This window comes from Phycicoccus flavus (assembly GCF_004025965.2).
Lineage (GTDB): Bacteria > Actinomycetota > Actinomycetes > Actinomycetales > Dermatophilaceae > Phycicoccus > Phycicoccus flavus.
The window spans coordinates 1-49,070 of record NZ_SAYU02000027.1; the positions used below are offsets into that span (position 1 = coordinate 1).

53 protein-coding genes and 2 pseudogenes are annotated in these 49,070 nt (G+C 74.4%); 22 read left to right on the plus strand and 33 right to left on the minus strand.

The window, feature by feature from the left end; genetic code table 11:
* Positions 1 to 15 precede the first annotated feature (15 nt).
* Genes EPD83_RS09640 through EPD83_RS09650 form a run of 3 tightly spaced genes read left to right on the plus strand, consistent with a single transcriptional unit; the run spans position 16 to position 1,669 of the window.
* Positions 16 to 558, plus strand: a complete 543-nt coding sequence (locus tag EPD83_RS09640) for a DUF1697 domain-containing protein (RefSeq protein WP_128366662.1) — start codon at positions 16 to 18, stop codon at positions 556 to 558.
* The gene (locus tag EPD83_RS09645) at positions 555 to 1,016 is read left to right on the plus strand and encodes an OsmC family protein (RefSeq protein WP_128366663.1); all 462 of its coding nucleotides are present in this window, start codon (positions 555 to 557) and stop codon (positions 1,014 to 1,016) included. Before EPD83_RS09640 ends, EPD83_RS09645 begins: the two co-directional genes overlap by 4 nt.
* A gap of 32 nt (positions 1,017 to 1,048) precedes the next feature.
* On the plus strand, positions 1,049 to 1,669 hold the full coding sequence (locus EPD83_RS09650) for an L-threonylcarbamoyladenylate synthase (protein ID WP_128366664.1): 621 nt from the start codon (positions 1,049 to 1,051) through the stop codon (positions 1,667 to 1,669).
* A gap of 249 nt (positions 1,670 to 1,918) precedes the next feature.
* Here the strand turns inward: EPD83_RS09650 and EPD83_RS09655 are convergent, their stop codons facing one another.
* Positions 1,919 to 2,755 (minus strand): DUF1028 domain-containing protein, encoded by an 837-nt coding sequence (locus EPD83_RS09655; protein ID WP_128366665.1) that lies wholly within the window; start codon positions 2,753 to 2,755, stop codon positions 1,919 to 1,921.
* Positions 2,756 to 2,793: 38 nt separating this feature from the next.
* Positions 2,794 to 3,910 (minus strand): annotated as a pseudogene (locus EPD83_RS09660) (methyltransferase domain-containing protein).
* A 125-nt stretch (positions 3,911 to 4,035) separates the two neighbouring features.
* Between EPD83_RS09660 and EPD83_RS09665 the strand changes: the two are divergent.
* Genes EPD83_RS09665 through EPD83_RS09675 form a run of 3 tightly spaced genes read left to right on the plus strand, consistent with a single transcriptional unit; the run spans position 4,036 to position 6,428 of the window.
* A complete protein-coding gene (locus EPD83_RS09665) occupies positions 4,036 to 4,830 on the plus strand; it encodes a basic amino acid ABC transporter substrate-binding protein (RefSeq protein ID WP_128366666.1) in 795 nt (264 codons plus the stop codon).
* A 54-nt stretch (positions 4,831 to 4,884) separates the two neighbouring features.
* Positions 4,885 to 5,673 carry an amino acid ABC transporter permease gene (locus EPD83_RS09670; RefSeq protein WP_128366668.1) on the plus strand — a complete coding sequence of 263 codons (789 nt, stop codon included), beginning with the start codon at positions 4,885 to 4,887 and terminating at the stop codon, positions 5,671 to 5,673.
* On the plus strand, positions 5,673 to 6,428 hold the full coding sequence (locus tag EPD83_RS09675; protein ID WP_128366667.1) for an amino acid ABC transporter ATP-binding protein: 756 nt from the start codon (positions 5,673 to 5,675) through the stop codon (positions 6,426 to 6,428). The genes EPD83_RS09670 and EPD83_RS09675 overlap by 1 nt, the downstream gene beginning before the upstream one ends.
* A 61-nt stretch (positions 6,429 to 6,489) precedes the next feature.
* Here the strand turns inward: EPD83_RS09675 and EPD83_RS09680 are convergent, their stop codons facing one another.
* Both EPD83_RS09680 and EPD83_RS09685 read right to left on the minus strand, forming a co-directional pair.
* Positions 6,490 to 7,218 carry an SGNH/GDSL hydrolase family protein gene (locus EPD83_RS09680; protein ID WP_165566522.1) on the minus strand — a complete coding sequence of 243 codons (729 nt, stop codon included), beginning with the start codon at positions 7,216 to 7,218 and terminating at the stop codon, positions 6,490 to 6,492.
* A complete protein-coding gene (locus EPD83_RS09685; RefSeq protein ID WP_128367666.1) occupies positions 7,215 to 7,913 on the minus strand; it encodes a GNAT family N-acetyltransferase in 699 nt (232 codons plus the stop codon). The genes EPD83_RS09680 and EPD83_RS09685 overlap by 4 nt, the downstream gene beginning before the upstream one ends.
* Positions 7,914 to 8,116: 203 nt before the next feature.
* Between EPD83_RS09685 and EPD83_RS09690 the strand changes: the two genes are divergently transcribed.
* Positions 8,117 to 8,698, plus strand: coding sequence for a hemerythrin domain-containing protein (locus EPD83_RS09690; protein ID WP_128367665.1), 582 nt, complete (start codon positions 8,117 to 8,119; stop codon positions 8,696 to 8,698).
* 46 nt (positions 8,699 to 8,744) lie between these two features.
* Here EPD83_RS09690 and EPD83_RS09695 read toward each other — a convergent pair whose 3' ends face one another.
* Positions 8,745 to 9,140 carry a single-stranded DNA-binding protein gene (locus tag EPD83_RS09695; protein ID WP_128367664.1) on the minus strand — a complete coding sequence of 132 codons (396 nt, stop codon included), beginning with the start codon at positions 9,138 to 9,140 and terminating at the stop codon, positions 8,745 to 8,747.
* Positions 9,141 to 9,482: 342 nt separating this feature from the next.
* Between EPD83_RS09695 and EPD83_RS09700 the strand changes: the two genes are divergently transcribed.
* Entirely contained in the window at positions 9,483 to 10,925 is a 1,443-nt protein-coding gene (locus tag EPD83_RS09700) for a M15 family metallopeptidase (RefSeq protein ID WP_165566523.1), read from the plus strand.
* An 87-nt stretch (positions 10,926 to 11,012) separates the two neighbouring features.
* Here EPD83_RS09700 and EPD83_RS09705 read toward each other — a convergent pair whose 3' ends face one another.
* Positions 11,013 to 12,368 carry an MFS transporter gene (locus EPD83_RS09705; protein WP_235950458.1) on the minus strand — a complete coding sequence of 452 codons (1,356 nt, stop codon included), beginning with the start codon at positions 12,366 to 12,368 and terminating at the stop codon, positions 11,013 to 11,015.
* A gap of 240 nt (positions 12,369 to 12,608) precedes the next feature.
* Between EPD83_RS09705 and EPD83_RS09710 the strand changes: the two genes are divergently transcribed.
* Positions 12,609 to 12,968 carry an RNA polymerase-binding protein RbpA gene (locus EPD83_RS09710; RefSeq protein WP_128367399.1) on the plus strand — a complete coding sequence of 120 codons (360 nt, stop codon included), beginning with the start codon at positions 12,609 to 12,611 and terminating at the stop codon, positions 12,966 to 12,968.
* 88 nt (positions 12,969 to 13,056) lie between these two features.
* Here the strand turns inward: EPD83_RS09710 and EPD83_RS09715 are convergent, their stop codons facing one another.
* The 9 genes from EPD83_RS09715 to kdd form a co-directional block, all read right to left on the minus strand.
* On the minus strand, positions 13,057 to 13,593 hold the full coding sequence (locus EPD83_RS09715) for an FxsA family protein (RefSeq protein ID WP_235950459.1): 537 nt from the start codon (positions 13,591 to 13,593) through the stop codon (positions 13,057 to 13,059).
* Entirely contained in the window at positions 13,590 to 14,369 is a 780-nt protein-coding gene (locus tag EPD83_RS09720) for a polyprenol monophosphomannose synthase (protein ID WP_128367400.1), read from the minus strand. The genes EPD83_RS09715 and EPD83_RS09720 overlap by 4 nt, the downstream gene beginning before the upstream one ends.
* A complete protein-coding gene (lnt, locus tag EPD83_RS09725; RefSeq protein WP_235950460.1) occupies positions 14,356 to 15,930 on the minus strand; it encodes an apolipoprotein N-acyltransferase in 1,575 nt (524 codons plus the stop codon). Before lnt ends, EPD83_RS09720 begins: the two co-directional genes overlap by 14 nt.
* Positions 15,931 to 15,944: 14 nt before the next feature.
* Positions 15,945 to 16,337, minus strand: a complete 393-nt coding sequence (kal, locus tag EPD83_RS09730; RefSeq protein ID WP_128366699.1) for a 3-aminobutyryl-CoA ammonia lyase — start codon at positions 16,335 to 16,337, stop codon at positions 15,945 to 15,947.
* Positions 16,334 to 17,137 carry a lysine 5,6-aminomutase subunit beta gene (kamE, locus tag EPD83_RS09735; RefSeq protein ID WP_165566525.1) on the minus strand — a complete coding sequence of 268 codons (804 nt, stop codon included), beginning with the start codon at positions 17,135 to 17,137 and terminating at the stop codon, positions 16,334 to 16,336. The genes kal and kamE overlap by 4 nt, the downstream gene beginning before the upstream one ends.
* Positions 17,134 to 18,741 carry a lysine 5,6-aminomutase subunit alpha gene (gene kamD, locus EPD83_RS09740; protein WP_165566526.1) on the minus strand — a complete coding sequence of 536 codons (1,608 nt, stop codon included), beginning with the start codon at positions 18,739 to 18,741 and terminating at the stop codon, positions 17,134 to 17,136. The genes kamE and kamD overlap by 4 nt, the downstream gene beginning before the upstream one ends.
* A gap of 93 nt (positions 18,742 to 18,834) precedes the next feature.
* Positions 18,835 to 19,362, minus strand: coding sequence for a GNAT family N-acetyltransferase (locus tag EPD83_RS09745; protein WP_165566527.1), 528 nt, complete (start codon positions 19,360 to 19,362; stop codon positions 18,835 to 18,837).
* On the minus strand, positions 19,349 to 20,899 hold the full coding sequence (locus EPD83_RS09750) for an amidohydrolase (protein WP_165566528.1): 1,551 nt from the start codon (positions 20,897 to 20,899) through the stop codon (positions 19,349 to 19,351). Before EPD83_RS09750 ends, EPD83_RS09745 begins: the two co-directional genes overlap by 14 nt.
* 96 nt (positions 20,900 to 20,995) lie before the next feature.
* Positions 20,996 to 22,048: an L-erythro-3,5-diaminohexanoate dehydrogenase gene (gene kdd / locus EPD83_RS09755; RefSeq protein WP_235950463.1), complete on the minus strand. Its 1,053-nt coding sequence runs from the start codon at positions 22,046 to 22,048 to the stop codon at positions 20,996 to 20,998.
* An 88-nt stretch (positions 22,049 to 22,136) separates the two neighbouring features.
* On the opposite strand from kdd, the gene EPD83_RS09760 reads away from it, so the two are divergent.
* Together EPD83_RS09760 and ybaK are read left to right on the plus strand one after the other, a co-directional pair.
* Positions 22,137 to 23,582, plus strand: a complete 1,446-nt coding sequence (locus EPD83_RS09760; protein WP_128368014.1) for a KamA family radical SAM protein — start codon at positions 22,137 to 22,139, stop codon at positions 23,580 to 23,582.
* Between the two features lie 24 nt (positions 23,583 to 23,606).
* Positions 23,607 to 24,092 carry a Cys-tRNA(Pro) deacylase gene (gene ybaK, locus EPD83_RS09765; RefSeq protein ID WP_128368015.1) on the plus strand — a complete coding sequence of 162 codons (486 nt, stop codon included), beginning with the start codon at positions 23,607 to 23,609 and terminating at the stop codon, positions 24,090 to 24,092.
* An 8-nt stretch (positions 24,093 to 24,100) separates the two neighbouring features.
* Here ybaK and EPD83_RS09770 read toward each other — a convergent pair whose 3' ends face one another.
* A complete protein-coding gene (locus EPD83_RS09770) occupies positions 24,101 to 24,673 on the minus strand; it encodes a helix-turn-helix domain-containing protein (protein WP_165566530.1) in 573 nt (190 codons plus the stop codon).
* Between the two features lie 50 nt (positions 24,674 to 24,723).
* On the opposite strand from EPD83_RS09770, the gene EPD83_RS09775 reads away from it, so the two are divergent.
* Together EPD83_RS09775 and EPD83_RS09780 are read left to right on the plus strand one after the other, a co-directional pair.
* Positions 24,724 to 25,716, plus strand: coding sequence for an NAD(P)/FAD-dependent oxidoreductase (locus tag EPD83_RS09775; protein WP_128368413.1), 993 nt, complete (start codon positions 24,724 to 24,726; stop codon positions 25,714 to 25,716).
* A 47-nt stretch (positions 25,717 to 25,763) separates the two neighbouring features.
* Positions 25,764 to 26,861 (plus strand): DUF1015 family protein, encoded by a 1,098-nt coding sequence (locus EPD83_RS09780; protein ID WP_165566531.1) that lies wholly within the window; start codon positions 25,764 to 25,766, stop codon positions 26,859 to 26,861.
* Here the strand turns inward: EPD83_RS09780 and EPD83_RS09785 are convergent.
* Both EPD83_RS09785 and EPD83_RS09790 read right to left on the minus strand, forming a co-directional pair.
* Positions 26,858 to 27,439 (minus strand): DinB family protein, encoded by a 582-nt coding sequence (locus EPD83_RS09785; RefSeq protein WP_128368357.1) that lies wholly within the window; start codon positions 27,437 to 27,439, stop codon positions 26,858 to 26,860. The two genes, EPD83_RS09780 and EPD83_RS09785, sit on opposite strands and share 4 nt — an antisense overlap.
* Before the next feature lie 5 nt (positions 27,440 to 27,444).
* The gene (locus tag EPD83_RS09790) at positions 27,445 to 27,867 is read right to left on the minus strand and encodes an Lrp/AsnC family transcriptional regulator (RefSeq protein ID WP_128368355.1); all 423 of its coding nucleotides are present in this window, start codon (positions 27,865 to 27,867) and stop codon (positions 27,445 to 27,447) included.
* Positions 27,868 to 27,978: 111 nt separating this feature from the next.
* On the opposite strand from EPD83_RS09790, the gene EPD83_RS09795 reads away from it, so the two are divergent.
* The 3 genes from EPD83_RS09795 to EPD83_RS09805 all read left to right on the plus strand — a co-directional run bounded on the left by EPD83_RS09795 (position 27,979) and on the right by EPD83_RS09805 (position 30,170).
* A complete protein-coding gene (locus EPD83_RS09795) occupies positions 27,979 to 28,353 on the plus strand; it encodes a nitroreductase family deazaflavin-dependent oxidoreductase (protein WP_128368356.1) in 375 nt (124 codons plus the stop codon).
* A 58-nt stretch (positions 28,354 to 28,411) separates the two neighbouring features.
* On the plus strand, positions 28,412 to 29,086 hold the full coding sequence (locus EPD83_RS09800; protein ID WP_165566532.1) for a hypothetical protein: 675 nt from the start codon (positions 28,412 to 28,414) through the stop codon (positions 29,084 to 29,086).
* A gap of 139 nt (positions 29,087 to 29,225) precedes the next feature.
* Positions 29,226 to 30,170, plus strand: a complete 945-nt coding sequence (locus EPD83_RS09805) for a 5'-3' exonuclease (RefSeq protein WP_128366851.1) — start codon at positions 29,226 to 29,228, stop codon at positions 30,168 to 30,170.
* Here the strand turns inward: EPD83_RS09805 and EPD83_RS09810 are convergent.
* Complete coding sequence (locus tag EPD83_RS09810) at positions 30,148 to 30,597, minus strand: helix-turn-helix transcriptional regulator (protein ID WP_128366852.1); 450 nt, start codon at positions 30,595 to 30,597, stop codon at positions 30,148 to 30,150. The two genes, EPD83_RS09805 and EPD83_RS09810, sit on opposite strands and share 23 nt — an antisense overlap.
* Positions 30,598 to 30,719: 122 nt before the next feature.
* On the opposite strand from EPD83_RS09810, the gene EPD83_RS09815 reads away from it, so the two are divergent.
* The gene (locus EPD83_RS09815; RefSeq protein ID WP_205859489.1) at positions 30,720 to 31,130 is read left to right on the plus strand and encodes a VOC family protein; all 411 of its coding nucleotides are present in this window, start codon (positions 30,720 to 30,722) and stop codon (positions 31,128 to 31,130) included.
* A gap of 27 nt (positions 31,131 to 31,157) precedes the next feature.
* Here the strand turns inward: EPD83_RS09815 and EPD83_RS09820 are convergent, their stop codons facing one another.
* The 7 genes from EPD83_RS09820 to EPD83_RS09850 form a co-directional block, all read right to left on the minus strand.
* Positions 31,158 to 33,971 carry a DEAD/DEAH box helicase gene (locus tag EPD83_RS09820; protein ID WP_128366853.1) on the minus strand — a complete coding sequence of 938 codons (2,814 nt, stop codon included), beginning with the start codon at positions 33,969 to 33,971 and terminating at the stop codon, positions 31,158 to 31,160.
* Positions 33,972 to 33,992: 21 nt separating this feature from the next.
* Positions 33,993 to 34,883, minus strand: coding sequence for a diacylglycerol/lipid kinase family protein (locus EPD83_RS09825; protein ID WP_165566533.1), 891 nt, complete (start codon positions 34,881 to 34,883; stop codon positions 33,993 to 33,995).
* A gap of 27 nt (positions 34,884 to 34,910) precedes the next feature.
* Positions 34,911 to 35,681 (minus strand): twin-arginine translocase subunit TatC, encoded by a 771-nt coding sequence (gene tatC, locus EPD83_RS09830; RefSeq protein WP_128365843.1) that lies wholly within the window; start codon positions 35,679 to 35,681, stop codon positions 34,911 to 34,913.
* 63 nt (positions 35,682 to 35,744) lie between these two features.
* Entirely contained in the window at positions 35,745 to 36,050 is a 306-nt protein-coding gene (tatA, locus tag EPD83_RS09835; protein ID WP_128365842.1) for a Sec-independent protein translocase subunit TatA, read from the minus strand.
* A gap of 34 nt (positions 36,051 to 36,084) precedes the next feature.
* Positions 36,085 to 36,399, minus strand: a complete 315-nt coding sequence (locus EPD83_RS09840; protein ID WP_128365841.1) for a hypothetical protein — start codon at positions 36,397 to 36,399, stop codon at positions 36,085 to 36,087.
* Between the two features lie 2 nt (positions 36,400 to 36,401).
* A complete protein-coding gene (locus EPD83_RS09845; protein WP_128365840.1) occupies positions 36,402 to 37,391 on the minus strand; it encodes a helix-turn-helix transcriptional regulator in 990 nt (329 codons plus the stop codon).
* Entirely contained in the window at positions 37,391 to 38,404 is a 1,014-nt protein-coding gene (locus EPD83_RS09850) for a helix-turn-helix transcriptional regulator (RefSeq protein ID WP_128365839.1), read from the minus strand. Before EPD83_RS09850 ends, EPD83_RS09845 begins: the two co-directional genes overlap by 1 nt.
* A gap of 35 nt (positions 38,405 to 38,439) precedes the next feature.
* Between EPD83_RS09850 and EPD83_RS09855 the strand changes: the two genes are divergently transcribed.
* A complete protein-coding gene (locus EPD83_RS09855) occupies positions 38,440 to 39,537 on the plus strand; it encodes a DUF3866 family protein (RefSeq protein WP_235950464.1) in 1,098 nt (365 codons plus the stop codon).
* Here EPD83_RS09855 and EPD83_RS09860 read toward each other — a convergent pair.
* From EPD83_RS09860 to dop, 7 genes are all read right to left on the minus strand, one after another.
* On the minus strand, positions 39,521 to 39,898 hold the full coding sequence (locus EPD83_RS09860) for an FKBP-type peptidyl-prolyl cis-trans isomerase (RefSeq protein WP_128365838.1): 378 nt from the start codon (positions 39,896 to 39,898) through the stop codon (positions 39,521 to 39,523). The two genes, EPD83_RS09855 and EPD83_RS09860, sit on opposite strands and share 17 nt — an antisense overlap.
* Positions 39,899 to 39,933: 35 nt before the next feature.
* Positions 39,934 to 40,884, minus strand: coding sequence for an FKBP-type peptidyl-prolyl cis-trans isomerase (locus EPD83_RS09865; protein WP_128365837.1), 951 nt, complete (start codon positions 40,882 to 40,884; stop codon positions 39,934 to 39,936).
* A 156-nt stretch (positions 40,885 to 41,040) separates the two neighbouring features.
* Complete coding sequence (gene pafA / locus EPD83_RS09870) at positions 41,041 to 42,423, minus strand: Pup--protein ligase (protein WP_128365836.1); 1,383 nt, start codon at positions 42,421 to 42,423, stop codon at positions 41,041 to 41,043.
* Positions 42,420 to 43,250 carry a proteasome subunit alpha gene (gene prcA / locus EPD83_RS09875; protein ID WP_235950468.1) on the minus strand — a complete coding sequence of 277 codons (831 nt, stop codon included), beginning with the start codon at positions 43,248 to 43,250 and terminating at the stop codon, positions 42,420 to 42,422. The genes pafA and prcA overlap by 4 nt, the downstream gene beginning before the upstream one ends.
* Complete coding sequence (gene prcB / locus EPD83_RS09880) at positions 43,247 to 44,074, minus strand: proteasome subunit beta (RefSeq protein WP_128365835.1); 828 nt, start codon at positions 44,072 to 44,074, stop codon at positions 43,247 to 43,249. The genes prcA and prcB overlap by 4 nt, the downstream gene beginning before the upstream one ends.
* On the minus strand, positions 44,071 to 44,265 hold the full coding sequence (locus EPD83_RS09885) for a ubiquitin-like protein Pup (protein ID WP_128365834.1): 195 nt from the start codon (positions 44,263 to 44,265) through the stop codon (positions 44,071 to 44,073). Before EPD83_RS09885 ends, prcB begins: the two co-directional genes overlap by 4 nt.
* 84 nt (positions 44,266 to 44,349) lie before the next feature.
* A complete protein-coding gene (dop, locus tag EPD83_RS09890; RefSeq protein ID WP_128365833.1) occupies positions 44,350 to 45,900 on the minus strand; it encodes a depupylase/deamidase Dop in 1,551 nt (516 codons plus the stop codon).
* Positions 45,901 to 45,920: 20 nt separating this feature from the next.
* Here dop and EPD83_RS09895 point away from each other — a divergent pair, with 20 nt between their 5' ends.
* The 4 genes and pseudogenes from EPD83_RS09895 to EPD83_RS09910 all read left to right on the plus strand — a co-directional run.
* Positions 45,921 to 46,892 carry an alpha/beta hydrolase gene (locus EPD83_RS09895; protein WP_128365832.1) on the plus strand — a complete coding sequence of 324 codons (972 nt, stop codon included), beginning with the start codon at positions 45,921 to 45,923 and terminating at the stop codon, positions 46,890 to 46,892.
* Between the two features lie 58 nt (positions 46,893 to 46,950).
* On the plus strand, positions 46,951 to 47,943 hold the full coding sequence (locus EPD83_RS09900) for a ribose-phosphate diphosphokinase (protein WP_128365831.1): 993 nt from the start codon (positions 46,951 to 46,953) through the stop codon (positions 47,941 to 47,943).
* A gap of 29 nt (positions 47,944 to 47,972) precedes the next feature.
* Positions 47,973 to 48,626, plus strand: coding sequence for a DUF3054 domain-containing protein (locus EPD83_RS20970; RefSeq protein WP_322095780.1), 654 nt, complete (start codon positions 47,973 to 47,975; stop codon positions 48,624 to 48,626).
* Between the two features lie 20 nt (positions 48,627 to 48,646).
* Positions 48,647 to 49,070 (plus strand): annotated as a pseudogene (locus tag EPD83_RS09910) (M15 family metallopeptidase); the annotation flags it as partial.

The window sequence follows — 49,070 nt, forward strand, 5'->3', positions numbered from 1 at the left end:
TGACAGGATGGGCCCGTGCCCCGGTACGTCGCCTTCCTCCGGGCCGTCAACGTCGGCGGCCGGTTCGTGCGGATGGCCGACCTGCGCGCGGCCCTGGCCGAGGCCGGGTTCGGCGACGTCGAGACCCACATCCAGTCCGGCAACGTCCACGTGACGAGCCGGCGCCGCTCGACCACGGCCGTCGCCGCCGACCTGCACGACGTCCTGTCCGCGTGGGCCGGCTTCGACGTCCCCGCGATCGTCCGCACGCCCGCGGGGCTCACCGCCCTCGTCGACGAGGTCGACGCCGTACCCCCGCTGCTGGACGGCTCGCCCAGGCGCTACCTCGCCCTGCTCGACGGCGACGTCCCCGCCGAGGCCGCGAGCACCCTGGAGGCGTGGGACCGCGACGGCGAGCGCGCGGCCGTCGTCACCGGCGGCGTCCTCGCCGAGCTCGGCAAAGGCTTCCACACCACCACCCTGACCAACGCCCGGATCGAGAGGATCACCGGACGGACCAGCACCTGGCGCGACGCCGAGGTCGTCCGGACGGTGGCCCGGAAGTGGAGCGAGAGATGACCGAGCACCCGAACACCCCGCCCGAGACCGGCGGCACCGGCACCGGGCACCGCAGCGTGTCGATGACCCGGCTCGGGACCGGGGTCTACGAGGTGACCAACGCCCGTGGCGGCACGATGCGGGTCGGCGGGGGCGGGGACACCGAGGACTTCACGCCCGTCGAGCTGTTCCTCGTCTCCATGGCCGCGTGCAGCGCGACGGACGTCGACTTCATCACGAGCCGGATCGCCGAGCCGGACAGCTTCGAGGTGCTCGCCGCGGGGGAGAAGCGCAAGGACGACGGCGGCAACTTCATGGACGGCATCGAGATCACGATGACCGTCCGCTTCCCGGAGGGCCCCGACGGGGACCGGGCCCGGGCGCGCCTGCCGCGGGCGGTCGCGCAGAGCCACGACCGCCTCTGCACCGTCTCGCGGACGGTCCAGCGGGGGGCCGAGGTGACGATGCGCGAGGGCTGACGGGGCGTCGGCCGCGCGGTCTACCCTGAGCCATGGCGCGCTACCTCGACGTCCACCCCGTCGACCCCCAGCCCCGCTCCATCGCCCAGACGGTCGCGATGCTGCGCGACGGCGGCCTCGTCGCCTACCCCACGGACTCCGGCTACGCCCTCGGCGCCCTCATGGGCGACCAGCAGGCCAAGGACCGCATCCGCGCCATCCGCCGGCTCGACGACAAGCACCACTACACCCTCGTCTGCCGTGACTTCGCGCAGCTCGGGCAGCTGGTAATCGTCGACAACCACGTCTTCCGCGCGGTCAAGGCGGCCACGCCCGGGCCGTACACCTTCATCCTCCCGGCCACACCGGAGGTGCCGCGGCGGCTGCTCCACCCGAAGAAGCGCACGGTCGGCGTGCGCATCCCCGAGCACCCGGTGGTCCGCGAGCTGCTCGCCGCGCTCGGGGAGCCGCTGCTGTCCTCGACGCTCATCCTCCCCGACGCCACGGAGCCGATGACCGACGGCTGGGCGGTCAAGGAGGAGCTGGACCACGTCGTCGACGTCGTCCTGGACTCGGGGGAGTGCGGCAGCGACCCGACGACGGTCGTCGACTTCACGGCCGACCCCGCCGGCGAGGTCGCGCGCGAGGGTGCCGCGCCCTGGCCCCCGCGCTGACCCGCCCGCCCCGCCCCCGGACGGCGAGAGGCGCCTCGGTGCCGGTGAGCCGACCGGCACCGAGGCGCCGAGTGGCACCCGGAGCATCCGCCTGGCGCCGGAGGGGGAGGACCGGACGACACGCTCGAGGGTGTCGTCCGCGGCCGGCGGGGGTGCCACTTCCTCCACGGTAGGAGCGGATCGCCGCTCCTGCCACCAACGCCGTGTCAGGACTCGGTAAGCATTCGGTATCGCCGTGCTGAGGGTCTCTCAGCCGGCGGGCGCCGCTCGCAGGACCTCCAGCACGCGCGCGTCGATCCCGTTGGGGGAGTGCCGGTTCTCCAGGTTCTCCTCGCCCATCCACGCCTCGAGCGCCGTCTCGACGTCGTCCTCGCCCCCGGGGGCGTGCCCCTGCTGCGTCAGGAGCCCGCGCACCTCCTCGCGCAGCGGGCCGGTGAGCGGCTCGACGTCCTCGGCGGTGCCGAAGAAGAGGGTGGACAGCCGGTGCAGCCGGGCGATCTCGCGGGGCGCGTCCGGGTGGTCGTCGACGCGCAGGTCGGCGAGGACGCCGCCGCCGTCGTACCCGGCCCCGGGACAGCGCACGAGGAGGGCGGCGGACTGCCGGCCCCGGGCGTCCCCGCCGGCCTCGTCGCCGGCGAGGAGGACCGCGAGCAGCCGGTCGTCCAGTCGCTGCCCGGCGGCGGCCCGCCAGGCGTCCTCCATGGCCTCGACGACCTCGGGGCCGGTGAGGATGTTGCCCTGGATGGCCCAGGAGCCGGTGTCGTCGGACCCCGACCGCCCGCCGGCCCAGTGCAGGCAGGACGGCCCGGTGTACGAGGCGGCCCCGTCCCGGCCGACGACCCCGACCTGGCGGTGGTCCCCGCCGGGGTCGGCGGCCACGGCGTCGGCGAGGGCGGCGGCGACGGGGTGGCCGTCGGAGAGGGCCCGCTCGAGCTCGTCGAGGTAGGCGACGCGGGCCATGGCCTGGGAGGCGACCGCCGCCGTGCCGGGGACGACCCGGGGGACGACGGAGCCGACGGCGAGGAACTTGCTCGCGACCGCGACGCCCCAGGCGTCGCCGTCACGCGCGGCGATGGAGAAGGTCATGGGCCGACCCTAGGGTCGCGCCGTGGGCTGCGGGCCCGTCAGCGACGCGCGAGCAGCAGCAGGACCTCGACGTGCCGGGTCTGCGGGAACATGTCGGCCACCCGCCCGGCGACCGGGCGCAGCGAGGGCATCGCGGCGAGGTCGCGGGCCAGGCTCGAGGCGTCGCAGCTGGAGTAGACGACGTGCGCCGCCGCGCTCCCCTCCAGCCAGGCCGCGAGGTCCGGGCCCAGGCCTCGCCGCGGGGGGTTGACGACGACGAGGTCCGGGGCCGGCCCGGGCGGTGGCCCGGCGGTCGCGTCACCGGTGACGAACGTCGCCGCGTGGCCTCCCGCCGCGGCGGCGGCCCGGGCGGCGTCGACCGCCTCGGGTGAGGTCTCGACCCCGACGACGCGTCGCCCCGGCGCCGAGAGGTGCAGGGCGAACCCGCCGACCCCGCAGTAGAGGTCCCACACCGTCGCCGGGGCGAGGTCGTCGGCCCAGTCCCGCGCCTGGGCGTACAGGTGCCGGGCGACGCCGGTGTTGGTCTGGAAGAAGGCTCGCGGGCCGAGGAGCAGGGTCACCGCACCCAGCCGCATCGGCAGCAGCCGTTCGTCGGTGAGGACGACCTCCTCCTCGCCCTCCAGCACCGCCTTGTGCTCCGGCAGCAGGTTGACCGTGACGACCCCCGCCGACGGCAGGAGGACGCGCAGGCGGGGGAGGGCGGCCCGGATCCGCTGCAGCCCCTCGCGCGAGCGGACGACGAAGCGCACGAGGTGCTCGTCGTCGGGGGAGTGCGTGACGATGACGTGCTTGAGCTCGCCGCGCCGGGACGTCGTAGGGAGGGAGGCCGGTCTCTGCGAGGAACCGGTGCAGCGGGTCGAAGGTCGCGGCCAGCCCCGGCACGTAGAGGCCGCAGGTGCGCAGGTCGACGCCCCGGCCCTCCCGGTCGAGGATGCCGAGGGTCGGGTCCCCGGCCCGACCACCGACGACGAGCTTGGCCTTGGTCCGGAACCCGGACTCCGGCGAGCGCACCGGCGGCAGCCAGCGCAGGTGGTCCGAGTGCGGCGCGAGGACCTCGGCCACCGCCCGCTCCTTGGCCGCGAGCTGGTCCTCGTACGGGGTGCCCATGAGGGCGCACGAGCGGCAGCGTCCGGCGTCGAAGTGGTCGCACTGCATGGCCGGCCCAGCGTACGGCCGGCCGCGGCGGTCGGGGCGGGCACCACGGGCGCAGCACGGTTGTTGCAGACACGAAACATGGATGGACGTGACCTGCGCGCCCGGCGCCCCTAGGGTGCAGAACCATGAACACGAGCCGAACGACCACCATCATCGCCGCCGGAGCTCTCGCCCTTACCGCCTCCGCCTGCGCCACCGAGACCACGACGACCGAGAGCGGCGCCAACGTCGTCGCGGACGGCAAGCTGACGGTCTGCACCTCCCTGCCCTACGAGCCGTTCGAGTTCGAGAAGGGCAACGAGGTCGTCGGCTTCGACATGGACATGATGAAGAAGGTGGCCGAGGCCAACAGCCTGGAGATGGCCATCGTCGTCACCGGCTTCGAGGGCATCCAGTCAGGCCAGGCCCTGAACTCCGGCAAGTGCGACATCGCCGCCGCCGGCATGACCATCACCGACGAGCGCGCCAAGGTCATCGACTTCACCGACCCCTACTTCGACGCCACCCAGGCGCTGCTCACCAAGGACAAGAGCCTGGACTCCCTGGAGTCCCTCGACGGCAAGACCCTCGGCGTGATGACCGGCACCACGGGCGAGAAGTACGCCAAGGAGAACGCCCCGAAGGGCGTCACCCTCAAGGCGTTCGAGAACCTCGGCCTGCAGACCTCCGCCGTCAAGAGCGGGCAGATCGACGCGATCATCCAGGACAACGGCCCGCTGCTCGACTACGCGAAGAAGAACCCCGACACCTCGGTCACCGCCGAGTTCGACACCGGCGAGCAGTACGGCTTCGCCGTGAAGAAGGGCGGCAACGCCGAGCTGCTGTCCTCGGCGAACAAGGTCATCACCGACGTCAAGTCCGACGGCACCTACGACGAGATCTACAAGACCTGGTTCGGCCAGGCGCCCGACGCCGGCTGACCCGCCCCGTCCGCGTCCGCCCGTCCCGCCTGACCAGGAGGCCCCTTCGTGGCCATGTCCCCGCGTCGCCGTGCCGAAGTGAGCCGGTACGTCCAGTACGGCGTCCTCGCCCTCCTCCTCCTGCTCGTCGCCCTCGGCGCCGACTGGGGGACCCTGCAGACCCAGTTCCTCAACGGCGAGATCCTCCCGCAGCTGTTCCCGGAGATCTTCTCCATCGCGCTGAAGAACACGGTCCTGTACACGGCGTGCGCGTTCGTCTTCGGTCTGGTGCTCGGGCTCGTCCTGGCGCTGATGCGGCTGTCGTCGGTCGGTCCCTACCGGTGGCTCTCGACGGTCTTCGTCGAGTTCTTCCGCGGGGTCCCGGCCCTCATCGTCTTCATCGGCTTCTACTACGGCCTGCCGGTGGCCTTCCCCGGGCGTGTCCTCCCCGGAGGCACGCTCGGGGTGGTCACGGTGGCGCTCGGCCTCGTCGGCGCCGCCTACATGGCCGAGACGATCCGGGCCGGCATCCAGGCGGTGCCGAAGGGACAGGTCGAGGCCGCCCGCTCGCTCGGCATGTCGCACACCCGCTCGATGGTCTCGATCGTCATCCCGCAGGCGTTCCGGATCATCCTGCCGCCCCTGACCAACGAGCTCATCCTCCTCACCAAGGACTCCTCGCTCGTCTACGTCATCGGCCTCAGCCTGTCCGACAGCGAGCTCACCGACTTCGGCCGGCGCAACCTCTCGCAGTACGTGAACCTCACGCCGCTGTTCGCGACGGCGCTCTGCTACCTCATCATCACCGTCCCGCTCTCCATCGTCGTGAGGCGCATGGAGGCCCGAGCCGACAGGGCCCGCTGATGCCCGACATCCAGGTCGACACAAACGCCCCCGCGATCGACGTCCAGGAGCTGCACAAGTACTTCGGCGACAACCAGGTCCTCACCGGCATCGACTTCGAGGTCGACCGGGGCCAGGTGGTCTGCGTCATCGGCCCGTCCGGGTCCGGCAAGTCGACGCTGCTGCGCTGCGTCAACCGGCTCGAGGAGCCGACGTCGGGGAAGATCTTCGTCGAGGGCGTCGAGGTCACCGACCCCGACGTCGACCTCGACCAGCTGCGCAGCCGCATCGGGATGGTCTTCCAGCAGTTCAACCTCTTCCCGCACCTCACCGTGCTGGACAACCTCACCATCGCCCAGACGAAGGTGAAGAAGCGCGGCAAGGACGAGGCCCGGGAGATCGCCCGCGCCACCCTCGAGAAGGTCGGCCTCGCCCACCGCGAGGACGCCTACCCGGCGCACCTCTCCGGCGGCCAGCAGCAGCGCATCGCCATCGCCCGGGCCCTGTCGATGAGCCCGGACCTCATGCTCTTCGACGAGCCGACGTCGGCCCTGGACCCCGAGCTCGTCGGCGACGTCCTCGACGTCATGAAGGATCTCGCGGCCGAGGGGATGACGATGATGGTCGTCACCCACGAGATGGGCTTCGCCCGCGAGGTCGGGCACAAGCTCGTCTTCATGGACGGCGGCGTCATCGTCGAGGAGGGCGACCCCAAGGAGGTCCTGGGCAACCCGCAGCAGGAGCGCACCCAGTCCTTCCTCTCCAAGGTGCTCTGACCCGCGCAGGTTCCCTCCGGCCGGGTGTCGCACCCGGCCGGCCCCCGCGGGCGGCCCGGGGCTACGTGTCGAGCGCGCGGCGGACGTGCGGCAGCAGGGCCTTCGCGATCTGCGCGTAGCCCGCGTCATTGGGGTGGAAGAAGTCCGGCGCCAGGCGGCCCCGCCAGCTCGTCGGGCCCTCGGCGGCCATGTCGACGGCGACGACGTCGCCGCGGGCGGCGGCCTCCAGGACGTGCAGGTTGGACCGGCGGGCCGCGGTGCGGGGCTGGGGGAGCGTCGCGACGACGGCGCCACGCGGCAGGGCCGCGACGAGGCGGGCCGTGGTGTCCGGCAGGCCGCGCCGGAGCCGGCCGCCGGCGAACAGGTCGTTCGAGCCGACCATGACCGTGACGACGTCCGGGTCGTCGGTGCCCTGCGCGGGTGGCAGGGCCCGCAGGACGGGGAGCTGCTGGTCCAGCACGTCGGCGGTCCGGGCCCCGGTGGCCGAGAGGTTGACGACGACGAGCGGCAGGCCCTCCGCGGCGAGGTCGGCGGCCACCTGGTCGACCCAGCCGGCGTCCCACGCCGAGGCGCCGACCCCCTGGGACATCGAGTCGCCGAGGACGACCCAGCGGCGGCCGGGCGTGCGCAGCGCCCGGGCGTTGTGCGCGGCCCAGGCGGCCGCGTAGGGCCGGGCCTGCCCGTTGACGCCGCGCACGCCGGGGAGGACCGCGCCGAGGGCGCGGGTCAGCAGGCCCCGCGGCCGGCCGGTGCGGTTGTCGTAGCCGAGCGGCACCCCGGGGGTCGTCACGGCAGGGCCGCCCGGACCTCGGCGAGCGAGCGGCGCTGGTGGCCGCCGGCGTCGTGGTTGTCGTCGGCCAGCCACGCCCGCAGCCCGGCCGCGACCCGCGGCCACTCGCCGTCCGTGACCGAGAACCACGTCGTGTCCCGGTTCCGACCCTTGTAGACGACGGCCTGCCGGAAGGTGCCCTCCTCGGTGAAGCCCAGGCGCAGTGCGGCCCGCCGCGACGGCGCGTTGAGGCTGTCGCACTTCCACTCGTAGCGCCGGTACCCGAGGGTGCCGAACACGTGGTCGGCCAGCAGGAGCTGGACCTCCGTCGCCGCCCGGGTCCGCTGCAGCGCGGGGGAGTACACGATCGCGCCGACCTCGACCGTGCCCATCGCCGGGTCGGCCCGCATGAGGTGCACCCGGCCGAGGAGGCGGCCCGCCGGGTCGGTGACCGCCAGGGGCAGCGCCGACGGCGGCGCCGGCAGTGCGGCGAGGAGAGCGCGGGCGTCCTCCGGCGTGTGGGGCGGCTCGTCGGGGGAGTAGGTCCACAGCTCGTCGTGGGCGCCGAGCACGGCGCGGAACGCGTCGGCGTCGTCGACGCCGAGGGGGCGCAGGGTGACGAACCGGCCCCGCAGCTCGACCGGGGCAAGGGGCGAGGCGCCCGACCAGCCGACCGGGTCGCCGACCGGCTGGCCGTGGGCGTTGGTGCGGGGCACCGCAGCAGCGTACGAGAACCCAGGTGCCGGGCGGCTCGCGGTGCCGGGGGAGAGGCGTGCCGCGCGAGGGCAGAGGGGAGGGGCGGTCGCGTACCGGCGACCGGCCGGGGAACGCGGGGCGTGGACCCGGGCACTCCTGGGTAGGACCAGGGAGGCGGCCGGAACGGGCCGCCGGCCCCCACCAGAGAGGATCGGATCGTCCCGTGGACATCACCGAGGTCATCCAGCACCAGCACGACGAGCAGCGCCGCGGGTTCGCCCACCTCGAGGAGTGGCCGCGGGAGGACCACGAGGGCCTGGCCGCGATGTGGCGACGGCTCTCGGTGCTGCTCGAGACGCACGCCGAGGCGGAGGAGCGCTACTTCTACCCGCGGCTGCTCGACCTCGGGACCGGTGCCGCCGACGCCGACGACACGGCGGAGGAGGTCGAGGACGCCGTCCACGACCACAACGCGCTCCGGGCCGCGATCGCGCGGGTCGCCGAGGCCGAGGTGGGCTCGCAGGACTGGTGGACCGCCGTCGTCGACGCCAACACCGAGAACAGCGACCACATGGGCGAGGAGGAGCGCCAGGACCTCGCCGACTTCCGCCAGCAGGCCACCGTCGAGCTGCGCCACGAGATCGCCGTCGAGTTCCTGCGGTTCCAGGCCCGGCACTCGGCCGACGGGGTCGAGCCACGGGACAAGGACCCGCAGGACTACGCCGCCCACGCCGGCACCGGCTCCCGGGCCGGGGGACGGGAGGGGGCCGCGCCCTCGGTCACGGCCTCCGACGACGCCGGCTGAGCCCGCGCGCCCCGGGATCCGCTCCCCGTAACTGACATAATGTCGATTATCGGCGTTCTGCGGGAGCGGGGCCGGACGACGTCCCGGACCCCGGACGCCGAGGCGCCCTGCGCAGTCTGGCGGCCTCGACCTCGTAGCGGCTGACCGGCGCGCCGCCGGCGCGGAAGAAGCGGCGACGCAGCGCCCCCTCGACGACGACCCGGTCGCCCGCGCCGAGCCGGCCCGCGGCCCGGCGGGTGGCGCCGGACCAGCACGCGACGTCGATGGCGTCGACGCCGGCCCGGGCGACGCCCGGGCTGCTCGGGCGGGTCACCGTCACCCGGATGGTGTGCACGACGTCGCCGCTCGGCAGCGTGACGGCCTGGCCGACGCCGGTCACCCGCCCCACGAGCCGGACGCTGTTCTCGTCCTCGTCCCGGTCCTGCCGGCTGTCCGTGCCCATGTCGTCCCCTCCGTCGTCCTGTTCCGGAGGCCAGCGTCGGCGCCGGGCCGGGGCCCGGACCAGGGGGCGCCGGGGATCTGTGGACGACCGCGGCACGGAACAGCGGCTGTGGACGGACGCGTCCGGCCTCCTGTGACGCATGTGACGGAAGGGACGACACGGGCCGTCCGAACGGGCCATTTTCGCCCTCGCCGCCCTGAAATCCGACGGATGTGCGCCTATCGTGGGGGCGGAACGCGATGCAGGGCGCGATCCGGGCTGCCTGCAGCCACAGACGATGTCGGGAAACGAGTCATTCGAGTGCTGTCCTTCCTCCGGTCCACGCCGACCCGTTCGATCGGTGTGGGTCTCACGACCCTCGTCCTCGCGGCGGTGGTCATCCCCGCCGACGCGGCCGCGGGCAGCACCGCCACTCCCCTGCCGAGCGCCCTCGGCCAGTACACCGAGCCCGCCTCCGCCTCGCCGTCCCCCACCCCGACGACGAGCTCGCCGACGCCCACGACGAGCCCCAGCCCGAGCCGGAGCGCCGGCGCGACGCCGACCCCGAGCCCCTCCCCCTCGACGTCCTCGTCGTCGCCCGCCGCCCCGACGGCCACGCCGACCCCGTTCGAGCCGCCGCCGCCCCCCGGACCCGACGGCGGGCACGCCGAGCCCGACCACCCGGCGCCGCTGTCCGGTGTCGTGCTGCAGGCCCAGATCGCCGAGGCCGCACGCATCTCCGCCATCCTGGAGTCCTCCTCCTCCGAGGTCGCGGCCGCGATGAAGCGCATGGACGTCCTGTCCGACCGCTCGAACGCGACCCTGGAGTCGCTGGCCGCCGCCACCGACACCGAGAAGGCCGCCCGCCAGGAGGCGCGGGACGCCCGCGCCGACCTCGTCACCCTCGAGGCACGCCTGACCCGGGCCCGCGCCGTCGTCAAGGACTGGGTCTTCGACGTCTACTCCGGAGGCGGCGACGGCGCCGACATCTCCGGGATGCTCGACGCCATGCAGTCCGGGGACGCCGACGCCGGCAACCCGCTCGGCGATCTCGCCTACATCACCGACCAGCGCACCCGGGCGCTGGCCGAGGTCCGCACCCTGACCGCCGAGCAGAAGCGCCTCACGGCCGCGGCCGTCCAGGCCGAGGACACGGCGGCCAAGGCCCGCGCGCGGATCGAGCGCGACAAGGACCGCCTCGACGCCCTCATGAAGGTGCAGCAGGCCCGCATCGGCGAGCTGCGCAAGCTGCAGATGGCCGAGGTCGACCAGGCCGGCCCCATCGCCAACGCCCTCGTCGGCGCCCGGACCCCCGAGGCCCAGGCCGCCGCCACCCGGCTGCGGGCGGCCCTCAGCGGCTCGGTCGTCGAGACCGCCGACGTCGGCAAGCCGTGCTCGGACGACAGCGGCGAGTACCCCAACGGCCTCTTCCCGGGCTCGGCCCTCTGCCCGGTGTGGGGATCCCCCGGCGAGCGGCTGGCCCCCGACGCGGCCGCCTCCTTCAACGCCCTGAGCAAGGCCTACGCCGCCCAGACCGGCACACCGCTGTGCGTCACCGACTCCTACCGCTCGCTGTCCGAGCAGGTGTCGGTGAAGTCCACCCGCGGCGCGTTCGCCGCGACCCCCGGCACGAGCCGGCACGGCCTGGGCCGCGCGGTCGACATGTGCGGCGGGGTCGAGAGCTTCGGCTCGCCCGCCCACGAGTGGATGCGCGTCAACGCCCCGCTGTACGGCTGGTTCCACCCCGCCTGGGCCGACGCCGGGGGCCCGCTCCCCGAGCCCTGGCACTTCGAGTACGCCGGCTGACGCTCCCGGCGGGACCGCGGCTGCGGCCCCCCCTCTCCCGGGGTGCGGCCGGTCCCACCGCCACGCCGCGAGGCCGGCGCCCCCGGGTCAGGCCACCCGGTGCTCGCGGTGCTCGCGCACCCCGAGCATGGCGGCGAACCCGGCGGCGAGGATGAGGACGATGCCGAGGATGCCCCAGTACTGGGTGTTCTCCTCCCCCGTCACCGCCGCGCCCAGGGCGATGAAGAGCGCGAACGCCGCCGGGCTGAGGAAGGACACGACCCGCCCGGTCGTCGCGTAGAGCCCGAAGAGCTCGCCGCCCTTGCCCTCGGGGACGAGCCGGGCCAGGAAGCTGCGCGAGGCCGCCTGCGCGGGCCCGACGAACACGGTCATGAGCAGCCCCAGCGGCCAGAAGACGGCCGCCCCGCCGTCGTGGAGGACGAAGATGCCGATGCCGATGGCGACGAGCGCCCCGAGCGAGACGAGGATGACGCGCTTGGGGCCCAGCCGGTCGTCGAGCAGCCCGAAGGCCATCGTCGCCAGCCCCGCGACGATGTTCGCGGCGGCGCCGAAGATGATGACGTCGCCCGCCGACAGCCCGAAGGTGCCCTTGGCCAGCACCGCGCCGAAGGCGAAGACGCCGGCCAGACCGTCGCGGAAGAGCGCCGAGGCCAGGAGGAAGGCCACCGTCGACGGGGAGACCCGCCGCAGGCCGACGATCGAGCGCCACACGAGCCGGTAGGACTGCACGACCCCGACCCGCGGCGCCCGCTCGCGCGGCCGGTCGTGCAGGACGAGGAACGCCGGGACGGTGAAGAGCAGCGTCCACAGCCCACAGACGAGCATCGACACCCGGATGTCCAGGCCGTCGGCGCTCGTCACCCCGAACAGGCCCACGTCGGGTTGGATGAAGGCGAAGTAGATGAGCAGCAGCACGATGATGCCGCCGAGGTAGCCCATCCCCCACCCGAACCCGGACACCCGCCCCACGGTGCGCTCGGTCGCGACCTGGTCGATGGTCGAGTTGTAGTTCACCCCGGCGATCTCGGAGACCACGGAGCCGACGGCGAGGATGCCGAGGCCGACCCAGAGGAACGCGGGCTCGGGCCGGACGACGAACAGCGCCGCCGACAGCCCGGCGAGCACCCAGGTCTGCACCCGCAGGTGGCTCACCGTGCGCCCGGACCGGTCCGAGTTCTGCCCGAGCACCGGGGCGAGCAGGGCGACGAAGAGCCCGGCCAGCGCCGTCGAGACCGCGAGGGCGGTCGTCGTCGAGTTCGTGTCGCCGAACGCGTCGTCGACGATGTACACCGAGAACACGAACGTCGTGATGACGGTGTTGAAGGGCTGGGTCCCCCAGTCCCACATCCCCCAGGCCAGGACCTTGCGGCGCGAGGTCGGGGGTGCGGTGTCCAGCGCCGCGGGACCGGTGAGGTCCGACGGGACGGCGGGCGGTGTGCTCACAGGGTGACGGTAGCGACGCGTGGGGCCGAGCCGCGGTCGGAACGCGCCGAAGGACGTGCGATGATGTGCAGCCGGGCACCGCCGCCCCCGCACGACCGACGCCGGGCGTGTGTGATCCACGTCACACCCCGCCGGTCCAATCCACCGGACCCGGAACAACGAACCCCGGGCGCACGTTCTCTCACCATTGACCCGGCTGGCGGGAACCGGTCGGGACATCGACACTTTCGGGAGACTTCCATGGCAGAACGCAGCCTGCGCGGCAGCCGGCTCGGTGCCCTCAGCATGGAGACGGACGAGAACGTCGTTCCGTCGGAACGCCGGATCACCACCTACCAGTGCCCCAACGGGCACACCATCGAACTGCCCTTCTCGGTCGAGGCCGACGTGCCTCCCGTGTGGGAGTGCCGGTGCGGCGCCGAGGCCAAGCTCGTCGGCGGTGGCCCCGAGCCGGAGACCAAGCCGGTCAAGCCCCAGCGCACCCACTGGGACATGCTGCTGGAGCGCCGGTCCATCCCCGAGCTCGAGGAGCTGCTCGAGGAGCGTTTGACCCTGCTGCGCGAGTCGCGCGGGGAGAAGACGAAGAAGAAGAGCGCCTGAGACGACATCCTGTCGAGCATCGACGTGCCGGTCACCCCACGGGTGGCCGGCACGTCGATGCTCCGGGCCGTCCGTGGGACCGCTCGCCTCAGTCGACGACCTCGCCCTGCACGACGTCCGGCGGGTCCCCCGGGCCACGACCGCCGGGTGAGCGGTGGACCGGCCCGCCGCCTGCCGCTCCCCCGCCGGGCCAGCCACCGCCGAGCGGACCGAGCAGCCGCCGCGCCACGACCGCCTCGAGCCAGCGCCGGGTGACCGGGCGGGTCACCGGCAGGACCATGAAGAAGCCCGCCGCGTCCGTGACGAAGCCCGGGGTGAGCAGCAGCGTGCCGCCGACGAGGACGAGCGCGGCGTCCGCGAGCTGACGGCTCGGCATCCGGCCGCTGCGCAGGGCCTCGCGCAGCGCCGTCCAGGCCCGGCCGCCCTCGCGGCGGACGATGACGGCGCCGATGAGCGACTCCACGAGCAGCAGCCCGAACGTCGGCCACCCGCCGATGGTCCGGCCGACGGCGATGATCACCGCGATCTCGACCATCGGGACCAGGAGGATGGCCAAAAAGATCCAGCGGAGGACCCCGCCGCGGCGCCAGCGGGCCGTGGTCGACGTCGCGCCGGCGGGGCTCACAGGTCGTGCCACCGCTCCGGCCGGGCGGCGGCGTCGCGCAGCTGGGCCGCACGGTGACGCACCCCCCAGCCGGTGATCCGGCGCAACGACTCGGTGGCGACGTCCGGGCTCATCTTCGACTGCCCGACCTCGCGCTCGACGAAGGTGATCGGGACCTCGACGACGGTGAGCCCGCCGCGCACCGCGCGCCAGGTGAGGTCGGCCTGGAAGCAGTAGCCCTGCGAGGCGACGTCGTCCAGACCCATCGCGCGCAGCGCGTCGGCCCGGTAGACGCGGTAGCCGGCCGTCGCGTCGTTGACCGGCATGCCGAGCAGCACCTTGACGTAGAGGTTGCCGCCCACCGACAGCGCCTTGCGGTGCAGCGGCCAGTTGACGACCCGCCCGCCGCGCACCCAGCGCGACCCGATGACCAGGTCGGCGTGCTCGGCGGCGTTGAGCAGGGCCGGCAGGTGCTCGGGCCGGTGCGAGCCGTCGGCGTCCATCTCGACGAGCGTGTCGTAGCCCGCCTCCAGGGCCCAGCGGAAGCCGGCGAGGTACGCGGCGCCCAGGCCCTCCTTGCGGGTCCGGTGCAGGACGTGCACCTGCGGGTCCGCGGCGGCGAGCTCGTCGGCGACGTCGCCGGTGCCGTCCGGGGAGGCGTCGTCCAGGACGACGACGTCGGCCTCGGGCAGGGCGGCGCGGACACCGCGGACCGCGACCGGGAGGGTCTCCCGCTCGTTGTACGTGGGGATGAGCACCGCCACCCGCTGGATGGGCGCTCGGTCAGGCTCGGGCAAGATCGCGGTCCTCACTCGCGGGATCGGTCCGCGCCACCCTAGCGCGGCGGCCGTCACGCACCGCGCCCAGCACCAGCAGCGCGAGGAGCGCCGTGGCGAGGGTCTGCGGCACCGGTCCGAGCCGGTCCGAGGGCGTCGTCTCGCTGCGCACCGTGAGGTCGGCGGTGCGCTGCGCCGGGGTGAAGAGGCCGGTCTTCTCGGTGACGGTGCCGTCGGGGGCGACGAACCCGGAGACCCCCACGGTCGAGACGTGGACGACGCTCCGACCGTGCTCGATGGCCCGGATACGGGAGATGGCGAACTGCTGCTCGGACTCGGCGGTGAAGCCGAAGGTGGCGTTGTTGGTCTGGACGAGGATCAGCGAGTCCCGGCCGCCCGCGGCCGCCACGCTGTCGCGCATGAGCCCGTCGTAGGCGACCTCGAAGCAGATCGTCGGCAGGGCGGCGTACGCCCCGCCGGGGGCCGGGACCGTGAAGACCCCGATCCTGTCGCCGGCGACGAAGTTGCCCGCGAGGTCGGCGGCCGAGGTGAACATCCGGAAGAACTCGCGGTGCGGGATGTACTCGGCGAACGGCACGGGGTGGAGCTTGACGTACTCCTGCGGCGGCCCGCCCGACCCGTCGTAGAACAGCGAGACGTTCGAGCTGCGGCCCGGCGGCTCGGCGAGGACGGCCCCGACGACGAGCGGGACGCCGACGGCCTCCTGCGCCTGCTGGATCTCCAGCGCGGCGTCGGCGTTGCGCAGCGGGTCGATGTCCGAGGCGTTCTCCGGCCACACGACGAGGGTGAGGTCCTGCGGCTCCTGCTCGGCCAGCGCCAGCGTGCCCCGGACGTGGTTGTCGAGGACGGCGCGGCGCTGGGCGTTGAACTCGAGGCCGGCGGTCGGCACGTCGCCCTGGACGAACCCGACCCGCTCGGTGCGCCCGGCGGTGGGCAGGGAGATCGCGAGCGGGGCGAGGAGGACCGCCGCCGCGAGGAGCAGCGGGACCGGGGCCGCGAGCCGCGGCCCGCGGACGAGGCACGCGGCCCCGAGCAGCAGCAGGGTCCCGACGAGCGCCACCCCGAACGTCACGCCGGGCGCGCCGAGCCACCGGGCCAGGTGCGCCAGCGGGCTGTCGGCCTGGCTGAAGGCGAGCCGCGCCCACGGGAAGCCGCCGTACGGCGTCGTCGAGCGCGCCCACTCCTGGGCCACCCACCCCAGCGGGACGAGCGCGTACGCCGCCCGGAGGTGACCGGCGGCGACGAGGCGACGGCCGGCGAACCCGGTGAGCGCCCCCTGGAGGGCGATGTAGAGGGCCTGGAGGACCGCGAGGGCGAACCAGGGCAGCAGGCCGACGTAGACGCCGGACCAGGACAGCGTCGGGACGAAGAACCCGAGGCCGGCCAGGAGGCCGAGGAGGAAGCCGCGGGGACCACCGGCGCGCAGGGTGAGCCCCCCGAGGAGGGCCACGCCCACGGGCGCGAGCCACCACAGGTCGTGGTCGGGGAAGGACAGCCAGAGCAGGAGGCCCGCGACGACGGCCGCGAGGCCCTGCGCGGGCAGGCGGAGCGCGGGGGGCACGCGCTCACGGTAGGTCACCCGGCTGGAGGGACCACGACCACCCCGCGGGCGGTCGTCGCGAGCAGCGGAGGGTCCAGCACGTCGGCGGCCGACGCCCCGCGCTCCGGCGCGCCGCGGCCCACGACCCGCACGGCGAACTCCATCTCCCGCGAGCGGGTGCCCACCCGGACGATGCGCGCCTCGACCTCGATGACGTCGCCGGCCCGGACGGGGGCGAGGAACTGGACGTCGGAGTAGGAGGCGAACAGCCCCTCGTCCACGTCGGTGACGATGCACATCTCGGTGGCGACGTCCCCGAAGGCGGCGAGGCTGTAGGCCCCGTCGACGAGGTTGCCGGCGTAGTGGGCGTGGCTGTAGGGCACGTACCGGCGGTGGGTGACGGTGCGGCCGACCTCGGCGCGGGTCATCGGCGGGCTCCTTCGGGGTCGGGGGCGGTCCGCGGGGCGACGAGCTCGTGGACGAGGTAGGAGGCGACCTCGCCGGGGGTGGTGCCGCGGCCGAAGACCCGGTCGACGCCGAGCGCCGCGGCCGACCCCTCCTCGAAGCGGGGGCCGCCGACGACGAGCAGCGGCACCTCACCGGCCGGGAACGCCTCGCGGAACGCGGCCGACATCGTCGTCGTGTTGTGGATGTGGGCGTCGCGCTGGGTGACGACCTGCGAGACGAGCACGGCGTCGGCCCCGACCTCGCGGGCCGCGGCGACGAGGTCGGGGACGAGCACCTGGGCGCCGAGGTTCACGACGGTGAGCTCGCGGTAGTACTCCAGGCCCTTCTCCCCCGCGAAGCCCTTGATGTTGAGGATGGCGTCGATGCCGACGGTGTGCGCGTCGGTGCCGATGCAGGCGCCGACGACGACGAGCTTGCGCTGGAGGTGGGTGCGGACGGCCTGGTTGACCTCGGCCGGGGTGAGCAGCGGGAACTCGCGCTCGTGGACGGTGACCTCGCGCAGGTCGACGAGGTGCGTCACCGATCCGTAGACGACGAAGAAGGTGAAGTCCGGGCCCATGGCCTTGGCGTGGACGAGGAGGGCGGGGCTCATCCCCATCTTCGCCGCGAGCTGGAGGGCGGCGCCCTCGGCCCGCTTGTCGTGCGGCAGCGGGAGGGTGAAGGAGACCTGGACCATGCCGTCGCCGGTCGTGTCGCCGTAGGGGCGCACGAGCGGCCCGGGCTCGGTGCGCGGGGCGGGTCCGGCGGGCGTCGCGCTCATCGGGTCGCTCCCTCCTCGAGCAGCGTCGTCGCCGGGTTGTCGTACCCGTCGGCCTTGACGACGACGCCGTCGAGGCCCTTGCCCTTGGCCGCCGGGCGCTTCATCGCCCCGAACGTCCCGTCGGCGATGGCGGCCAGCAGCGGCTGCGGGTACCGGGCGTCGGGGACGGCGGTGTCGGAGACGATGCGGTCCAGCAGGTCGACGGCCTCGGACAGCACCTGCCGGGCGCGGGTCTGCACGAGCCCGTCCCGGGGCGGGTGGAAGTCCTCGGTGAGCCCACCCGCGGCGTCCATGACGTAGCGGACGTTCTGGAGGGCGAGGTCGCGGTCGGACAACCACGGCGTGACCACGGCCTCGGTCATCATCCCGACAAGGAGGATGCCCTGGCCGGTCATCGCCCCGACGAGGTTGAAGAAGCCGTCGAGCAGGTAGCCGCGGAAGACGTCACCGGTCATGTGTTTCGTCGGCGGCATCCACTTCAGCGGCGCGTCCGGGAACAGCTGGCGGGCGAGGAGGGCGTGGGCGAGCTCGAGGCGGAAGCTCTCCGGCACGCTCGGGTCGATCTCGAAGGCGTGCCCGAGCCCGAGCTGCCAGTCCTCCAGGCCCGCCTCCTTGGCGAAGTACTCGTTGAGCAGCTGGCTCACGGTGACGGTGTGGGCGGCCTCGACGGCGTCGGCGGTCGTGAGGTAGTTGTCCTCGCCGGTATTGATGATGATCCCGGCGCGGGCGTGCACCTGCCGGCTGAAGCGCTGGTCGACGAAGGTGCGGATGGGGTTGATGTCGCGGAAGAGGATCCCGTACATCGAGTCGTTGAGCATCATGTCGAGCCGCTCCAGGCCCGCGAGGACGGCGATCTCGGGCATGCACAGGCCGCTGGCGTAGTTCGTGAGGCGCACGTAGCGACCGAGCTCGCGGCCGGTGGTGTCCAGCGCGGCCCGCATGAGCCGGAAGTTCTCCTGGGTGGCGTACGTGCCGGCGTACCCCTCGCGGGTCGGGCCCTCGGGCACGAAGTCGAGCAGGCTCTGGCCGGTGGAGCGGATGACGGCGATGACGTCGGCCCCGGCCTGCGCGGCGGCCTGGGCCTGCGGGATGTCCTCGTGGATGTCGCCGGTGGCGACGATGAGGTAGATCCACGGGGTGCGTGGGGCGTCGCCGACCGTGCGCACCATCCGCTCGCGGGCGACCCGCTGACGGTCCATCGTCCGCACGCCCCGGGCGACCGCGGTCCGTGCGGCCCGGCGGGCCCGGGTCAGCTCGCCGCGTTCGGGCAGGCGGAAGGACACTCCCCCGCTGCTCGCCTTCCGGGCCAGGGTCAGCAGGTCGGGGGCGGCGTCCCGGCGCAGGGCGTCCCAGACCGGGGTCGTGACACCGTGCTCCAGGCCGACCTCGGCGCGGACGGCATCGACGAGGTGGTTGACCCACGGGGTGCCCTCGTGGTCGGCTCCGGTGAGCCCCGCGAGCCGCAGCGTCGCGCGCTCGACCGAGACGGTCGTGTGGGCCCGCGCGAGGTCCACGACCGGCTTGCCGGCCGTGCGCGCCAGGCTGCGGGCCCGTCGCACGACGGCCGGGTCGAGCTCGAGCAGGGCGGGTCGACGTGGAGACACGACGCCAATCTAGCAACGAGACCGCAGGACTTACAGTCACACGCGGCCTCGGCCGCAGGATATCGCGTCGGCCGCGGTCCGCCGGGACCCGGCCTAGCCCGCTGGACCCCGGACGTCGCGTCCGGCGGTGCGGGTCAGCTCGACCTCGGTGGGGTACGGCGGCCACTCGGCGGCGCGCGACCGGCCGGTCGCCCGCCAGCCCAGGTGCTCGTAGAGACCCCGGGCCCGGGTGTTGCCCTCCAGCACCCAGAGGCGCGGGCGGTCCGTCCGCGTGTTCGCCGCCTCGAGCATCCGCCGGGCGTGCCCGTGGCCCCAGGACCGCGGACGGACCCCGAGATGACGGACGCAGCCGGTGTCGTCGACCGCGACGAAGGCGACGAGGGCGCCCGGCCGCAGCTCGTCGTCGAGGACGAGGACGGTGACGGCCGCGTCGGCGAGCGTGCGCACCCAGCGGGCCCGGACGTCGTCGGTCGGGTACGGGTACTCGTCCGGCGGGAACACGTGGCCGAGGGCGGCCAGCGACGCGGCCCGCTCGACGGTGGTGAGGCGGTCGGCGTCCTCGGGGGTCGCGGGACGGATCTCGGCGGGGGCCGGCCGCGCGGAGGGGTCAGGACGCCGCATGCAGCACCACCCCGTCGCGCACCGTGAGCCGGCAGTCCGGCAGCGGCGCGCCGCCACCGAGCACGGGCAGCCCGTCCGGTCCGGTCTCGGCGACGGCCCACACCGCGAAGGTCGCCGGCCCGCTGGTGCGCACGTCGCCCCCGGCCTCGCCCGCGAGGTCGCGTCCGCCGCGGGTGTGGGCGGCCAGCGCGGTGGCGGCGTCGATCCGCTGGCCGGCGTCGCGGTGCTCGACCGCCGCCCGCACCGCAGCCCAGGGCGCGAAGGGGGTCACCGGCGAGTCCGAGCCGAACGCGACGCGCACGCCCTGCGCGAGGAAGGACGCCAGCGGGTTGGTCGCCACCCCGCGGTCGGTGCCGAGCCGCTCGGCGTACATCCCGTCGCGGCCGCCCCAGTAGGCGTCGAACACCGGCTGCACGCTCGCGCCGATGCCGAGCCGGGCCATCGTCGCGATCCCGGCGGCGTCGACCATCTCGGCGTGCTCCAGCCGGGGGCGCGAGGCCCGGACGACGTCCTCGCCCACGAGCTCCGCGGCCCGCACGTAGCCCTCGAGGACGAGGTCCATCCCGGCGTCCCCGATGACGTGGAAGCCGCTCGGGATGCCGGCCGGCGCGCAGGCGGCGACGTGGTCCCGGACGTCGGCGGCGCTGCGGTAGGCCGTGCCCCGCTGCCCCGGCGCGTCGGCGTAGTCGGCGCGCAGCAGGCAGGTGTGCGAGCCGATCGACCCGTCGACGTTGAGGTCGCCCCCGAGCCCGCGGGCCCCGTGCGCCGCCGCCAGGGCCCGGGCCTGGTCGGGGTCGGTGACGGACTCCGCCCAGTAGCCGACGGTCGCGGGCAGGTCCGGGCGGCGGCCGAGGTCCAGGACGTCGGCGAAGTCCTCGGGCGAGGTCAGCAGCGGGCCGCCGCACTCGTGCACGGACACGACGCCCTGGGCGGCCGCGGCGCGCAGGGCGAGCTCGACGTCCGCCCGGCGGGCGTCCGCGGTCCGGGCCGCGTCGAAGGCGGCCCGGGCGGCGTTCTTCGCCGCCCGGACGACGAAGCCGGAGGGCGACCAGCCGTCGAGGCCGTCCGCCCCGGACATGGCCACGAGCGCGCTGGAGGCGACCGCCGAGTGCCCGTCGATCCGGGAGGCGTAGACGACGCCGCCGCCACTGGCGCGGTCGAGCTCGGCGGCGGTCATCGCCCGCTCCCGGGTCCAGTCCTGCTCCTGCCACCCGTGCGCGAACACGGGAGCACCCGGCGTCGCCCGTGCGGCGGCGGCGACGAGGTCAAGCGCCTCGGTCACCGTCCGCGTGCCCGCGAGGTCGACCCCGCGCATCCCGAGCCCGGTGTGCGAGACGTGGGCGTGCGCGTCGACGAAGCCGGCGAGCACGAGCCCGCCGTCGAGGTCGACGACGGCGTCCACCGCCCCGGCGTGCCCGTCCGCCCCGGCCTCGTCCCCCAGCCAGGCGACGCGTCCGTCGTCGCCGACGACGACCGCGGTGGCCGTGGGGTGCTCCGGGGTCCGCAGCCGCCCGCGGCGGTAGAGGGTCGTCGGCACGCGCGACACTCTAGGTCGCCGGCCGTCCCCGGTCCCCGCCGCCCGCCGGGCCCGCCGCCTTCCCCGCACGGCCCGGCCGTCCCGGACCGGAGCCGCTCAGCCCTCGGCCAGGCGCGCCTCGAACAGGGCCCGCACGGCGGGCGTGCGGCGCAGGAGGGAGAGCGCGAGGTCGGCGTGGCCGGGGACGTACCCGTTGCCGACGAGCATGCGGACGTCGGCCGCGAGACCCTCGGCCCCGAGGGCGGCCGCGGAGAAGCTCGTGGCCATCGAGAAGTACACGACCGTGCCGCCCTGCGCCGTGGCGAGGACGGCGGGCTGCTCGCACCCGGGCACGTCGACGCAGACGACGGTGACGTCGGCCGGACCCCCGGCGGCGCGCACGGCGTCCGACAGGCCCAGTGGCGAGCGGGCGTCGGCGACGACGACCTCCTCGGCGAGCCCGGTGCCGCGCAGCAGCCCGGCCTCGGCCTCGGTGGGGACGACGGCGATGCGGGTGCCGGCCCCGGCCTCGGCGGCCGCCGCCAGGGACAGGGACCCCGACTTCCCGGCCCCGCCGAGCACGGCGACGACCGGCGGCCGTCCTGCCGCCGCGTGCTCGCGGACGACCCGCGAGACCAGCGCCGGCGCGCCGCACACGTCCATGACCATGAGCGACAGCTCGGCGGGCAGGTCCTCCGGCAGCCGTGCGGCGATCGAGCGGCCGAACAGCACGGCGGTGCCGGCGGCAGGGACCCGCTCGGACCGCCCGTCCCAGCGCTCGAGGCCGTCGGTGAGGACGAGGGGCGTCAGGGACAGCGAGACCAGCGTCGCCACCCGGTCCCCGACGGCGAGCCCGAGCGGCGACTCCGGCCCGACCTCCGCGACCGTCCCGACGAGCATCCCGCCGGACCCGGTCACCGGGTTCTGCATCTTGCCGCGCTCGGCGACGATGCCCAGCACCTCGGCGCGTACGGCGGCGCCGTCACCGCCGTGCTTCTCGGTGAGCTGGCGGAAGGAGGCGGCGTCGAGGTTGAGGACCTCCACGTCGACGCGCACCTCGTCGGGCCACAGCTCCGGGGAGGGGTCGACCACCCGCGCGGCCTGCGGCAGCGTCCCCGCCGGCTCGAGGACGCGGTGCACCCCGATGGGCGAGCTGACGGTGGTGCGCACGAAATCCTCCTTGTCGAGCGGCATCCGGCCGCAGGACTTGCGGTGTCGTGGGTGTCGGACACCAGATCCATCCCGTATCGTGCCACGCATGGCGACGAACATCGAGCAGCCCTACGTCTACTCCCGCCGGGAGCTCGTCGAGCCCGACTGGCGCCGCCTGCCGGGCTGGCGCGAGGTGACCACGGCCGAGTGGGAGAGCGCCCAGTGGCAGCGGGCGCACTGCGTGAAGTCCGTCGCCCAGCTGCGCGCGGTCATGGGCGACCTCCTCGAGGACCACGTCTACGACGACCTCGAGCGCGACCAGGCCGAGCGCGCGACGATGTCGATGCTGCTGCCGCCGCAGATGCTCAACACCGTCGTCCCGAGCACCGACGGCGACGCCCCGTCCGCCGGCGCCGCCTACACCGAGGCGTTCCTCGCCGACCCCGTCCGTCGCTACATGCTCCCGGTCTTCTCCGACCGCCGCACCGACTGGGCCAGCCACCCCTTCGCCACCCGGGACAGCCTCCACGAGCACGACATGTGGGCCGTCGAGGGCCTGACCCACCGCTACCCGACCAAGGTGCTCGCCGAGATGCTGCCGACGTGCCCCCAGTACTGCGGGCACTGCACCCGGATGGACCTCGTCGGCAACTCCACCCCTCAGGTCACCAAGCTCAAGCTGTCCGGCAAGCCGGTCGACCGCTACGCGGCCATGCTCGACTACCTGCGGCGCACGCCGGGTGTCCGCGACGTCGTCGTCTCCGGCGGGGACGTCGCGAACATGCCGTGGAAGAACCTCGAGGGCTTCCTCGACAAGCTCCTCGACGTCGAGTCCGTCCGCGACGTCCGGCTCGCCACGAAGGCCCTCATGGGGCTGCCGCAGCACTGGCTGCAGCCCGACGTCGTCGAGGGCGTGGCCCGGGTCAGCGCCAAGGCCCGCGCGCGCGGGGTCGCGCTGGCCGTCCACACCCACGTCAACAGTGCCGCCTCCGTGACGCCCCTCGTGGCGCGGGCCGCGGCGGCGATGCTCGAGGCCGGCGTGCGCGACGTGCGCAACCAGGGCGTCCTCATGCGGGGCGTCAACGACACCTCGGCGAGCCTGCTCGACCTCTGCTTCGCGCTGCAGGACGAGGCCGGCGTCACGCCCTACTACTTCTACATGTGCGACATGATCCCGTTCTCCGAACACTGGCGCCTCTCGCTGGCCGAGGCCCAGGAGCTGCAGCACGACATCATGGGCTACCTGCCGGGGTTCGCGACGCCGCGCATCGTCTGCGACGTGCCGTTCGTCGGCAAGCGGTGGGTGCACCAGGTGCACTCCTACGACACCGAGCGTGGGATGTCGTTCTGGCGCAAGAACTACCGCACCTCGATCGAGGGCGACGACGCCGAGGCGCTGTCGCGCGAGTACGTCTACTACGACCCGATCTACACCCTGCCGGAGGCCGGCCAGGACTGGTGGCGCCGCAACACCGACGTCGAGGGCGCGCACGAGGCCGCGCTGGCGGGGGCCGGCGCCAGCCGCGCGGCCTCGGTCGCCGACCTGGGGTGACCGGCCGGTCGTAGGCTCGGCCGCATGGCCCGCCGAGCCCCCTCCGGGACGCCCGCCACCGCCGCGCTCACCGCGGCGGGCGTCGCCTTCACCCAGCACCCGTACGCGCACGACCCCGCCGCTCCGTCGTACGGCCTGGAGGCGGCGCAGGTGCTGGGGCAGCCGCCGGAGCAGGTGTTCAAGACCCTGCTCGTCGACACCGGCGACGGGCTCGCCGTCGGCGTCGTCCCCGTCGCGGGGTCGCTGGACCTCAAGGCGATGGCCGGGGCCCTGTCCGTGAAGCGGGTGACGATGGCCGACCCCGCCGCTGCCGAGCGCTCCACCGGCTACGTCGTCGGCGGCATCTCCCCCGTCGGGCAGAAGCGCCGGCTGCCCACCGTGCTCGACTCCAGCGCCGGGCTGTTCGACGTCGTCTACGTCTCCGGCGGCCGGCGCGGCCTCGACCTCGGCCTCTCCCCCGCCGACCTCGTGGCCGTCACCGGAGCCGTCGTCGCCGACATCGCCCGGTAGGGGCGGCGTCAGGACCGGCGGGCAGGCCGGGCGCGCACGTGCATGCGCTCCCCCTGCGGCCCCATGATGCTCAGCAGCTCGACCGGGGTCGCGCCCGCGGCGCTGAACCAGTGCGGGGTGCGGGTGTCGAACTCGGCGACCTCGCCGACGCCGAGGACGACGTCGTGCTCGCCGAGGACCAGGCGCAGCCGGCCGTCGAGGACGTAGATCCAGTCGTAGCCCTCGTGGCTGCGCGGGTCCGGCTCGCGGCCGTCCGGACGCAGCACCATCTTGAAGGCGCGGGGTCCGCCGACCCGGGCCGTGAGCGGGATGACGGTGCCGTGCGGGTGCTCGGTGGGCCTCAGGGTGACCCGCGGGTCGCCGGTGGTGGGCGCGTCGACGAGCTCGTCGAGGCTCACCCGGTAGGTGCGGGCCAGGCTCACCAGCAGCTCGAGGGTGGCGCGGCGCGCTCCGGACTCCAGGCGCGAGAGCGTGCTGACCGAGATGCCGGTGTCGCCGGACACCTCGGCCAGGGTGAGGCGCCGCCTCGTGCGGACGGTCCGGAGCCGGGCGCCGACGGCGACCGGGTCGAGGTTTGCCATCCCGGCAAACTACCTTGCCGTCCGTGCCGGGCACGGCGCAGGCTCCCGGCATGAGCACCGACCACCCCGCCGCCCCGCCCGTCCCCGCTCCCCCCGTCCGCGAGGGCCGCGAGCCCGTCGACGTCCTCGTCGTCGGCGGCGGCGCCGCCGGGCTGTCCGCCGCCACCGTCCTGGCCCGCTCCCGCCGCGACGTCGTCGTCCTCGACACCGGGGCGCCGCGCAACGCCCCGGCCGACGGCGTCCACGCCTTCCTCGGCCACGACGGCCTCGCCCCGCACGACCTGCTCGAGCGGGGCCGGGCCGAGCTTCGCTCCTACGACGGGCGGGTCGTGGCCGCGGAGGCGGTCGCCGCGTCGCGGGGCGCCGACCGGGTCCTCGTCCGGGCGGCCGACGGCCGGACGTGGGCCGCGCGCCACCTCGTCGTCGCCACCGGCGCCGTCGACGTCCTGCCCGACGTCCCCGGCCTGCGCGAGCACTGGGGCCGCGGCGTCGTGCACTGTCCGTACTGCCACGGCTGGGAGGTGCGCGACACCCGCGTCGTCGTCCTCGCCACCGGTCCGGCGGCCCTGCACCAGGCGGGCCTCTTCGGGCAGCTGACCGACCGGCTCACCGTCCTGGCCCACGACCCCTCCGCCGTCGACGAGGCGGCCCGGCGCCGCCTGCGGGCGCTGGGTGTCCGGACCGTCGACGGCCCGGCGCTGCGGGTGCTCGGCGAGGACGGCGTCCTCACCGGTGTGGAGACCGCGACCGGGACCGTCCCGGCCGAGGCCGTCGTCGTCGCCTCCTTCGTCGAGCCCCGCTCCGCCCTGCTCGCCGACCTCGGGGTCCGGACCGCCGACCTCGAGACGGGCGGCACGGTCATCGCCCGGCACGTCGAGGCCGACCCGACGGGCCGGACGAGCGTCCCCCGGGTCTGGGTGGCGGGCAACGTCGCCGGGCCGATGTCCCAGGTCGTCACGGCCGCGGCCGCGGGGACGCGCGTGGGCGCGGTCGTCAACGCCGAGCTCGTCCTCGAGGACCAGGAGGCGCGGCTGGCCGGCTGAGCGTGTGCCCACCCGGAGGGGGCCCCGGCAGTCCGTACGCTGTGCCGGTGACCGAGCCGCCGACGATGACCTCCGGGTCCGTGCGTCCCTTCGCGGCCTGGCTGGTCCGGGCCGACGCCGCGGCCGACGAGGTCGCCGCGATGGCCGAGACCGCGGTGGCCGCGCGGTCCGGGCCGCGCCCGGTCCACCCCGAGGCGTTCGACCCCATGCCGGAGGCCGTCTACGTCTACCGGCAGCGGACGGCGAACGCCGACCACGTCGGGATCGTGTGCGACCTCGCGCCCGAGGTATTCGTCGCCGGCCGGGTCCTGCGCCACGAGGAGGTGCAGCCCGACCGGGTCGACGCGCTGGCGCGCTACCTGGAGTCGGTGCCGCAGCGCGTCGAGCTCGTGAGCACGATGCACCACGCCGGACCGGTGGCCGAGCAGGTGGTGGCCGAGGCCCTGGCGTCGCCGCCGCTGCTCGACGTCCCCGGCGCGGACGGGACCCGGCAGACGGTGTGGCGGGTGCCCCCGGGCGCGAGGACCGACGCGCTGTGCCGCGAGCTGGAGACGGGACTGCACTACATCGCCGACGGGCACCACCGGGTGGCGGCCGCGCTCGAGGTGTGGGAGCACTCCGGGCGCGCCCCGGGCCACGGCGTCCTCTGCGCGGTGTACTCGCTCGGCGGGCTGCGGCTGGACTCCTTCGACCGCTGGGTCCACGGTCCGGTGGACGCGGAGCTCCTGCTCGACCTGCTGCGCCGCGCGTTCGCGGTGCGACCGGCCACCGACGCCGACGACGCCGCCCGCGACGGCAGCGCGGTCTACGTGGGAGGGCGCTGGTACGGAGCACGGTTCACCGGCGAGCGCCCGCCCGGCTCGGCGGGGCTCGACGTGTCGCTGCTCCACGCGCTCGTCCTGGACCACCTGCCGCCGCAGACCCGGGTCGAGCCGGTGCGGGAGCTCACCGAGGTGCTCGTCACGGCCTGCGACGCCAACGGCGGCGCCCTCCTCGTCCCGCCCGCTCCGGCGCTGGAGGTCGTCACGGCGATCGCCGACGCCGGTGAGGTCGTGCCCGCCAAGAGCACGTTCTTCGCGCCCAAGCCGGCGTCCGGGGTGTTCCTCCGGGCCCCGCGGGACGTCGCGACCGTCGGGACGGCCTAGACCCCGCGGTGGGCGTCGGCGGCGGCCTGGATCGTCGCCAGGAACCGGTCCCAGCCGGCGTCGTCGACCATGTCGTGGTCGTGGCCGGCCTGCCCGTCCAGCTGCTCCCGGAGGATCTCCAGGTGCCCGGCGTGCTGGGCGGTCTCGGCCGTGACGCGCACGACGAGGTGCCCGAAGGTCGTCCGTCGTGTAGCCTCCGGCCACCACGACGGCTCGGCCGGGTGGTCCAGCGGCAGGGCGGCGAGGCTCGCGTCGGACAGCGCCCACGCCTCGCGGTAGAGCCCGAGCACCCAGTCGCGGGTCTCGTCGGCGCGCAGCCACATGTCGCCCCCTTCCCGGACCGACCCGTCCGCGTCCCACGGCAGGGTCGGCGCCGGGCGCCCGACGGCCTCCGACAGGTAGCCGATCTCGACGCCGGCCAGGTGCTTGACCAGGCCGAGCAGGTTCGTCCCCGTCGGCGTCAGCGGGCGCCGGGCGTCGTACTCGGGAACCCCGTCGACGGCGCGCAGCACGGCGTCGCGGGCGTCCTGGAGGTAGCGGTGCAGGTCGCTCGCGAGACCGGCCGGGACCGACGGCACCCGGGTCACTCCCAGGGGGTCGAGAGGACCACGGTCGTGCGCGTCGAGACGTGTGCGGCGCCCCGGATCCGGCCGATGAGCTCCTCGAGGTCGGTCGGCGTCGCCACGCGGATCTTGAGGATGTAGCTCTCGTCCCCGGCCACCGAGTGGCACTCCTCGATCTGGGGGATGTCCTGGAGCCGCTGCGGGATGTCGTCCGGCGCACCGGGGTCCAGCGGCGTGACGGACATGAACGCGGTCAGCTGTCGCCCCAGCGCCCGGTGGTCGACCTTGGCGGTGTAGCCGCGCACGACCCCGCGCTCCTCCAGCCGGCGCACCCGCTGGTGCACCGCGGACGTCGACATGCCCAGCGCCTTGCCGAGATCCGTGTAGCTCATCCGCCCGTCCTCGGTGAGGAGGTCGACGATCCGCCGGTCGAGGTCTTCCACGCGCGTCAGCGTAGTGCGCGGTGGGAGCGGCGCACAGGAGCACGCCACGAGCGGGACCGGCCTCGCGCACCGACTTGACCTCAGGTGCGCTGGAGGTGTTCGACTCGGCTCATGGACGTCACCGACCTGCGCCCCACCGGGTCCTGCGAGCTGACGACGACCGGCCGCCGCTCGGGAGCCGGGCGCCGCATCGAGATCTGGTACGTCGTCGTGGACGGCGAGGTCGTCGTCACCGGCACCCCGGGCCGCCGCGACTGGCTCGCGAACCTGCGCGCCGACCCCCGGGCCCGCCTGCACCTGACCGGGCCCGAGCGCGACGTCGACGTCGTCGCCACCGAGGTCACCGACCCGGCCGCGCGTCGGGCCCTGGTCCGCGAGATCTGGCGGGTCCAGCCGTGGTACTCCCGGCAGGGGCACTCCCTGGACTCCTGGGTCGCCCGGGCACCGATCGTGACCCTGCGCCGGGCGGAGTCCCGCGCCGCCTGACCGCCGGTCGGCCCCGCCGGGGCCGCGAACGCGCAGGTGAGGGCGCACAATGGTCCCGGTGAGCGACGAGGGCCTGCGCCAGGCGGTGGCGGCGAGCCGTGCCTGGTACGACGACGTCTTCGGGCTCCACGGGACCGACACCGGTTGCGACGGGGCCCTGTGGTGGGCGGAGGGCCCGCCGCCGCGGTGGCACTCGGCCGTGAAGACCCTGGTGCCGACCACGGACCCCGCCGGCGTCCTGGCGCGGATGGAGCCGCACCCCTCCGGCTCGGTCGCCGACGGCTTCGCTCTCCTCGACCTCGCTCCGCACGGCTTCGACGTCCTCTTCACCGCCACCTGGCTGCGCCACGACCCGGTGCCGGCGGCGGACCCGCCGCCGGGATGGAGCCGGGTGGCCGACGACGCGCTCATGCGCCGGTGGAACGTGCAGCACGACACGGTGGGCGTGCTGCCCGACGACCTGTGGGCGCACCCCCGCTTCCGGGTGCTGGTCCGCAGCGAGGGTGAGGACCTGCTGGCCGGCACCGTGCTGCACGACGCGGCGCCGGTGCTCGGCCTGTCGAACTCCTGGACCGCCGACGGGGCACCGCCGGACCCCGGCGAGCTGTTGGCCCTCGCCGCCGCCGCGGCTCCCAGCCGGGCCGTCGTCGACCACGCCGTCGGCGCCGACCTGGACGCCATGCTCGCCGGGGGCTTCGAGCCCCTCGGACCCCTGCGCGTCTGGGTCCGCTGACCGTCCCGTTCCGCGCGGCCCGGTGGTCCCCGGCGCCGTCGACCAGCGCCGGTCTTCCTGCCCGGTGACCCGGCAGTTGCACCGCCCGTCCGCATCATCCGCGGTGGGTGACGGTGACGGTCCGCGTACGCTCGCGCCCATGGCGCCCGACCCCAGCCGTCCGCACAAGCTGCTCTTGCTCGACTCCGCGTCGCTGTACTTCCGGGCGTTCTACGGGGTGCCGGACCAGCGCACGAACGACTCCGAGCCGCCGGTCAACGCGCTGCGCGGGTTCCTCGACATGATCTCGACGCTCGTCACCGCGCACTCCCCCACCCACCTCGTCGCCTGCTGGGACGACGACTGGCGCCCGCAGTGGCGCGTCGACCTCGTCCCCACGTACAAGACGCACCGGCTCACCGAGGGCTCGGACACCGCCGAGGAGAGCCCCGACGACCTCACCCCGCAGGTGCCGGTGATCCGCGAGGCGCTGGCCGCGGTCGGCATCGCCCGCATCGGGGTGCCGGAGTGCGAGGCCGACGACGTCATCGGCACGCTGGCCACCCGTCACCACGGCGTCATGCCGGTCGACGTCGTCACCGGCGACCGCGACCTGCTGCAGCTCGTCGACGACGAGCACGAGGTGCGCGTCCTCTACACCGGCAAGGGTGGGGTCCGCGAGCCCGACGTGTTCACCGCCGCCGCCCTGGCCGAGAAGTACGGGGTCCCCACCGGCGACGCCTATCTCGACATGTCGGTCCTGCGCGGCGACACCAGCGACGGCCTTCCCGGTGTCAAGGGCATCGGCGACAAGACCGCGGCCGCGCTCATCGCCGAGTACGGCTCGCTCGCCGGGCTCCGGACGGCCGTGGACGACGGCGACCCGGCCATCAAGGGCGCCCGCCGGGCCAACCTCGAGGCCGCCGCCGACTACCTGGACGTCGCCCCGCGCGTCGTGCGCGTCGTGCGCGACGCCGACGTGCCCGACGCCGACCTGGCCCTCCCGGCGGAGGTCGCCGACCGCCTGGCCCTCGACGAGCTCGCCGCGCGCTACGGCATCGAGAACCCGGTGGGGCGGCTGCTCACGGCACTGGGTCTTGACTGACCGGAGCCGCGTCGGTCGCCCCGCCCCGCTCCCCCGCCGGCCGGGTCCACCGCATCCGGAAGGCGGTGGGGACGAAGGCCGTCGCCGGGTCCGACCCGGCCCGGAAGACGCTCGGCGAGACCCCGACCACCTCCGAGAACGTCCGGCTGAAGGTGCCGAGGCTCGAGAACCCGACGGCCATGCAGACGTCGGTCACCGGGGTGTCGGTCGTCCGCAGCAGCGTCATGGCCCGCTCGATGCGCCGCCGCTGCAGGTAGCGGTGCGGGGTCTCGCCGAAGGTCCGCGCGAACTCGCGGATGAAGTGCGACCGTCCCATGAGCGCGATCGCGGCCAGCGCGTCGACGTCCAGGTCCTCGGTGCTGCGCCGGTCGATGGCGTCCCGGGCCCGCAGCAGCCGGCGGTTCCGGTCCTCCTGCGCGGCGCCCACGCGTCCACCGTAGGACCCCGGCCGCCGCGGACCGCACTTTCGGAGAAGCGCACGGGACCCGGGTCGCCCTAGCGTCGTTTCCGAACCCGCCGCCGACGGCGGCCCGACCGGAAGGACCCCCCGTGCTGACCCGCAACAACATCTCCTCGATCTTCGTCCTCGACCAGGACGAGGCCCTGCGCTTCTACACCGAGGTCCTCGGCCTCGAGGTCGAGCAGGACATGGACTTCGGCCCGATGCGCTGGCTCACCGTCCGCGTGCCCGGCGACCCGAAGTCGATCCTCCTCGAGAAGCCGGGCGTGCCGGCGCACGACGAGGACACCGCCGAGCAGATCCGGGCCCTGGTGACCAAGGGCGCCGGAGGTGGCTGGCTCGCGTTCACCACCGACGACGTCGAGGGCATGTTCGCGCAGGTGACCGCGGCCGGAGCCGACGTCACCCAGGAGATCGTCGAGCAGCCCTACGGCCGCGACTTCGCGATCCGCGACCCCTTCGGCAACCACATCCGGATCGGCGAGGTCCACGGCGGCTGACGCCGGGGACGCCCCGGCCGGCGCCGCTCAGTCCAGGCGGTCGGCGGCGACGACGCCGCGCAGCACCGCGTCGACCGCCTGCCGGGCGGTCCGCCGCAGCTCGGGGTCGGTCGCGGCGTCGCCGACCTGGTCGACGAGGTCCACGAGCTGCTTGCACCGCCGCACGAAGTCCCCGGCCGCCATGTCCTGGCCGCGCAGCACGTCCTCCAGCCGGCCGCCGGACGCCCACCGGTGCACCATCCAGGCCATGCCGCCGTCCGGCATGGAGGTCGACGGCAGGTCGTGCTCGGTCTCCAGCTCCTCGATGCGCGACCACAGCCGCTCGGTGGCCCGCACGGCCTCGGCGACCTCGTCGTTCGGCATCCGGGGCGAGACCTCCGCCTCCTCGTGCCGCGGCTCGTGGACCAGCACCGACACCGCGGCGGCCAGGCCGGGCGCGTCGAGCCGCTTCCACACGTCCTCGCGGAGGCACTCGGCCGCGAGCAGGTCCCGCTCGCTGTAGAGACGGCGGAGCCGCTGACCCCGCTCGGTGACGAGCGTGCCGCCGTCGGAGAGGTAGCCCAGCCGTTCCAGGACGTCGCAGATCCGGTCGAAGGTCCGCGCGACGGTGTTCGTGCGGCCCTCGACCCGGCGCTGCAGCCCGGTCGTCTCGCGGCGCAGCCGCCACCAGCGCTCGGCCCACCGGGCGTGCTCCTCGCGGCGGGGGCACTGGTGGCACGGGTGGTCGCGCAGCTGCCGGCGCAGGTGGTCGACGAGCTCGGTGTCCCCGGAGGCGGACTCGCCGCGGCCCCGACGCGACGGCGAGTCCTCGATGCCGTGCGGGGTCGCGATCCGCAGGGACGTCGCGAGGTCGCGGCGGGCCTTGGGCGACTTGGGGTTGAAGTGCGAGGGCACCTTGACCGTGGCCATGGCCTCGACGGGCTCCGGCACGTCGACGAGGGTGAGCCGGCGGAACTGCTTGTCCTCGGTGACGACGCCCGGCCCGGTCGGGGCGCCCTTGGCCGTCCGGGCCGGCTGCACGACGACCGCCCACCCGGCCCGGCGGCCGGACGGGATGCGGATGACGTCGCCGACCCGCAGCCGCTCCATCGAGACGGCGGCCTCGGCCCGGCGCGAGGCCGCACGCGCCTTGCGGCCGTCCTTCTCGGCGTCGGCGAGCTCGCGGCGGATCCGGGCGTACTCGCGGAAGTCGCCGAAGTCGCAGTGCATCGCGTCCGCGTAGCCGTCGAGGCCTTCTTCGTTCCGACGTAGCTGGGTCGCGATGCCGACGACGGCGCGGTCGGCCTGGAACTGCGCGAAGGAGGTCTCGAGGAGCTCGCGGGTCGTCTCGCGGCCGACCTGCGCCACGAGGTTGACCGCCATGTTGTAGGTCGGGCGGAAGCTGGAGCGCAGCGGGTAGGTGCGCGTCGTCGCGAGGCCGCCGACCGCCATCGGGTCCATGCCGCGGGTCCACTGCACGACGGCGTGCCCCTCGACGTCGATGCCGCGCCGCCCGGCCCGCCCGGTGAGCTGGGTGTACTCCGCCGGGGTGATGTCGACGTGCGCCTCGCCGTTGTACTTGACCAGCTTCTCGAGGACGACGGTGCGGGCCGGCATGTTGATGCCGAGGGCGAGGGTCTCGGTCGCGAAGACCGCCCGGATCCGGCCGGCGGTGAACAGCTCCTCGACGATCTCCCGGAACAGCGGGAGCATCCCGGCGTGGTGCGCGGCGAAGCCCCGGGTCAGGCCCTCGACGAAGTCCCAGTAGCCGAGGACCCCGAGGTCCTCGTCGGCGAGGGACTCGACCCGGTCCTCGACGTGTCTCCGGATCCGCTCCCCGTCACGCTCCGGCACGAGGCGGGTCCCGGCGGCGAGCAGCTGCCCGACCGCGGCCTCGCAGCCGACCCGGCTGAAGATGAAGGTGATGGCCGGCAGCAGCCCCTCGCGGTCGAGGTCCTCGACGACCTCGGCCCGGGTCGCGCCGCCGCCCGGTCGCCCGCCCCGGGCGAACCCCCGGCCGCCGGGGCCGCCCCCGGGCCCGCGGGGCGGTGTGGGGTCGCGGCGGCCGCGCCCGGCGCGCTTGCCCATCCGCTCGCGGCCCCCGAGCCGCCGGGCGTCCTCGGTGTACCGCCCGCGCTGCTCGGCGCCCCGGATGGCGTGCAGGAGGTCGGGGTTCACCCGGTTGCCCGCGAAGAGGTCGAACATCGTCGTTCCGACGAGCATGTGCTGGAACAGCGGCACCGGCCGGTGCTCGGAGACGACGACCTCGTGGTTGCCGCGCACCTCTGCCAGCCAGTCCCCGAACTCCTCGGCGTTGCTCACCGTCGCCGAGAGGGACACCACCTGCACCGACTCCGGCAGGTGGATGATGACCTCCTCCCAGACGGCGCCGCGGAACCGGTCGGCGAGGTAGTGGACCTCGTCCATGACGACGAACCCCAGCCCGGTGAGCGTCGAGGAGCCCGCGTACATCATGTTGCGCAGGACCTCCGTCGTCATGACGACGACGGGGGCGTCGCCGTTGACCGAGGAGTCGCCGGTGAGCAGGCCGACGTTCTGGGCGCCGTGCTGCCGGACGAGGTCGTGGTACTTCTGGTTCGACAGCGCCTTGATCGGCGTCGTGTAGAACGTCTTGCGGCCGGTGGCCAGGCCGAGGTGGACGGCGAACTCCCCGACGATGGTCTTGCCGGCGCCGGTGGGCGCGGCGACGAGCACGCCCCTGCCCTCCTCGACGGCCTCGCAGGCGCGGAGCTGAAAGTCGTCGAGGGGGAACTCGAGGCCGGCGGTGAACCGGCCGAGCTCGGACCGCTCCCGGCGCCCCCGTGCCTTGGCCGCGGCGTACCGCTCGGCGGGACTGGGCATGACGCCAGGCTACGTCAGCGCTCAGGCCAGCACGTGCAGGGCACCCGGGACGACCCGCAGGTCCAGCGGCAGCGGCGCGAACCGCTCGCCGTCGGCGTAGGCGACGATGCCGCGGGCCTCCAGGCGCACCTCCCGCGCCCGCAGCACCTCGACGGCGGGATGGTGCACGTGCTCGCCGCGGAAGACCGAGGGGAACACGCGGAGGAACTCGGGGACGGGCAGCCGGTGCAGGACGAGGACGTCCAGCAGCCCGTCGTCGAAGGACGCGTCCGGCGTGACCCGCATCCCGCCGCCGTAGGCCGGACCGTTCCCGACGGCGACGAGCATCGCGTCGGTCACGTGCCGCACACCGTCGAGGGTGAGGACGTACGGGATCGGCCGGAAGACCGGCAGCTCGCGCAGGACGGCGAGGGTGTAGCGCGTCGCGCCCGTCGGCCACCGCCAGCGGTTGGCCCGCTCGTTGACGACGGCGTCGAACCCGGCGGCGAGGACCCCGACGAACCAGCGGGGCTCACCGGGGCCGCCCACGCTGCGAACGGCGTCGACCGCGCGGGTCCGGCCGGCGAGGACCCGCTCGACGGCCGCCGCCGGGTCGCGGACGGGCAGGCCGAGCTCGCGGGCGATGTCGTTCCCGGTCCCGGCCGCGACGATCCCGAGCGGCACGTCGGTGCCGGCGCACACGCTGGCACCGAGGTGCACCATGCCGTCACCGCCCACCACGACGAGGGCGTCGACGGAGCGGTCGGCGACGGCCGCCCGTGCCCGGGCCAGCGCGCCCGCGGCGTCGGCGGCGGACAGGTCGTGCACGTCGGCGCCGGCGCTCCGCAGCAGGTCCAGCACGTCGCGGCCGGTCCGGCGGCCGGCGTTCCTCCCCGCCGTCGGGTTGACGACGATCCCGAGCCGCGGCGCCATGCCGCGCACGCTAGCGGGTCGGTGACCTCAGAGCTCGGAGGCCTCGGTGTCGTCGACCTCCAGCCACTCCGGACGGTTGGCCTCGCGGCGTTTGTCCATCCGATGGCAGAGGAACCAGGCCGCGAAGTACAGGACGACCAGCGGCGCGGCGAAGACGAACATCGTGAACGGGTCGGCGGTGGGCGTGGCGACGGCGGCGAACACGAAGATGAGGACGATCGCGACCCGCCAGCCCTGGATGAGCTTGGCGGCCGGCAGGACCCCGATGAGGTTGAGCCCGACGAGGAAGACGGGGAAGAGGAAGCCCAGGCCGAAGACGAGGATGAAGCGGGTGACGAACGAGAAGTACATCGACACCTGCTGGATGTTCGACGTCCCGTCCGGTGACAGCCCGTAGAGGATCGAGAGGCTCTGCGGCAGGATCGTGTAGCCCAGCCAGCACCCGGCGAGGAACAGCGGCACCGTGGCGGCGATGAACGTCAGGGACAGCCGCTTCTCCTTGCGGGTCAGCCCCGGGACGATGAACGCCCACAGCTGGTACATCCACACCGGGCTGGACCCGATGACGCCGACGAAGATCGACAGGCTGATGAGGTTGCTGAACGCCGACGTCGCCTCGGCGAAGTTCAGGCTGATGTCGTTGCGCGGGTGGGCGTCGGCGTAGGCCTGGAACGGCGCCTTGAGGAACTCGAAGATCGGGTCGTAGAAGTACCCCGCGAGAAGGGCCCCGACGAGCACGGCGGCAGCCGACAGGAACAGACGCCGACGGAACTCCTTGAAGTGTTCCGTCAGCGTCATCCGGCCCTCGGGGTCGCGAGGGCGTCGGCGCGGGAGGGCCATCGAGCGCGAGAACCCCCGGCGTCAGGCGCCGGTGCCGGACTGGTTGTCCGTGCGCGGGGTCCGCTCGTGGACGGCGTTGCCGTCCGGGTCCGGACGCACGGTGTCGTCGACCGAGCGCTCGCGCGCGAGGTCGCCGCGGACGGTGTCGGAGGAGGCGTCGGTCTTGCCCGCCTGGTGCTCCTTCTTCATCTCGTCGACCTCGGACTTGAACACCCGGGCCGACCGGCCGAGGCTGCGGGCCGCGTCCGGGAGACGCTTCCACCCGAAGATGAGGATGACGAGCACCGCGATGATGATGATCTCTGGTGCTCCGAAGTTCCTGAGCATGCCTGGTCCCGCCCTTCCGCGGTCGATGTCCCTGTCACTGTACGCGGGCCCAGCGTGGCATCCGCCGCGACCGTCGCGCGAGCCGGGCGGACCGCTGCTGTTCCCGCTGCGTCCGATACTGCTCCCGGACGCTGTGCGGATCCTGCGTGACCGCTGTGACGCCCTCCGTCTCGGCCCGCATCCGTTCGCCGTGCGTCTCCAGCGCCTCCAGGGTCCGGGTCGCCCGGCCGACCTCCGCGGCCAGGGCCCTGGCGCTGCGCCAGGCGTCGCGCACCCGCAGGCCGACGAGCACCCCGCCACCGAGCACGAGGACCGCCCAGAGCAGCACCCAGCCCCACGAGGGCAGCACGGTCAGGACCGCCCGGCCGCGCCGTAGCCGTCCAGGGCGGCCGCGGCGCCCTCACGGACCTCCGCGACGACGTCGGCGGGCTCGAGGACGACGCCGCGGCCCCCGAGCCGCCACAGCAGGCGCCGCAGCCAGGCGGTGTCGGCGGTCCGCAGCCGCACGCGCCGGCCGCCGCCCTCGTCGGCCGGGACCTCCTCGACGGAGTCGACGGCGTAGTAGTCCGACACCCAGGTCGCGCCGGGCAGCAGGTGCAGCAGCACCGACACGTCGTCCGCGGCCGGACGGAAGGTGCCCTCGGACAGGTCCCGCTCGGTGGCCTGGGGCGGCGGGGTGCCGTCGACGTCGAGCACCTCGAGCTCCTCGACCCGGTCCATCCGGAACAGCCGGGTGTCCTCGGCCCGGTGGCACCAGCCCTCGAGGTACCACTGGCCGTCGATGCCGACGACCCGCATGGGGTCGACGTCGCGCTCGGTGGCCTCGTCGCGGGCCGGGACGACGTAGCGCAGGTGCACCCGTCGTTGGCCGGCGATGGCCCGTCGGGCCCGGGCGAGCAGCTCGGCCGAGCCGCCCTCGGCGACCTCGGCCCGCACCCGGTCGGCGGGGGCGGCGGCATCTCCCGCCGCCGACTCCAGCTTGGCCAGGGCGCGGTCCACGGCGTCGCGCTCGTCGAGCCCGGGCACCTCGCGCAGGGCGCGGAGCCCGACGATGAGGGTCACGGCCTCGTCGACCCCGAGCCGCAGGGGCCGGGCGATGGAGTCGGCGTTGCCGACGAAGACCCGGCCGCCCTCCCAGTCGGCCTCGATGAGCTCGTCGGGCATCTGCCCGTAGCCGCAGAGGAAGAGCAGCTGGAGGTCGGCCTCGAGCTGCTCGGTGCTGACGCCGAGGTCGGCGGCGGCGCGGGTGACGTCGATGCCCTGGCGGTTGACGAGCCACGGGACCATCGTCAGCAGGCGGGTGAGCCGGGCGGTCGCCGTCTCCTGGGCCGCGGGCGGCATCAGCCCTCCCCTCCCCCGTGGGCCACGAGGGCGCCGCGCAGGCGGGCCACGACGGCGTCGACGAGCTCGGGCGGCTGCTCGGCGACGACGTCGGCGCCGTAGCCCGCGACCTCCTCGGCGAAGGCGTCGAGGTCGCCGTAGTCGAGGTCGACGAGCGACCAGAGCTCGTCGACCTCGCCGACGGTCCGCGCGCGGCGGCGCAGCGCGTGGCCGGCGCCGCGGCGCACCCGCAGGACCGCCGGGCTGGGCTGGGTCGGCGGCGCGGCGACGGCGCGGGTCATCACCTCGGCCTCGTGGTCCGCGGGGACCTCGAAGGCGCCGGCGCGCCCGACCGTGCGCACCGGGCCGGTGATCCGGGAGAGCCGGAAGACCCGGGGGGCCTCGCGGTCCTCGTCCCAGGCGTTGAGGTACCAGCGGCCGTGCCACGAGACGAGCGACCAGGGCCGGACGTGCCGTTCGGTGACCTCGGCGGCCTCCGGTCGGCGGTAGCCGAAGCGGAGGCGCACCCGGCGCAGCACGGCGTCCTTGACGACGTCGAACGCGGGCTCGGCGGTCCGCAGCCGGGGCTCGATCCCGATGAGGGCGCCCTCGTCCCGCTCGACCCCGGCGGCCCGCAGCTTGCGCAGCGCCTGGGCCGCCGGACCGGCCAGCGAGGCCTGGGCCCAGGTCCGGCTGGCGAGACCGAGGACGGCGAGCTCGTCGGGCTCGAAGGCGATGTCGGGCAGGGCGTAGTCGCGCTGGTGGATCCGGTAGCCGGGTTCGTCCTCCCAGAGCACGTCGATGTCCTCGGTGACCAGCGGGATGCCGAGCTCGCGCAGCTCGTCCTTGTCGCGCTCGAACATCCGCTCGAAGGCCTCGGCGCTGGCCCCGGTGTCGTACTGCGGCACGAGCCGGCGGATCTGCGCCTTGGGCAGCGGCCGCCGGGTGTAGAGGAGGACGAGGACGAGGTTGAGCAGCCGCTCGGTCTTGGCCTGCGCCGCGCTCGGCGCACCGCCCCCGGTCTCGCTCGTCACCCGGGAGACGGTACACGGGCGGCTACGCTGCCCGCGTGATGCAGTGGCGCGCCGGGACCGTCCGCGAAGAGGTCCGGCGGTGGCCCGGCGCGAGCGAGCTCACGGTGGTCCTCGACGGCTCCGGCGAGGAGGTCCGCGCCCTCGCCTACACCGCCGTCACCGGGGCCCCTGAGCCCGGCGAGACCGTGCTGCTCAACGCCTCGGCGCTTCTGCGCGGTCTCGGCACCGGCGGGCTCGCGTTCGTCGTCGCCCGCCCGGACGCCCTGCTCGCGGACCCGCCGGCCGGTCCCGGGCACATCGTCAAGGCCCGGTACACCCCGCTGCAGCAGATGCTCCTGGCCGTCGACGAGCAGGACAGCCCGCACCACGACCTGCTGGCCGAGGCCGACGACCTCGACGGGCTGCCGGTGGTCGTCGCCGACCTGCACAGCGCGCTGCCCGCGGTGGTCGCCGGCGTGCACGCGGTGGCGCCGCAGGCCCGGGTGGCGTACGTGATGACCGACGGCGGCGCGCTGCCCGCGGCCTTCTCCCGGGCGGTCGCGGGGCTGCGCGAGGCCGGCCGCCTCGTCGCCTGCCTCACCGTCGGGCAGGCGTTCGGCGGCGACCACGAGGCCGTCACCGTGCACACCGGGCTGCTCGCCGCCCTCCACGTCGTCGGCGCGGACGTCGTCGTCGTCGCCCAGGGTCCGGGGAACGTCGGCACGGGCACGCGGTGGGGGTACTCGGGCGTCGCCGCGGCCGAGGCCCTCCACGCCGCCGACGTGCTCGGTGGCCGGGCGGTCGCCTCGCTGCGGGTGTCCGGGGCCGACGCCCGCGACCGGCACCGCGGCATCAGCCACCACAGCCGCACGGCGTACGGGAGCGCCCTGCTCGTGCCCGCCGACGTGCCGGTGACCCGGCTGCCGGACCCCGCGCTCGACGCTCTGGTCCGCTCGCAGGCCGACGCGCTCGTCACCGGGGCCCGCGCCCGGCTCACCGTCGTCGACGTGCCGGTCGACGGGCTCGACGACGCGCTGCGGAGCTCGTCCGTGCCCCTCTCGACGATGGGGCGCGGCTACGCGCAGGACCCGGCGCCCTTTCTCGTGGCGGCCGCGGCCGGCGCGCACGCGGCGTCGCTCAGCGCACGTCCATGAGGTCGACGACGAAGACGAGGGACTCTCCGGGCGCGATGACCCCGCCCGCGCCGCGGTCGCCGTAGGCCTTGTGCGGCGGGATGAGCAGCTTGCGGCGCCCGCCGACCTTCATCCCGACGATGCCCTCGTCCCAGCCGGCGATGACCATGCCGACGCCCAGCCGGAAGTCCAGCGGCTGGCCGCGGTTCCACGAGGCGTCGAACTCCTCGCCGGTCGAGTACGCCACCCCGACGTAGTGCGCGAGGACGGTGCTGCCCGGCGTGGCCTCCGCGCCGTCACCGACGGTGATGTCCTCGACGACGAGCTCGGTGGGCGGCTCGTCCCCGGGGAAGTCGATCTCGGGCTTCGTGGGCTCGCTCATGGGTGCTCCTGGGGTCGGTGGTCTGCGGCGACGGCTCAGTAGGCCGCGAGGATGTCGACGACGAAGACGAGGGTGTCGTTGCCCTTGATCGTGTCACCGCTGCCGGCCGAGCCGTAGCCGTCCTTCGGCGGGATGACGAGCAGGAGACGGCTGCCGACCTTCTGGCCGACGATGCTGTCGTCCCAGCCCTTGATGACCTGGCCCTGGCCGACGGGGAACTCGAAGTACGGCTGCTGCGGGCGGTTGGCGCTGGAGTCGAAGACCTTGCCGTTGCGGAACAGCGCGCCGGTGTAGGACACCCGCACCGTCTGCCCCTCCTTGACCTTGGCGCCCTCGCCCTCGATCAGCGGCTGCACGACGGTGTTCTTCGGGGCCTTCGCGCCCTTGGGGACGGTGATGGTCGCGGGCTTGCCGTCGTTCATCTTCACCGTCGGCAGGCCCTTCTTCGGCGCGACGTCCGTTCCCTGCGCGGAGTCGAGCACCTTCGTGGCGCCGACGAGGTCGAGCACGAAGATCACCGGGTCGTCCTTGCCGACCCCGAGCTCCTCGTTGCCGGTATCGCCGTAGGCGTCGGCCGGGGTGGAGGCGATGACGACCCGGCTGCCGACCGTCTTGCCCGGCAGCTGGCTCTTGAAGGACGCGAAGAGGCCCTCGGAGCCGAGGTCGAGGCCGACCGGGCCCTGCTTCCACGTGCTCGTCAGGGTCTTGCCGTCGGCGCCGTTGACGAGCACCGCCTGCAGCGAGACGAGGTCGTCCTGCTGGATCTCGGCGCCGTCGCCCTGGTCGATGACCTCGGACTCGGTGCGCGGCAGGTCGATCGGGGCGTCGACCTTGACGGTCGGCTCCTTGGACTCGGCGCCGGTGACCTGGACCGCCTCGAGCGTCGAGGCCGGCGGCGCGGCGGGAGCGTCCTCACCGCAGGCCGAGAGCATCGTGGCTCCGGCCAGGGCGAGGGCGGTCAGGGCGGTGGTGAGGCGAGCGGGCACGGGGGGAGGATCCTCGGGTCGGGGGCGGCGCCGGGTGCGGCGCCGGGCGAGTCGTCCACGATAACCGCGGGAGGTGTGGATTCCCGCATCGGAGCCTGGGAGAACCGTCGAACCCGCAGGTCAGGACCGGTGCCGGGGGTCAGGTCAGGGGGTCGCTCAGGGCGTGGCCATGCCCTCGACGAGCCGATCGACGCGCGCGTCCTGCGCGAGGAAGGGGTCCTTGCACAGCACGGTGCGCTGGGCCTGGTCGTTGAGCTTGAGGTGCACCCAGTCGACGGTGAAATCGCGGCGGTGCTCCTGCGCGGCGCGGATGAAGTCGCCGCGCAGCTTGGCCCGTGTCGTCTGCGGCGGGCGGACCTTGGCCTCGAAGATCTCGGGGTCGGACACGACGCGCGAGACCCGCCCGCGTCGCTGGAGCAGGTAGAACAGCCCGCGGCTGCGGTCGATGTCGTGGTAGGCCAGGTCGATCTGCGCCAGCCGCGGGTGGTCCAGGTCCAGGCCGTGGCGGGTCGCGTAGTCCTCGAGCAGCCGGTGCTTGATGACCCAGTCGATCTCGGTGCCGACGAGCGAGAGGTTGCCGGTCTCGACGGCGGTCAGGGTGCGGTCCCAGAGGTCCAGGACCCGCGCGTGCAGCGGGTCGGCGGTCCCCTCCCGGGCGACGAACTCGCTGGCCTTCGCGTGGTACTCGCGCTGGAGGTCCAGCGCCGAGAGCTCGCGGCCGTTGGCGAGCCGCACGGTCCGCCGGCCGCTCATGTCGTGCGAGATCTCACGGATGGCGCGGATGGGGTTCTCCAGGGTGAGGTCGCGCATGACGACCCCGGCCTCGACCATCCGCAGCACGAGGTCGGCCGAGCCGATCTTGAGCATCGTCGTCGGCTCGGCCATGTTCGAGTCGCCGACGATGACGTGCAGCCGGCGGTAGTGCTCGGCGTCGGCGTGCGGCTCGTCCCGGGTGTTGATGATCGGGCGGCTCCGCGTCGTGGCCGAGGAGACGCCCTCCCAGATGTGGTCCGCGCGCTGGCTCAGGGCATATGAGGCGCCCTTGCTCGTCGTGACGACCTTGCCCGCCCCGCAGGTCAGCTGGCGGCTGATGAGGAACGGCAGCAGCGTCTCGGACAGCGCCTGGAACTCCCCCGCCCGGGTCACGAGGTAGTTCTCGTGGCAGCCGTAGGAGTTGCCCGCGGAGTCGGTGTTGTTCTTGAAGACGTAGATGTCGCCCTGGACGCCGTCCTCGCGCAGGCGGGTCTGGGCGTCGGCGACGAGCCCCTCGACGATGCGCTCCCCCGCCCGGTCGTGGGTGACGACCTGCCGCACGGAGTCGCACTCGGCCGTCGCGTACTCGGGGTGCGAGCCGACGTCGAGGTAGAGGCGCGAGCCGTTGGTGAGGAAGACGTTGCTCGAGCGGCCCCAGGCGACGACCTTGCGGAAGAGGTACCGCGCCACCTCGTCCGGGGTCAGCGTGCGCTGGCCCGCGGTGGAGCAGGTGATGCCGTACTCGTTCTCGATCCCGAAGATCCGGCGGGTGCCGCGGGTGCTCACGCGTCCGCGCCGCCGTCCACGTCGCGGTCCTGGTCACGCTCGGAGTCGCGCTGGGTCTGCGGGTTCGTCGAGCTCGCCCGGGGGCTGTCGTCCTCGTCGGGCACGGGCACGTCGGCCGTCGGGTCCTCGCTGCTGAGCAGCCGGGTGAGCAGCTCGCCCTGGACGCGGCGGAAGCGGCGGCGCGGCCGGTTCCGGTCGAGCACCGCGACCTCCAGCTGGTCGCCGGTCAGCGTCCGCGGCTCGCCGCCGGCGGGGTCGGCCCCGAGCTGGCGGACGGCCAGCGCGAGGGCGTCCGCGAGGTGCATGCCGGGGCGCCAGTCCTGCTGCAGGCCGGCGTCGATCTGCTCGGCGCCGCCGCCCATCGCGACGTAGCCGTGCTCGTCGCCGACCGAGCCGTCGTAGGTGAGCCGGTAGATCTGGTCGCCGTCGGCGGTGTCACCGACCTCCGCGACGACGAGCTCGACCTCGTAGGGCTTGGACTCCTGGGTGAAGACGGTGCCGAGGGTCTGCGCGTAGGCGTTGGCCAGGCCGCGGGCGGTGACGTCGGACCGGTCGTAGGAGTAGCCGCGCAGGTCGGCGTACCGGACGCCGGCGACCCGGAGGTTCTCGAACTCCGGGTACTTGCCGACCGCGGCGAAGGCGATCCGGTCGTAGATCTCGGAGACCTTGTGCAGCGCCCGGCTCGGGTTCTCGGCGACGAACGCGACGCCGCCGTCGTACTGGAGGACGACGACCGCCCGGCCGCGCGCGATGCCCTTGCGCGCGAAGTCCGCCCGGTCCTTCATCAGCTGCTCGGGCGAGACGTAGAACGGCATGCCGGCGCTCATCGCGCACCTCCCGGGTTGTCGCGGCGGTCGGCGATGACGGCCTCGACCACCCCGGCCACCTCGTCGTCCGTGACGAACCGGGCACCCTCGGCGTCGACGACCCCGACGGTGGGCCAGATCCGGCGGCCGACGTCCGGGCCGCCGGTGGCGGAGTCGTCGTCGGCGGCGTCGTAGAGGGCCTCGACGGCCACCCGGACGGCGTCGCCCGCGGCCTGGTCGCGGCGGTACAGCTTCTTCATCGCTCCCCGGGCGAAGAGCGAGCCCGAACCGACGCTGTGGTGGTCGTGCTCCTCGTAGCAGCCGCCCGTGACGTCGTAGGAGAAGATCCGGCCGCGGTCCTCGATGAGGTCGTACCCGGCGAACATCGGCACGACCGCGAGCCCCTGCATGGCCATGCCGAGGTTGCCGCGGATCATCGAGGCCAGCCGGTTGGCCTTGCCCTCGAGGGACATGAGCGTGCCCTCGATCTTCTCGTAGTGCTCGAGCTCGACCTGGAAGAGGCGGACGAGCTCGATGGCCAGGCCCGCCGTGCCCGCGATGCCGACGAGGCTGTACTCGTCGGTGGCGAAGACCTTCTCCATGTCGCGATTGGCGATGATGTTGCCCATCGTCGCCCGGCGGTCCCCGGCCATGACGACCCCGCCGCGGAAGGTCACGGTGACGATGGTCGTGCCGTGCGGGGCGTCGAGGGTCGCCTGCGGCGGCAGCGGGCGGCGCGAGGGCAGCAGCGCCGGCGCGTGGGCCGAGAGGAACTCGGTGAACGAGGAGGACCCCGGCACGAGGTAGGCCGACGGCAGGCGCCCGGACTCCGGACCCGCGGTCACTGGCCGCCCTTCTGGACGAACCCGCGGACGAACTCCTCGGCGTTGGACTCCAGCACGCCGTCGATCTCGTCGAGGATGTCGTCGATCTCGCTCGTCTGCGCGGCGGGTGCGGCCGCCGCGACCTCGGGGGCGTCGCCGTCGTCGGGACCGTCGTCGCGCCGCTGCGGCTTGATCTGCTCCTGGCCGGCCATGCTGACACCTCCTGGTGCGTCGGGACTCCCCCGAGCCTAGTCGGCGAGGTCCGGCGCGGGTCGGGCGACCGCGCGACGGACGGCTCAGACGTCGACGTCCGGGGGCGGCGGCGGGCCGGGGCGGTCGTCGGTGGCGGCGAGCGCGCGCAGCAGCGTCGCGGCGTCCGGGGCGGACCGCACGATGTCGCCGACCCCCGCCTCGGTGCCCCGCAGCGGCTCGAGCATGGGCACCCGCTGGAGCATCCGCTGGCCGACGTCGAAGATCACCGAGTCCCAGGAGGCGGCGACGACGTCGTCCGGGAAGCGCGCGAGGCAGGTGCCGCGGAACCAGGCCCGGGTGTCGGCCGGCGGCTCGGTGACGGCGCGGGCGACGTCGTCGTCGGACACGAGCACCTCGAGGCGGCCGGCGGCCTGCAGCCGGTGCGCCAGCCCCCGGTCGGCGCGCACGTCGGACCACTGGAGGTCGACGGCCTTGAGCCGCGGGTCGCCCCAGCCGAGGCCGTCGCGCTCGCGGTAGCCCTCGAGCACGGCGAGCTTCGCCACCCAGTCGACCTCGCGGCGGGCCTCCATGGGGTCGCGGCCCAGCCGGTCCAGGACGGTGGACCACCAGTGCAGGACCTCGGCGGTGTCGTCGTCGGGCTCGCCGCCGGAGCGCTCGTCGGCGAAGCGGGCGGTCCGGTCGTGGAACTCCCACAGCAGCTCGACGGCGGTCATCCGGCGGCCGTCGACGAGCTCGAGCTTCGTCTGCAGGGTGGGGTCGTGCGAGACCTCGTGCAGCGTCGTCACCGGGCGTCGCACCGAGAGGTCGACGTCGAAGGCGCCGGCCTCGACCATCGCGAGCACGAGCGAGGTCGTGCCCATCTTCAGCAGGTTCGCGACGTCGGCGTGGTTGCAGTCGCCGATGATGACGTGGAGGCGGCGGTAGCGGTCGGCGACGGCGTGCGGCTCGTCGCGGGTGTTGATGATGGGGCGCTTGAGCGTCGTCTCCAGGCCGACCTCGACCTCGAAGAAGTCGCTGCGCTGGGCGATCTGGTAGCCGGGGGTGCGGGAGTCGACACCGATGCCGACCCGGCCGCTGCCGCACATGACCTGGCGGGCCACGAAGAACGGCGTGAGGTGGCGCACGACCTCGGCGAACGGTGTCGCCCGCGACATGAGGTAGTTCTCGTGGGTGCCGTAGCTGGCGCCCTTGCCGTCGGTGTTGTTCTTGTAGAGGTTGACGCCGGGCGGCAGCGTGGCCAGGCGGGCGACGGCCTCGCGCATGACGAGCTCCCCCGCGCGGTCCCACGTCACGGCGGCCCGGGGCGTCGTCACCTCGGGCGAGCTGTACTCCGGGTGGGCGTGGTCGACGTAGAGGCGGGCGCCGTTGGTGAGGACGACGTTGGCCAGCGTCGGGTCCTCGGTGTCGGTGAGCTGGCTCGGGTGGGCCTGGCCCCGGCCCATGTCGAAGCCGCGGGCGTCCCGCAGCGGCGCCTCGTCGGCGTAGTCCCAGCTGGCGCGCGCCGGGCGGATCCCCCGCGAGGTCGCGTAGGCGGTGACGACGTCGCCGGAGGCGACCATCGGGTTCGCCTGCGGGTCGCCGGGGACGACGATCCCGTACTCGGTCTCGATCCCCATCACGCGCCGCACCGTCATCCCCCGACGATACTGAGCCGATGCGCAGCTACCGCGGCATGTCCCCGCTCACGACCCTCGTCTCCCTCGTCGCCGACCTCGGCCGCCCGGGCATCACCGGCGCCGACATCGAGCACATCCAGCGACAGCGGGCGGCCGTCCAGCCGCGGACGCGGCTGCACCGCGCGATCCTGGGCCCGGTCGACCCGTCGGTCGGCATCACCTACGGGACCGCGCCCGCCCGCGACGACCACGAGATCCCGTTGCGCATCTACCGACCCCGGGCCCTGCGCGACGGCACCCCGGACGTCCCCGTCGTCATGTGGTTCCACGGCGGCGGCTGGGTGTGGGGCAACGTCGTCGACTACGACCCGATCTGCACCCACATCGCCGCCGGGGTCGGCGCGGTCGTCGTCTCCGTCGACTACCGGATGGCGCCCGAGCACCGCGCCCCGCGGGCGGCGCTGGACTGCGTCGACGCGACGACGTGGGTCGCGGCCGCCGGCGACGCGCTGCGGGCCGACACCCACCGGATGGCGGTCGCCGGCGACTCGGCCGGCGGCAACCTCGCCGCGGTCGTCGCCCAGGTGATGCGCGACCACGGCATGGACCACCTGCGCCACCAGGCCCTCGTCTACCCCGCCACCGACCTCACGATGGCCTCGCCGTCGCTCGACGAGCACCGCCACGCCCCGGTCCTGGACCGGGCCGCGGTCGACGCCTTCCGCGACCACTACCTCCCGCCGGGCGCCGACCCGCGCGACCCGCTCGTCTCGCCGCTCTGGGGCGACCTCGCGGGGCTGCCTCCGGCGCTGGTCCAGACCGCCGACCTCGACCCCATCCGCGACGACGGCATCCGCTACGCCGAGGCGCTGGAGGCGGCGGGGGTGCGGACGCGGCTGACGAACTACCTGCGGGTGCCGCACGGCTTCTCGTTCTTCCCCGGCGCCACGCCGGTCGGGCGCCAGCAGTGGTCCGAGCTCGTCACCGAGCTCCGTCGCGCGCTGGCCTGACCGGGATCGGCCGGGCCCGCCGGACCGAACGGGCCACCGGCGCGTCTACGCTGGCGGCATGCGGGAGATCGTCGTCTTCTCCGGATCCGCGCACCGCGACCTCGCGCACCGGATCTGCGACGCGCTCGGGGTGCCGCTCTCGGAGTCCTTCACCAGCCGGTTCAGCAACGACTGCCTCCAGGCCCAGCTGCTGGCCAACTGCCGCCAGCGCGACGTCTACATCGTCCAGCCGCTCGTGCCGCCGACCCAGGACTCGCTCATGGAGCTGCTCCTCATGGTCGACGCCGCGCGGGGCGCGTCCGCCGCGATGGTCACGGCGGTCATCCCGCACTACGCCTACGCCCGCTCGGACAAGAAGGACGCCTCGCGCATCTCGCTCGGCGGCCGGCTCGTCGCCGACCTCATCTCCACGGCCGGCGTCGACCGGGTCATCACGATGAACCTGCACGCCCCGCAGGTGCACGGCTTCTTCTCCGTGCCGGTCGACCACCTCACCTCGCTCGGCGAGCTCGCGGCCCACTTCCGCGACCAGGACCTCACCGACACCGTCGTCGTCTCCCCCGACCTCGGCAACGCCAAGGACGCGACCCAGTTCGCCCGGCTGCTCGGGCTGCCGGTGGCCGCGGGGTCCAAGAAGCGGCTCGGCGACGACCGGGTCGTCATCGACTCGATCGTCGGCGACGTGCTCGGCAAGCGGGCCATCGTCCTCGACGACGAGATCGCCACCGGCGGCAGCATCGTCGAGCTGCTCGACCGGCTCCGCGACCAGGACGTCACCGAGGCCGCCGTCGCCTGCACCCACGGGCTGTTCGCCGGCAAGGCGGTGCAGCGGCTGCGCGACCACCCGATGATCTCCGAGGTCGTCACCACCGACACCGTCCCTGCGCCGCCGGACTGGCCGGCCCTGCGGGTGCGCTCGGTCGCCGGGCTCTTCGCCGAGGCCATCAAGCGCATCCACGACGGCGAGTCGGTCTCCAGTCTGTTCGACGGCGTCGACCCGATGCACGCGCCCCCGCGGCAGCGCTCGCTGTTCGACGGGGTCCCGGGGTGACGCGGCTGCTCCCCGCGGTGCTGGACGCCGTGCTTGTCCTCGTCTTCGCCGCGGTCGGGCGCCGGTCGCACGCCGAGGGGCTGGACCTCCCCGGCCTGCTGCGCACGGCGTGGCCGTTCCTCGCCGGGGCGGCGGTGGGCTGGGTCGCCGCGGCGCTCGTCGTCGACGGGGGCCCGCGCACCCTCGCCTTCGGTGCGGTCGTCGTCGTCGGGGCCGTGGCGGTGGGGATGCTGCTGCGGGCGGCCACGGGCCAGGGGTCGCGGTGTCGTTCGTCGTCGTCGCCACCGTCGTGCTCACGGTCCTCCTGCTCGGCTGGCGCCTCCTGGCCCGCGTCGTCTCCTGACCCCACCGCGTCGTTCCTCGCCGGCCGTCGGGACGGTCGTCGTCGTCGGGGTGCCGCTCCCGGGTGGCCTGCGGGTCGGGCGACGCCGGCGTCGTCGTCGTGGCCCTCGCGGCCGGTGCTGCACCGCCGGGGGCTCGTGGCCCGCGGAGTCTCGACGGTCCGACGGAGGGGGCCGTCGCTGACCAGGTCTTTGCCGAACTTTTACGCGACCGGCCTGACCTGCGACGACGCGCGCCTCCCCCTGCGTCGGGCGACCCCGGGGACGCCGGGGGCGCGCGCTCCGGCTGGCGGGTGCCGCCGACGGTTCGTAGCGTCGGGCCGGTTCGTGACCGTTCCGTGACCTTCCCGAGGAGCCGCGCCATGTGCGACGAGCACACCACCCACGATCCCACCCCCGAGCCGCAGCGTCGCCTCGCTCGCCGCCACCTCCTCCGGGGGGCGGGCGGACTGCTCGTCGCCGGAGGAGTGGGCGCCGCCACCGCCGAGGGCGCCCTCGCCGCCACCTCGCAGAACGGCTGGCCCGCGGGCACCTCCAGCCAGGTGCCCCTGGCCACGCTGTCCGTCGGGGCGGCCACCTTCCCGGCCGGCGTCCGGACCGGCGACGTCTACACCGTGCTGAGGTACGTCGCGGTGCAGTTTAACGCGACGGTGGAGGCGCTCTACTCCCCCGGCTGCTGGGGTCACAGCTACCGCGAGATCTCCGGGAGCACCACCCTGTCCAACCACTCCAGCGGCACCGCCATCGACTGCAACGCCCCGGACCACCCGCTCGGCGCGGTCGGCA

Excerpts from the sequence above, each read along its gene's own strand:
- EPD83_RS09860 (WP_128365838.1), bottom strand. The coding sequence starts at position 39,898 with ATGAGCGAGCCCACGAAGCCCGAGATCGACTTCCCCGGGGACGAGCCG.
- EPD83_RS09820 (WP_128366853.1), bottom strand. The coding sequence starts at position 33,971 with ATGCCCAGTCCCGCCGAGCGGTACGCCGCGGCCAAGGCACGGGGGCGC.
- EPD83_RS09895 (WP_128365832.1), top strand. The coding sequence starts at position 45,921 with ATGCGCAGCTACCGCGGCATGTCCCCGCTCACGACCCTCGTCTCCCTC.
- EPD83_RS09795 (WP_128368356.1), top strand. The coding sequence starts at position 27,979 with ATGGACGTCACCGACCTGCGCCCCACCGGGTCCTGCGAGCTGACGACG.
- EPD83_RS09675 (WP_128366667.1), top strand. The coding sequence starts at position 5,673 with ATGCCCGACATCCAGGTCGACACAAACGCCCCCGCGATCGACGTCCAG.
- EPD83_RS09695 (WP_128367664.1), bottom strand. The coding sequence starts at position 9,140 with ATGGGCACGGACAGCCGGCAGGACCGGGACGAGGACGAGAACAGCGTC.
- EPD83_RS09770 (WP_165566530.1), bottom strand. The coding sequence starts at position 24,673 with ATGGCAAACCTCGACCCGGTCGCCGTCGGCGCCCGGCTCCGGACCGTC.
- EPD83_RS09760 (WP_128368014.1), top strand. The coding sequence starts at position 22,137 with ATGGCGACGAACATCGAGCAGCCCTACGTCTACTCCCGCCGGGAGCTC.
- EPD83_RS09805 (WP_128366851.1), top strand. The coding sequence starts at position 29,226 with ATGGCGCCCGACCCCAGCCGTCCGCACAAGCTGCTCTTGCTCGACTCC.
- ybaK (WP_128368015.1), top strand. The coding sequence starts at position 23,607 with ATGGCCCGCCGAGCCCCCTCCGGGACGCCCGCCACCGCCGCGCTCACC.
- EPD83_RS09775 (WP_128368413.1), top strand. The coding sequence starts at position 24,724 with ATGAGCACCGACCACCCCGCCGCCCCGCCCGTCCCCGCTCCCCCCGTC.
- kamE (WP_165566525.1), bottom strand. The coding sequence starts at position 17,137 with ATGAGCGCGACGCCCGCCGGACCCGCCCCGCGCACCGAGCCCGGGCCG.
- EPD83_RS09655 (WP_128366665.1), bottom strand. The coding sequence starts at position 2,755 with ATGACCTTCTCCATCGCCGCGCGTGACGGCGACGCCTGGGGCGTCGCG.
- EPD83_RS09885 (WP_128365834.1), bottom strand. The coding sequence starts at position 44,265 with ATGGCCGGCCAGGAGCAGATCAAGCCGCAGCGGCGCGACGACGGTCCC.
- EPD83_RS09645 (WP_128366663.1), top strand. The coding sequence starts at position 555 with ATGACCGAGCACCCGAACACCCCGCCCGAGACCGGCGGCACCGGCACC.
- EPD83_RS09650 (WP_128366664.1), top strand. The coding sequence starts at position 1,049 with ATGGCGCGCTACCTCGACGTCCACCCCGTCGACCCCCAGCCCCGCTCC.
- EPD83_RS09900 (WP_128365831.1), top strand. The coding sequence starts at position 46,951 with ATGCGGGAGATCGTCGTCTTCTCCGGATCCGCGCACCGCGACCTCGCG.
- EPD83_RS09845 (WP_128365840.1), bottom strand. The coding sequence starts at position 37,391 with ATGCCGCCCGCGGCCCAGGAGACGGCGACCGCCCGGCTCACCCGCCTG.
- EPD83_RS09825 (WP_165566533.1), bottom strand. The coding sequence starts at position 34,883 with ATGGCGCCGCGGCTCGGGATCGTCGTCAACCCGACGGCGGGGAGGAAC.
- dop (WP_128365833.1), bottom strand. The coding sequence starts at position 45,900 with ATGACGGTGCGGCGCGTGATGGGGATCGAGACCGAGTACGGGATCGTC.
- EPD83_RS09745 (WP_165566527.1), bottom strand. The coding sequence starts at position 19,362 with ATGCGGCGTCCTGACCCCTCCGCGCGGCCGGCCCCCGCCGAGATCCGT.
- EPD83_RS09665 (WP_128366666.1), top strand. The coding sequence starts at position 4,036 with ATGAACACGAGCCGAACGACCACCATCATCGCCGCCGGAGCTCTCGCC.
- EPD83_RS09670 (WP_128366668.1), top strand. The coding sequence starts at position 4,885 with ATGTCCCCGCGTCGCCGTGCCGAAGTGAGCCGGTACGTCCAGTACGGC.
- kal (WP_128366699.1), bottom strand. The coding sequence starts at position 16,337 with ATGACCCGCGCCGAGGTCGGCCGCACCGTCACCCACCGCCGGTACGTG.
- tatA (WP_128365842.1), bottom strand. The coding sequence starts at position 36,050 with ATGCTCAGGAACTTCGGAGCACCAGAGATCATCATCATCGCGGTGCTC.
- prcA (WP_235950468.1), bottom strand. The coding sequence starts at position 43,250 with ATGAGCGCCGGCATGCCGTTCTACGTCTCGCCCGAGCAGCTGATGAAG.
- EPD83_RS09710 (WP_128367399.1), top strand. The coding sequence starts at position 12,609 with ATGGCAGAACGCAGCCTGCGCGGCAGCCGGCTCGGTGCCCTCAGCATG.
- tatC (WP_128365843.1), bottom strand. The coding sequence starts at position 35,681 with ATGACGCTGACGGAACACTTCAAGGAGTTCCGTCGGCGTCTGTTCCTG.